The organism is Ancylobacter polymorphus, assembly GCF_022836935.1.
GTDB classification, from domain to species: domain Bacteria; phylum Pseudomonadota; class Alphaproteobacteria; order Rhizobiales; family Xanthobacteraceae; genus Ancylobacter; species Ancylobacter polymorphus_A.
Genome location: NZ_CP083239.1, coordinates 782,386 through 840,056, shown reverse-complemented (window position 1 = coordinate 840,056; position 57,671 = coordinate 782,386). Strand labels below are relative to the sequence as shown.

Genomic DNA, 57,671 nt, shown 5'->3' with positions numbered 1-57,671 from the left:
CCATTCCCGAAAACAGGTGCGCCAGATCGCCGACAGCATAAGGCGGTTCGGTTTCACCAATCCCGTTCTGATCGGGGAGGACGGCGAGATCATCGCCGGCCATGGCCGGGTGATGGCGGCTAAGGAACTTGGTATGGCGGCCGTGCCGACGGTGAAGCTGGCACATCTCAGCGCCGAAGAGCGGCGCGCCTATGTGCTGGCCGACAACAAGCTGGCGCTCAATGCCGGCTGGGACACCGAGATCCTGGCGATCGAGCTGCAGGCCCTGATCGATATCGACTTCGATCTGTCTCTGACTGGCTTCTCACTGGCCGAGATCGACCTGACGCTCGACCAAGCGCGGGAGGCATCGCCCGATGCGGGAGAGGGAGAGGAAGATCGTATCCCGGATCTGCCGCACTCGGCGGTCACGCAGACCGGCGATCTCTGGCAGCTCGGCCGTCATCGTCTCCTGTGCGGCGACAGTCGATTGGAGACGGATGTCGCGCGGCTGGTGGGCGGTGAGCAGGTCGATCTCATTTTCACCGATCCGCCCTACAATGTGCCGATCGACGGTCATGTCGGCGGGCTCGGCGCGATCAAGCATCGTGAATTCGCCTTTGCCGCCGGAGAGATGAGCCCGGCCCAGTTTACGGAGTTTCTGACGACGACGCTCGGCAATGCCGCGGCCTCAGCCAAGGACGGCGCCATCGCCTTTGTCTGCATGGATTGGCGCCATATGCGCGAATTGCTCGATGCCGGCGGGGCGGTGTTCTCCGAGCTCAAGAATCTCTGCGTCTGGAACAAGAGTAATGGCGGGATGGGGAGCTTTTACCGCTCCAAGCACGAGCTCGTCTTCGTCTTCAAGATCGGCGCGGCGTCGCACACCAACAGCTTCGGTCTCGGCGAGACCGGGCGCTACCGCACCAATGTCTGGGACTATGCCGGCATCACCAGCATCGGCGCCAAACGCATGGAGGAGCTCTCCATGCATCCGACGGTCAAGCCGGTCGCTCTGATCGCGGATGCCATCCGCGACTGCTCGCGCCGCGGTGAGAGCGTGCTCGATGTGTTCGGCGGCTCCGGTTCAACCCTCATCGCAGCGGAGCTCTGTGGCCGCAATGCCCGCCTCCTCGAATGCGATCCGGCCTATTGCGACACCATCATCACCCGTTGGCAGAGCTACACCGGCAAAAGGGCAAGCCTTGCCGATGACGGCCGCGATTTTGATGCGGTTGCGCAGGCCCGTGCGCTCGAAGTCCGGCCGGTTCCGAGCAGCAAACAGAACAAGGAGAAGCGCCGTGGCCGATAACTCCGACAAGTCAGATGAGCCCGACAAGTCCAAGAAGTCCGATAAATACGAAGAGGCCAAAAAGGCGATCATTTTCGGGACCGGCTACAAGAAGCCGCCGGAACATACCCGGTTCCAGAAAGGCAAGTCCGGAAACCCCAAAGGCCGGCCGCGCAAGAAATCCGCTTCGTCCGACAGAACCCTCGCGGAGCAGCCAACCCTTGCCGCCGCGCATCGCGCTGCGGACAAGACCATATCCGTTCGTGAAGGCGATGAGATTCGAGACGTATCGGCACGCGAAGCGGTGATCCAGGCCATGACCGTTGCCGCCCTCAAAGGGAACTCGCGCGCGGGGGCGTTGGTCATCGGTCAGTTCAGGGAGGCTGATCGCGCTCATGCCATGGCGATCGAGATCAGCAATAATTTCTGGTCGACCTATAAAGCGGAAAAGAGCGCGGAGCTCGCAAAGGCAAAGGAAGAGGGCAAGCCTGCACCATCGATCCTGCCGCATCCCGACGACATCGTCATCGACCGCCTAACCGGGCCGAAGTTCTTCGGGCCTTTTGATGAGGAGGGGCAGAGAAAAATCGATCATACGATCGCGTGCCGTGAGGTTCTGATCATGCAACATGTGCTCGACGAGCGCAGCAGCAAGAGGCTCGACGGCGGGCCGTTGACGGAACCGGGAGCGGCGATGCTTTTGGCGATCGCTCTCGACCACACGCTGCCGCCACGGCTTCGGTTCTCGGATGGGGACTTCATCCGCGAGCAATACCAATATGGCCGATTGTCCAAGCGCGACTTGCTCAAACTTCTCTTCAAGAAGTGGCAAGGCGTCGGATACCCGCGGCCGCGCGGCTATGTGTCTCCTAACCGCGGTGAGATCGTGTCTCACCTGAAGCTGGCCTGTGCGCTCTGCAACGGGGTTCTGTCGGGCAATATCGATCCAGACACCCAAAGCAAAACGGAGATCGAAGCGGAGATCATCGATCTGATGGAAGAATGCGGCATTGTGCCGACAGGCATCGAACCGCCCGAAAGTCAAAGTGCCGCTGGCAGGTCGTGACGCCTGCACCGTATCGAAGAATGTACGGGCCACATTCGCTCAGCGGCACCACCACGAATTGCTTCCTTTGCAGAGGAAGTCAACCGAATCCGGGCGGCGGCTCACGCGCGCGATAAGACGGCCTCTACAAAGTGAACTATCCAAAATCGCCTTCGCGAATGCCTGCATGGCCCACGTTTGACCAGCGGCTGTGCGACAGCAGCCGGCGGGCGTTGGCGTTACGGCGAGTGCGGGACACCCTTTGCAGACGCCCGTTCCGATCTGATCTATCCAATGGCTCCTGAGGCCTTGATGGTGTCGATACTGGCCTGGTCAAGCTTGAGGATGTTCTTGAGAATTTCCTCGGTGTGCTCGCCGAGCAGCGGCGAGCGCTCGACCGGAACGTCGTTGTCCGACAGCTTGATCGGGTTGCCGACCGTTATGTAGGTACCACGTACCGGATGCTCAACGCGGGCCAACGTGCCGGTCGCATAGAGCGAGGCGTCCTCGGCAATCTCTTTCATCGACAAGATCGGGCCGCATGGAATGTCGACCTTGTTGAGGATGTCCATGACGTCGAACTTGGTCCGGGTCATCGTCCACTTCTCTATCTCGTTGAAAATTTCGTTGAGGCGGGAGAAGCGCGCGGCGGGCATTGCATAGTCCGGATGCTCGATCCATTCCAGCTTGCCGATGACCTCGCACACCTGCTTCCAGACCTGCGCCTGGGTGATGAAGTAGATGTAGGCATTCGGGTCGGTTTCCCAGCCCTTGCATTTGAGGATGCGTCCAGGCTGACCGCCGCCTGAATCATTGCCCGCGCGCGGAACCGCATCGCCGAACGCAATGCCTTCGCTAGACTGCGAGTATTCGAGCAACGGACCTCGGCCAAGACGCTGCTGATCGCGCATCTTCACGCGGCACAGGTTCAGCACCGAGTCCTGCATGGCGCAGAGAACCTTCTGTCCCCTACCCGTTAGCGTACGCTGATAGAGCGCCGTAACGATGCCAAGCGCCAAATGAAGACCCGTGCCGGAATCACCGATCTGCGCACCAGTCACAAGCGGGAGACCGTCGCGAAAGCCCGTCGTCGAGGCGGCGCCGCCGGTGCACTGTGCAACGTTCTCATAAACCTTGCAGCCTTCGAACGGACCGGGGCCGAATCCCTTCACCGAAGCAACAATGATGCGCGGGTTCATCCTTTGGATTGTCTCCCACGGAAAGCCCATACGATCCAAAGCGCCTGGCGCGAAATTCTCGACCATCACGTCGCAGATCTTGATGAGTTCCTCGAGAACGTACTTGCCCGTGCGGTTTTTCGTATCAAGCGTGATCGAACGCTTGTTCGAATTCAGCATCGTGAAGTATAGGCTGTCCGCGTTCGGAACATCGCGCAGCTGCGAGCGTGTAATGTCGCCCTCCCCGGGACGTTCGACTTTGATCACGTCCGCGCCGAACCACGCAAGCAGTTGGGTGCAGGTCGGCCCCGATTGGACGTGTGTAAAGTCGAGTATTCTAATACCGTCTAGTGCTCCAGCCATTTCCATACTCACCATCTAATTGAGACAGATCAGCCCTTGAGGATAAGGTCTGACATTCTTTCAGCCAGCATCAACGTCGTAAGATTCGTATTTGCGCATGGGACGCTCGGCATGATTGAGGCATCCACTACGCGTAAGCCCGAGACACCTAGAACACGGCCGTTCGAATCTACAACTGCGCCCTTATCGTTACTTCTCCCCATCCGGCAGGTACCGACCGCGTGCCAGTTTCCCAGCACCGTCGCACGGGCGAATGCTTCGATGGCCTTGTCATCCTTGATCATCTTCGCGATCGCGAACTTTCTTGGCTCGGCGATCATCATCAGAGGCTTGCGGGTTATTGCGCCGGCATCCAGCAGCATTGAGCCGACCTTCGTGATGGCGCGCATATGAGGGGCGGGGCTGCTAAGGCGCCTTATCCACGCTGTATAGGCCCCCGCGAACACCGAATGAACGGTACCGCTGACTAACTTCGACGTCAGTATGTTGTACGCAAACTTGATGCCGTCGATCATTCTTTGCATATCACGCGGATCAGACAACAGGTTGAACATAACGATCGGCTCATCGGTCAACGCCGCCCCGTTCAGCCTGACATGGCCACGCGAGTATGCCTTATCCGGACCAACGCGAATCGCGGCGAATTGATGCCCGACGGCGCTTTGGTCGAACCTGTTGCCAAGGGACATCTTCATGTCTCCTTTTGGGCACCCGTCCATACCGGACGAGAACCGTGTGTACATCAGAAACGGATTTTTGATGTTGGGCTGTAGCCGCGCGTCTGGTCGCAAATGCACGCCGAGGCCAACAAGAGGATGATCCTGCAGATTTGAACCGACGCCGGGCCTGTCGGCGCGCACACTGATTCCAACTTCGCGCAAATGATCGGCAGGACCAATGCCGGCGCGCATTAGAATTGCCGGCGAATGCAAAGCACCGGCGGAGACGATCGTTTCGTTCCCAAGCACGTCCTCTGTTGTTCCATTGCGGAACGCTTTTACGCCTTTCACGCGGTTTCCTTCCGCGAAAAGAAGCCCGGTCACTTCGGTTCCGCTAAAAACATGCAGGTTACTTCGAGCCCTGACTGTGTTCGTCAGATAGGCAGTCGCAGCGGATACACGACGCCCATACACATTGTTCTTGGGATATGGGAAGCAGCCATCCTCGAACGTGGCATGGCAATCGGCGGAATAAGGCAACCCGCTCTCGACTAGCGCGTCGCGGAACGCACGGGCAAATCCTGCCCAGTCACCGTCAAACACGCGCCGGATTGGCAGTGGACCGTCTTTGTTGTGATACTCGCCGTCGAAGTCCATATCCCGCTCCAGGCGCTTGAAGTACGGCAGGCAATTTTCCCAGCCCCAGCCGGAGGCGCCCATCGCTTCCCACTCATTGTAGTCCGACGGCAAGCCACGGAGCGCGATTTGCGCATTCACGCTGGAACCACCGCCCATGACCCGCGCCTGCTCATATCTCTCCGGCGTCTCGTCACGGACAACTTCTTCCATCGACCTGTTGCCGATCGCGGACCGATAGACTTTCAAACGCGTCCAGTAGCGCGCGGGGCTGAAATAGTCTGGGAGATAGCCTTCTCCGTAGATCGATTCCGGGATGTTTTCGGGCGGCGTATCAGGTCCCGCCTCGATGAGCGCGACCTTTGTGTTCGGATTGGCCGACAACCTGTTTGCCAGTACACATCCGGCCGAGCCGCCGCCGACGATAACATAGTCAAACAACATAAACTGCTCCGCGGTGCCTGTTGCCGGCCTACATGTGAATGGAGGCTGACTCACGCTGATTGAGTTACCCTGGACGAGGGCTCTCTCAGTATTTGTGATTGATGAACTTGGTCACGAAATAGGATTCGAGGCCTTCGAGGCCGCCCTCAAGCCCGTGCCCGCTGTGCTTGATACCGCCAAACGGCGTCTCCGTTGTCAGTACAACATGTGTGTTGATGCCGATCACGCCGACCTTGAGCCCTTTTGAGACATAGCTCGCATTTCTCGCCGATGGTGTGACGATGTATCCGGCAAGGCCATACTGGGACGCGTTCGCGCGCGCGATGACCTCATCGGTGTCCGCAAACGGCATGACCGACGCGATAGGCCCAAACGGTTCGGTATTGACGAGAGTGCTTTGATCCGTTGTTCCCACGACGATGGTGGGCTGAAACAGATTTCCCTTGCTGCCGATCCGTTTTCCGCCAGTGAGTATCTTGCAGTTTTCGGCAACGGACGCGTGAACGAGCTGCTCGACCGATTCGAGACGGCGTTTGTTCGCAAGCGGCCCCATGGTTGTAGCGCTATCGAGCCCGCTACCGACCACGATGGAAGCTGCCTCGGCAGCAAAAGAAGTGAGGAATCGGTCCAGCAGCGATTGATGCACATAAAATCTCGACGGAGACGTACATATCTGCCCAGCGTTTCTGAACTTTCCAAGTGCCGCGAGCTTGCCGGCGGCCTCGGGATCGGCGTCCTCCAGCACGATGAACGGTGCATTGCCGCCGAGTTCCATGGTCGTGCGCTTTCCGGTGCGCGCCGAAAGCGCCATCAGTTCCTGGCCGACCTGCGTGGAACCGGTAAAGGAAATTTTTTCTACCCCTGCCGCATCAATCAACGCGCCGGAGACAAACGGACCATCGCCGTAGACTATGTTCAACGCGCCGGCCGGGAGACCGACGTCATGCAGACACCGAGCGACCTCCATCAGCGCGCCCGGCGTTTCTTCCGAGGGCTTGATGATCATCGAGCAGCCGGCTCCGAGCGCGCCCGCGATCTTGCGCACCGCAGTCATCACAGGCGCATTCCACGGTGAGAAGGCGGCAACGACGCCAACCGGCTCCTTGATCACCATCTGACAGCTGTCGGGCGTGTTCGAGGGCACTATGCGGCCGTAAGCGCGCCGCCCCTCATCAGCGTACCAGTCGAGCGATTCGGCCGCCAGCTTCACCTCGACGCGAGCCTCAGCAAGAATTTTGCCCTGCTCGAGCGTGATAATGTGAGCAATCTGTTCCGCGCGCTCGCGCACGCGGTCAGCACCGCGACGCATGATGTTCGCGCGCTCGATCGGGCTCATGCTGCTCCATACAGTGAAACCGGCGCGCGCCGCATCGACCGCTCCTACAAGATCGGCGCGGTCGACCATCGGCACTTCTCCGAGTGTGGAGTCGTCGAACGGATTGACAACTTCAACCTTCGGCGATCCCACTCCGCCCCACACACCGCCGATCAACGTTCTCAACTCAGGATACATGACAAACGCCCTTTTGCTTTCAGATCAACCCTTCACCGCACCGGCACCAAGACCCTGGATGAAGTACTTACTCAAGAATGTGAATACGATTAGCAGTGGCGCCGCGATCAAAGTCGAACCCGCCATCACCTCACCCCATCGCAGGTCGAACGACCCGATCATCGAAGCAAGCCCGACGGGGATAGTCTTGTTCATATCACTCGAGATCATGATCACGGCGAATGTATAGTCGGTCCAGGACAAGAGGAACGAAAACACAGCGACTGTGATCAGACCAGGCACCGACAGCGGAAGGACGACACGAAGAAAGGCGCCAAGTCTCGTACAGCCATCTACCATCGCCGCCTCTTCAATCTGGAACGGCAGGTTGCGGAAAAAACCCCACAGGAACCACACGCCCAAGGGTAAAGTGAGCGTGAGGTGAGCGGCCACAAGGCTGATCAGACTGTCGCCGAGGCCGATTTTGATGAAGAACGCATAGAGTGGAATCGCCACCAGAAGTGGCGGAAACATGTACGCATAAAGCATAGCAATAACAATCGCCTTCTTCCCGCGGACTTTGTAGCGCGCCACGGCATAAGCGATCATGACGGCCAGCACCATTGTGATGACGACGGTAATGCCCGCGACGATCACGCTGTTTACGAAATGCTTTGGGTAATCCGTAAGCTCGAGAAGATTCTGATAGTACTCCCATGTGAATACAGTCGGAAATAGCGAGGTCTCGGACAGCAGGCTTTCCGGTGGCCGGAGGCTGGAAACCATCATCCAGTAAATGGGGAATGCCGAATAGGCGACGATACCCAGACCAACCAGACTAAGAATGCTTTTTTTGAGAGTAGTATTCCACATGATCAGTCCGTCTCCAGCGGGAATGCGCGGAAGTACAGGAATATTGCAAGCGACAGGATTAGGAACGACAGAGTCGCCACTGCCGCTCCACCGCCGACATCAAATTGCGTGAATGCACGCCTATACGACAGAACAGCGAGATTTTCGGTCGAACCAAGAGGCCCTCCTTTGGTCATCAGCCAGATCACATCGAACTTGTTAAACATCCAGATGCCGCGCAGAAGAATCACAACTGTCAGGATCGGCTTTAGCATCGGTAATGTGACATGGATGAAGCGTTGCCATGCGTTGGTGCCGTCGACCCGCGCGGCCTCATACAGAGAGTCTGGAACGGTTTGTAGCCCCGCCAGGAAGCATGTCGTGACGAAAGGCGTCCACATCCACACGCTCACGAGAACGTTCGACATCATGGCCGCATGCGGGGTCTCGAACCAGCGAACTTCTGGAAGGCCGAACGCCTCCAAAAGATTTGTAATTACTCCGACAGAACCATCTACCATCCATTTGAATGTCAGCACAACTATGACCGTCGGGAGAAGATATGGAAGAATCGATACGCCGCGCACCAATCCCCGGCCAGGAAAGGATTGATTGAGAATGAGCGCGAGGCCGATCCCGAGCACAAGCTGCAACACGATGGATAGAAGTGCATAGATGCTGCCGCTAGCAAGCGCGCGCCAGAACTCGAAGTCGGACAGCACCGACGTGTAGTTATAGAGGCCGACCCATTCGGGCGCGCCGACAAACGACTCCATCCTGTAGAAGCTCAGGCTTACTGAGAACATCACAGGCATGACAACAAAGCAGAGCGTCGTAAGAAGACCGACACCCAAAAACGCATAGATTGTAGATTTTCCGCTCATCTCTTCCTCCGAGCCGGGCAGAGTCGACGGAGCGCCTACAAGGTCGGCGCTCCGTGGCTTTTGGATGCCGTCAGCTCGCGATCAGCTTACGAATCTTGTCGGCCGCGACTTTCGCGCACTCTTCGCCCGGCATGTTTTTCAGGCACCGGTTTTCAAGCATTTCAGGAATGATGAAGCGCTCGAATACCTTTGCCGGACGCATATCCAGATGCGGCCCATCTGTATCGACGCCGGTCATCTTCACGCTGGGATCGGTCAGAAATCGTTTCATTTCCGATACAATTCCCGCGTGCTTCTCGATCATCGGATGGGCGAGCCACCGCGGATCATCGTAAACATCCATACGCGCGGGCTGGAAGTGCATGGGCGCGCTGTGCAGATAGTTGATGTACTGGTTCTCAGTAAACCATTCGAGGAACTTCAGCGCTTCCTCGGAATTCTCGCTCTTTGTAACCACCCAGCCGTCATTGGCCATACTGACCATTTCCGTTGTCCCGGCGGAAGCCATGTACGGGAAGATACCGAACTTGCTCGCCAGATCAGGGGCATTGCGTTCCAGCGCCTCGATGATGCGGCCAGAATACGGCGCATGCGCGACCTTCCCAGCGACAAAGTTCGAGATCGTTTCGCTGTAACTCGCCTGATTCGCGCCGGCCGGCATGAGCTTGTAAAGATCAGCCATGAGGTCGAGATAGGCGCCCGTCTTGTCGAGATTATCGCCCGCGTCGAGCGCGACGTTCCATTTGTCGTCGAAGATGTTGACCCCGTCTGCAAACATGAAGCCCGTTGACAACCAGTTCGCGGCGGCGTTGGCGCCGACCGGGAACAGCGCACCAAACATGCCGTCTCCCTGTAGCGCGCTCGCGTTTGCCGAAAGCTCGCTCCACACCGTGGGAACCTTGAGCCCCTTGGCTTCGTACAAATCCTTGCGATAGTAGATCCATGCCAGATTGTAATCATAAGGGTAGAAGTAGGTCGTGTCGCCGATCTCCATCAGCGATTTTGGGCCCCACTTGTACTTATCAGTCAGCGCATTTAGCGGAACGAGATGTCCTTCGCCAGACAGAAGAAGAATGTGCGCAGCAAACGGTACGGTTGCGATATCGAACGGCTTTCCGGCGCGGATCGATGTCGTGAGTTTGGTGAACGTATCTTCAAGCGGCGCCGAATCGACGCTGACCGACACGCCCGTCGCACGCTCATACTCGGCGGCTGCAACACGAAGCGCTCTAATCGTGTCGATCGACGTTTCGTTGTTTAACATCCGAACCGATTTCGCTCGCGCATGGACAGCTGGCGTGTAAAGCACGCTGGCGGCGCCCACCGCGCCGACGGATGCTAGAAATTTTCTACGGGATAGCCCGTCTCCGGTTTTCTCGGTCATCTCGTTTCCTCCAAATACCTTTTGTCGTTACTTTTTATCGGCCCGCGTTACTCGCAGCCCGGTACTCCGTTCGAAGAGATGAAGTTTGCCCTTGGCTACGTTGAACGCAAGCACATCACCGCTCTTGAGATCGTCGCGGCGCTCGATCATGATGCGCATGAACAGACCGTTGCATGTGCCTGAGCACAACGTCTGAATTCCGAGCTGTTCCACGAGGTTTACCTTGAATTGCAGATCGCCCTTACCAACCTCGACATGTTCGGGGCGAATGCCGACAACGATCTCGGTGCCATCGGCAAAGCCGCTCTTTCCGCCCAGCGGTATCCGCATGCCTTCGATGACGGCATCACTGCCGCTGATTGTTCCTTCTAGAAGGTTCATCTCCGGTGAGCCGATGAAGGATGCGACGAACACGTTCTCCGGCCTGTCGTAAACTTCCAGGGGTGCACCAACTTGCTGGATAAGCCCGGCCCTCATGATCACAATCCGGTCTGCCATCGTCATGGCCTCGACCTGATCGTGCGTGACATAGATCATGCTCGTGCCGATGCGTTGATGAAGCGCGGCGATTTCTTCGCGCATACGTACACGCAGCTTAGCGTCGAGGTTAGACAGCGGCTCATCCAGCAGAAAGACGTCGGGATTGCGCACAAGAGCGCGGCCGAGCGCCACGCGCTGCATCTGCCCGCCCGATAGCTGCTTCGGCTTCCGCTCGAGAAGTTCCGCGAGGTCCAGCATCTTCGCAGCATCGGCGACCCGCTTGGCGATTTCCTGCTCCGGCACTTTCGCCAGACGCAGACCGAACGCCATGTTCTCGTAAATGGTTTTGTGCGGATAGAGCGCGTAGTTCTGGAACACCATCGCGATGTTCCGGTCCTTCGGCTCAAGATGAGTTACGTCGCGGCTTCCGATCCGGATCGATCCGCCGCCGATATCCTCAAGTCCGGCGATCATCCGCAAAGTGGTCGATTTTCCGCAGCCGGACGGACCGAGAAAGACGACGAATTCACCGTCTTCAATCTTCAGATTGAAATCGTGGACGACACTAAGAGCCCCATACTTTTTTACAACATTCTTCAGCTCGACCTCGGCCATTACTCTCCCCGTCATTTTTCGGTCCCCGAAGCGCCTGCGCGGTTTTGTGCGCAGGTTCTAATCCCTCAGGAACAAGCGATCAGTTTTTGGTTCGCGCCTCTTATCACACTCGAGTTCCTCCAGTAAACTGGATCCACGAATATGGTAGTACCAATTTAGCGATTGTCAAAGCGCTTTATGCTCGTGCGCAGCGCTTGCTATGCATCCTTAGTTTTACAGGAGCGAACATTCACTGCGGGCTTCCGAGCGTCCTGGTCTTTGATGTCCGCTGAAATCTGCATGGCGCGCGTTCGGCCTGCATAACTGTTGGCACTGGCAATAAATGTACGCGCAGAGAATTGCGGCCCAACTGCAAGAGGGGGTTTAGAACGTATGCCGCGCGATCAAACGCTCCGGCCGCACGAGGAATAAGAGGCGGCGAGGGCGACCGTGGGTCAATGTTCGTCCGTAGTTTCCTGGACAAGCTGCTTGAGCTGGCGCGGATTGGCCGCGAGAAGTTCCTTCCAGTGCGCGGCGGCGCTCAGGAGATGGCGCTCCATCGCTTCGGCCGCGGCATCCGCATCTCCCTTTTCGAGCGCTTCATAGACTTTGTAATGATCGCGGCTCGAAAGCGCCGATTTCTCGACGTTCTGAAAGTTGACTTTGCGCCGCGGACGCGAGACCTCATAAAACGCATTCACGACACGCAGAAAAACGTCGTTTTTGGTGGCCGCGACGATGGCGAGGTGAAAGCTCTGGTCTTCCGCCTCGATCGTCTTTCCCTCCGCGATCCGCTTGTCCGCTTCTTCGAGAATTGCGCGGATAGCTCGCAAATCCTTGGCGGTCGCTCGCTCACATGCAAGCCGTGTCGCCTGCACTTCCATAATACGCCTTAGCTCAAGCGCCTGTACGATCTCGGAGGTCTTGATTGGCAGCCCGAGATGAGCTTGCAGAACGAGCGCCTCAAAACTGCCCTCCACTTCGGTGTCGCGCAGATAGATCCCGGAGTTCGGCCGGCGTTCGATAAACCGCATGACTTCGAGCGTCGCCAGCGCCTCACGAATGACGCCGCGGCTCATGTCAAAGCGCTCGGCGAGATCGCGCTCGGACGGCAACCTCTCGCCTGCCTCGATGCGCTTCGCACGCACAAGAGACATTATGTTGCCGATCGCGACCAATGAAGCTTGTTGCATTGCGGCATTCCTCTCGATTGGTCCGGCGCCGGCAAGACTATGCCCCGTTGCCGCCAGCTTCTTACATGCATCTTACCAAGTCGAGGCTGGTAATACCAATATGGTTTGGCGCGCAAACCACAGATTGCGCCCTTTCAAGCGAGCCTTTACATCCCCGGAACGCGCGGTGGATATGCCGCCATGGCTCAGAACGCTGCAGCGAACAAAGAACGCCCCGGCCGAAGCCGGGGCGCGGAGTTGCGGTCGAGAGGGTGACCGAAACAGGGGAAAAGGTCGAGCGGATCGCAGTTATTGGCTGTTGCCGCGGCGATCTTTTCCTTTAGAGATTGCGGGCTTCGTTGCGAGCAGCGACCCGTAAGACGCACCGAATATAAAGATGGTAGACATTACTGGCGCCTTGGCCTCCTGCGTACATATCGAGATGCAGAGAGGGAAGCCGACCGCCATGGAACTAGCCAGCCTCCCTCATCGCGTTTATTTTGGCGGGTCGATGTGAATTCCGGGGTTCAGAATCCAGCGCGGGTCAAGCTCGGACTTCATGGCCTCGAAAGCCTTCGCAAACAGGTCCGGGCGCTCGCGGTCGTACCATTCGCGATGATCGCGTCCGAGCGCGTGATGATGGGTGATCGTGCCACCGAAGCGGACCATCGCCGACGAAATCGCGCGCTTGATGTCCCAGAACTGTTCGACCAGACGATCCTGATCCCCGTAGCCGTGATAGGTGAAGTACGGCGCCGGACCATCCGGATAGATGTGAGTGAAGCGGCAGCTCGCCGTCCCCGGCCGTCCCGTTACATCCTGCACGGCCTTGCGCATCGCATCCGTGAAGTTCTGGTGGAAGTCCTTGAAGCGGTCCCAGGTGATGCAGGTCTCGAACGTCTCGCGCATCACGCCGCGCGCGATCGCGTGCTCGCGATAGTATGGCGCACGGATGAAGGTGTCGCGCCACTGACCGGCCGAACCGGCCTTGTGGCTGTCCGGAGCGTCGGGCACTTCCGCCGTTCCGCCGTAATCGCCGCAGATTTCGATTGCGCGCGCGAGCCAGTGATCGACGGGGTGATCCGCCGATTCAAAGCCCAGAACCAGGATCGAATGCGTGCCATCGCCCGCGCCGTTGAACTCCGCTTCAAAAGCGTCGATCAGGCGGCAGTTCGCGGGGTAAAGACCGCTCTGGGAAATGACGCGGACGGCATCGGCCCCTTTGTAGAAGTCCGCGAATTTCACGGTCACGGATTTGCGGTAGGTCGGGCGCTTGCGCAGACGGATCCACGCCTCCGTAATGACGCCAAGAGCACCTTCCGACCCGATGAAGACCCGGTCCGGATTCGGGCCGGCGCCAGAAACCGGAAAGCGGCGCGACTCATACATGCCAGACGGCGTCGCGACACGCATGCTCTGAACATGATCGTCGATCTGCGTGGCGATAGTGGCGTAATGGCCGGCGGCCCGGGTGGCGATCCATCCGCCGAGCGTCGAAAACTCGAACGATTGCAGGAAGAAACGCATGGTCAGGCCGCTCGGCTTGAGTTGACGCTCAAGTTCCGGGCCGAAAATGCCGGCCTGAACTCGGGCGCATTCCGATTCCTTGTCGATCTCGAGCACCTGATTGAGATAGCGCAGATCGAGTGAGAGCGTTCCCGCGTAGCGCGTGTCGCGGCTTGGCTCCACGCCGCCAACAACGCTCGAACCGCCGCCATATGGCGTCACGGCGATGTTGTCGTTCGAGCACCAGTCGAGAACATCGAGCACGTCGCGCTCGTTGCGCGGATAGGCCACGACATCCGGCGGATTGCTGAAATCGCGACGAAAGGCGCGGGAGTAGTCATGCGCGGAGCTGCCATAGGTGTGCGCGAGGCGCTCATACTTCTCGGTCGTGCAGATACGCGCGAGGCTGGCGGGCGGATTTACACGCGATGCCGGGACGGTGATTTCATCAAGCGTGGGCGGGGGGGTGACTTTGTAGTCCTTGATGCCGAGATATTTCGACCACTTCTTTTCCATGCTGGCGATTTCGTCCTTGGTGACGACCTCGTCTTCATACCCCCACGCGTAAAACTTCAACTTGCGGTCTGACATCTCATATTTCCCTTTTTAGCGTCCCCTCGTGCAGCATCTGCTTGAAGGCAGTTTCTACGGATAGACCAAATTGGTCTGTCCAATTAACACCGCGGTTTATCATCGTCAATCGTGATCGGGACGGTTATCATGATTCAAACATCTGACTTTACCAAATTGGTATAGCCAGATAGCCTCGCGCCCATTCGGCTCTACGAACAGGCGGCACGGAGGCCTTCATGCCCTCAGCGGGATCTTCTCAGCCGGACATCGGCTTCGTCACCGAACCTGCCCGACAAACACCGGTTCGGGAGGATGTGGACGTACTTGTCGTGGGGGGAGGCGCTGCCGGCCTCGCCGCCGCGGTCAGCGCCGTCCGCAACGGAGCTAGGGTTCTGCTCGTGGAACGCTACGGCTTCCTGGGCGGGACGCTCACCAATGTGACGCTCGGAAGCATTTGCGGCATGTACACGATTGACGGCGACGAGATCATGCAGGTCGCCGGCGGCTTTGTCGCCGAACTGGTCGAGCGGCTGAAAAAGGCGGGTGGCGCCAACGGGCCGTTGCGCTGGCTGGAAACCGCGTCGATGCCTTACGATGCTCCGACGCTGCGGCTTGTCGCCGATGAAATCATCGATGAATGCGGTATACGGGTTTCTTTCCACGCCGCCGCTGTCGGTGTGATGAAGGATGGCAGTCGTGTCTCAGGCGTCATCTTCGAGGACCGTGCCGGACGCTGGGCGGCGCGCGCCCGGACTGTCATCGACTGTACCGGTAATGGCGACATCGCCGCTCATGCCGGGGCGGCATTCGAGTACGATCCGGCGCTTCTGCAAGCGCCGACGACGATGTTCCGGTTTGCCGGGGTAGATACCGAGCGGGCCTCCGGAATCACCCGGGCTGAGCTTCACGACCGCCTGGAACGCGCCGTCGAAGCTGGCCTGCAGCTCCCGCGCACAGCCGGCGGCATGTTCTCGCCGCGCCCGGGCGTCATGCATCTCAACATCACGCGCGTCAGCCGCGACGGTGCCCCCCCGGACCTTCTGGATTCGGACGATCTCGCCTGGGCGGAAATGGAAGGACGGCGGCAGCTCGCACTCTACGAACAGGCGTTCCGCCGCTTCGTACCGGGATTCGAGGATTGCTACATCGCCGATATAGGCGCGGAGATCGGCATCCGCGAAAGCCGCCGGGTGCGCGGCGACTACTGGCTCGAACTCAACGACGTTCTTAACGAAGCGCGATTTGACGACGCGATTGCGTGCAGCGCGTGGCCGGTTGAGGAGCACTCCGCCGGACGCGCCACGCGTTGGGTGTTCCTGAAGCCGGGTACTTACTATCAGCTTCCGTTCCGCATCATGCTGCCACGCGGCATCGAGGGCTTGCTCGTGGCGGGGCGCTGCGCGTCGGCTTCCCACGATGCCCATGCCTCGATGCGTGTCGCGGCGACATGCATGGCCATGGGAGAAGCGGCCGGTGTTGCAGCGGCCTTTGCATCGCGTGAGCGGCTCGCGCTCCGCGACATTGATGTTGCCGCCGTGCAGGCACGCCTTCTGGAACAAGGCGCCTTTCTCGGCAACCACATATCTGAACGGACACTGTGATGAAGGCTTACCGCTCAAATTTTGAACGCGGCACGACCCGATGGGCTATCCGGCGCGCGCAGTGGCGGGCACTCGGCATTTCCAACGAGGACATGGAAAAGCCGAAGATTGCTGTCGTCAATACGTCTTCGGAGCTTTCGATCTGCTTCAGTCACCTCGATAAGGTTGCCGAACGGGTAAAGCAGGGCATACGCGATGCCGGCGGCGTTCCGTTCGAGATCAGAACCGCGGCGCCAAGCGACTTTATCACCGGTGCGGGTCTTGGCGGACGTTACCTGATGCCCTCGCGCGATTTGATGGTGAACGACATCGAGGTCGCGGTCGAAGGCGCGGTGCTCGACGGCATGGTCTGCCTGAGCAGTTGCGACAAAACCGCGCCAGCTCATCTCATGGCCGCGGCGAGGCTCGATATTCCGTCCATACTCGTCATCGGTGGCTACCAGGCGTGCGGCGTTCTCCACGGTGAGAAGGTCGATATAGAAGACGTTTTCGAGTCGGTCGGCGAACTCGGCTCCGGGCACGTGACGGCCGAAACCATTGAGGAGATGTGCGAGGAGGCCATAAAGAGCCCTGGCGTCTGTGCCGGAATGGGCACCGCAAACACGATGCACATCATCTCCGAAGCGCTCGGCATGACTATGCCCGGGAGTGCCCCGGTCGCGGCAGGCAGCGAGCGGATGCTCGCCCTGGCCGAAGCGGCGGGCCACCGGATCGTAAAACTGGTCGATGATGATATCCGTCCTTCCAGCATCCTGACGCCTGCCGCGTTCCGCAACGCGGTCACCGTCGGGCTGTCGGTCAGCGGCTCGATCAATATGCTGCGTCACATGCAAGGCGTCGCCGCGGAGGGCGGCGTGGATGTCGACGTTTACAAGATCGTGGACGAGATTGGCCCCGACATTCCGCTGCTGTGCGCGATCAAGCCGAACGGACCCAGCCGCATCGAAGATCTTGACGCCGCCGGCGGCGTGCAGACATTGTTGCGCCGTCTTGCGCCACTTCTGAATCTCGAAGTCATGACATGCAGCGGCGCGTTGTCCGACATTCTGGACACGCCGCACGCAGCTGGCTCCGACATGGCCACACTGGATAAACCGGTGAAGCCTGGTCCTTCGGTCATCATCCTCAAAGGATCGCTTGCGCCCGACGGCGCGATCATGAAGCTCGGCAGCGGACGCAAGCGCGTGTCATTCCGGGGTGCCGCCTGTGTGTTCGAGAGTCAGGAAGACGCACTTGCCAGTCTCAAAGCGGGGCAAATCCGGCCGGGCGATGTCGTTGTACTGCGCGGGTTGGGCGCCCGCGGTGGCCCGGGCGTAGCGTCGGCTTCGTGGTTTGTGGCCGCCGTAAAGGGCGCGGGCCTCTCGGAGGACATCGCTGTTATTACAGACGGGCAATTGTCCGGGTTGAACGGCGGCTTTGCCGTCGGGCAGGTGATGCCCGAAGCCGCGGAAGGCGGACCGCTCGCGATTGTCCGCGACGGCGACATGATCGCAATCGATCTCGCGGGGAGCGCCATCAAACTTGAGGTCGATTCCGACGCAATTGCATCGCGGCTCGCGGCGCTTGATGAGGAGGAACGACCGCTCAAGGGCTGGCTTGGCATTTACCGCTCGCTCGTCCAGCCACTGTCCCGCGGCGGAACTTTGCGACCCCGAGACTGAGCCGGAGAAGCGGCGCAATTGACACCCCGACAGCAGTTCGATAAGTGGTATTACCAAATTGGTCTTCTATAGGCGCAGATGCCAAGGGTGTGAAATGTCCGTCTATTCACTCGATGAGCATGTCCCTGCGGGCCAATCTCCCTGGCTGGCGCCGGACGCGACGATAATCGGCCGGGTCACGATGGGCAGCGATGTCAGCGTGTGGTTCGGCGCGGTGCTGCGCGGCGACAATGACGACATCCGCATCGGCTCGCGCACGAATATCCAGGATGGCGCTATCGTACATGCGGATCCCGGCTTTCCGGCGCATATCGGTGAGGGCTGCACGATCGGCCACCGCGCCATCGTTCACGGCTGCACGATCGGCGACGGCTGCCTTATCGGTATGGGCGCCATCGTGCTGAACGGCGCCGTCATCGGTGCTCACAGCGTGGTCGGCGCGGGCGCGATCGTTCTTGAAGGAAAAGTCTATCCGGAACGCTCTCTCATCGTCGGCGCGCCCGCCAAGGCGATAAGAACGCTGACGCCGGAGGACGACGCCAATCTCGACGCGGCGGCTGCAACCTATGTCTCAAACGCTGCACGCTTCCGGCACGGGCTAAGGCTCGCGGAACTCACCGAGCAGCCATGATCGAAATTCCGCCGCCCGATCCGCACATACTCTCTCGACGCAAGGAAATCATCGCCGGGCTCGCGGCGCTCGTCGAGCCCGAGGCGCTGGTCACCAGCGAAGAGGAACGCCGCGCTTTCGAGACAGACGGCCTGACCGCCTATCGCCGGATGCCGCTGGCCGTCGTCCTGCCGGCCAGCACGGAAGAAGTGTCACGCGTTCTTCGCTTCTGCACGGAGAATGGTGTGAAGGTCGTCGCGCGCGGCGCGGGTACATCGCTCGCGGGCGGCGCGATCCCGCTTGAGGATGCGGTCGTCATCGGCGTCTCGCGGCTGAGCACGGTCCTATCCGTCAACTATGTCAACCGCACCGCGCGCGTCCAGGCCGGCATCACCAATCTCGCGATCAGCCAGCATGTATCTCCGGCCGGCTTCTTCTACGCGCCCGACCCGTCGAGCCAGCTCGCCTGCAGCATAGCAGGCAACATAGCGATGAACTCCGGCGGGGCGCACTGTCTGAAGTATGGCGTAACGACAAACAATCTCATGGGCGTGACGATGGTTCTCGCCGACGGGACCGTGGTCGAAATCGGCGGCGACCATCTCGATTCGGGTGGATACGATTTTCTCGCGCTGATCTGCGGGTCAGAAGGCCAGCTCGGCATCGTCACCGAGGCAACGGTTCGCATTCTGCGCGCGGCGGAAAGCGCTCGGCCGATCCTGCTCGGCTTCGCGACCGTCGAGGAGGCTGGCGCGGCTGTCGCCGCGATCATTGCCAGCGGCATCATACCCGTCGCGCTCGAATATATGGACCGCGAAGCAATCAGCATCACGGAAGATTACGCTCGCGCAGGGTATCCGCTCGATGTCGAGGCGATGCTGATCATCGAGGTCGAGGGCGGCGAGGCGGAAATCGAGCACACGCTGGCGCAGATTCTCGAAATATCAAAGAAGCACAATCCCCGCTCCGTGCGTGTCTCCAGTTCCGCCGCCGAAAGCGCGGCGATCTGGAAAGGACGGAAGGCGGCCTTCGGCGCGACCGGCAGGATTTCCGACTATATCTGCATGGATGGAACGATCCCGACGGGCCAGCTCCCTTACGTTCTGAAGCGCATGGACGAGATCATCGCGCATTACGGTTTGCGGGTCGCCAATGTCTTTCACGCCGGTGACGGAAATCTGCATCCGCTCATTCTGTTCGACATCAACACGCCGGGCGAAATGGAAAAGGCCGAACACGCGGGCGAAGACATTCTGAAATTGTGCGTCGAGGTTGGCGGTTGCCTCACCGGAGAACACGGCGTGGGCATCGAAAAACGTGATCTCATGACCTATCAGTTCAACGATGCCGATCTTAAGCAGCAGATGCGCGTGCGCTCCGTCTTCGATCCCCACTGGCTGCTGAACCCCGGCAAGGTGTTTCCGCTGCAGCAGCTTCGCGCGGACTGAGGGAGGCGGCCATCATACTTACACCGGATAATGAAGAAGACGCGGGCCGCATCGTCTCCGAGGCGGCACGGCGCGGAACTCCGCTCGCCATTTCCGGCGGCGGCACCAAGGCCTGCGTCGGCCGCCCGGTCGGGGCCACAGAGACACTGAGTTCGTCGGGTCTTTTCGGTATCACGCTTTACGAGCCCAGCGAGCTGGTCGTCTCCGCACGCGCGGGAACGCCGCTTCAGGATGTCGTTTCCGTGCTGCACGCTGAAGGTCAGGATCTTCCGTTTGAGCCGATTGATCTTCGCCCGCTTCTGGACACGGAGGGCACGCCCACCATCGGAGCAGTGGCGGCCACGAATCTTTCCGGCCCGCGCCGGATCATGGCCGGGGCCGCGCGCGATGCGCTGCTCGGCGTGCGCTTCATCAACGGGCGCGGGGAGGCCATAAAATCCGGCGGCCGCGTGATGAAAAACGTTACCGGCCTCGATCTGGCGCGGTACATGTCGGGCTCGTGGGGCACGCTCGGCTTTCTCACCGAAGTGACATTCAAGGTGCTGCCCAGCCCGCGCGACGAGCGCACGCTGATACTGAAAGGACTGGCCGACCAGATCGGGATTGCCGCCCTCAGCGTCACACTCGGCTCTCCTTATGAGGTCACTGGCGCGGCGCATGTGCGCGGCGCGCGCGGCCCGTCTACACTTGTACGTATCGAGGGCGCGCCGTTCTCGGTCGAATACCGCAGCGATCAGGTGACGAGGATGCTCAAGCCTTACGGCCAGGTCACCGCTGTCGCCGGGGAGGACTCGCGGGCGCTCTGGCGCGACATCGCCCAGGCGGAACCGGTGGCCGAGCCGCGCGGGCGCGCCGTGTGGCGCATTAGTGCTCCGCCACAGTCCGCGCCAGCTATCACGGAAAGCATCGGGCGCGCCGTCGATGCCGATTGGTTCTATGATTGGGGTGGCGGACTGATCTGGCTTGCAACAGCCGATCAGGACGATGCTGGCGCACAAGCCATTCGCGCCGCCCTTGGCGAGTGCGGCGGACACGCAACCCTCATGCGTGCAAGCGCCGAAACGCGCCGGCAGATCGAGGTTTTTGAGCCGCTAGCGCCGCCGCTCGCCGCGCTCGCGCGCAATCTCAAAACGGCGTTCGATCCGTCTGGAATATTCAACCCCGGGCGGATGTACGCCGGCGGCTGATGCCGCCGGGAGATGTTCGGAGAGTAGTATGCAGACAAATTTCAGCCGCGAACAGCTTGAGGACTCCGCCACGCGGATTTCCGAGAAGGTGCTGCGCACATGCGTTCACTGCGGCTTCTGCACGGCGACTTGCCCGACCTATCTTCTGCTCGGCAACGAACTCGACAGCCCGCGCGGGCGCATCTATCTCATCAAGGATATGCTGGAGGGCGGAAAGCCCGCGACAGAGAATGTCGTGAAGCATATCGACAGATGCCTTTCGTGCCTGTCCTGTATGACGACCTGCCCATCCGGCGTGCATTACATGCACCTCGTCGATCATGCGCGCGCGCACATCGAGAGGACCTACCGGCGCCCACTGCATCAGCGGCTCATGCGCGGCATTCTCGCATGGGTTTTGCCTTATCCGGCACGCTTCCGTTCCGCACTCACGGCCGCCGCGATTGTCCGCCCGCTCCGCAAGGCTTTTGCCGTCATTCCCGCGATCGGACCTCAGATCGGTGCGATGCTGGAGCTTGCGCCGCCATTTCTGCCACGCGCCGCGCAGCAGCCCGACACGCGTGTTCGCGCACCCCACGCCCGCGTCGCAATTCTCGGCGGGTGCGCTCAGCCTGTCCTTAAGCCTCACTACAACGAGGCGGCGACGCGGTTTCTCAATCGTCACGGCGTCGAAGTCGTAAATGTCGAGGGAGAAGGGTGCTGCGGCGCACTCGTGCACCATATGGGCCGCGAGCATGACGCGCTCGACTTCGCGCGCCGCAATGTCGATGTCTGGATAGCGGAGATGGACGGCAAGGGTCTCGATGCCATCATCATTACAGCATCCGGATGCGGCACGACGATCAAGGACTACGGATTCATGCTGCGGAACGACCCGGCCTACGCGGAAAAGGCCGCGCGTGTCAGCGCCCTCGCCAAGGACATAACGGAATATGCGGCCGCGCTTGGCGATCTGAAAGGCACGAACGGCAAGGGGCTCACCGTCGCTTACCACTCGGCCTGCTCTATGCAGCATGGGCAGCAGATAAGGCAGCCCCCGAAAATGCTGCTCGAAATGCTCGGCTTTACGGTGCGCGAGGTGCCTGAGGGGCATATCTGCTGCGGATCGGCCGGAACCTACAACATTCTCCAGCCCAAGATCGCGCGGCGCCTGCGCGACCGTAAGATCGCGAACATAAACAAGACTTCCCCCGATCTTATCGCCACCGGTAATATCGGCTGCGCGACGCAAATCGGAAGCGGAACCGGTATTCCAATAGTCCATACGATCGAACTGATGGACTGGGCGACCGGCGGCCCCGCGCCGGCCGGCATGCCGGACCGTCTTCTGGGACATTGAGCCGCCGCGCCCGAGATCGGAGCGCCGCGCGGACCTCCGGCAATTTCAGGATTCAGGCGAGCTGAAGGCTACGCCGACGTTCGGCCTGGAGCTTGGGGTCCGCCACCGGGCTCGCGGCGATCAGGCGGCGTGTATAGTCGTCCTTGGGTGAACCGAACACATCCTTCGTCGCGCCCTGCTCGACGATTTCGCCGGACTTCATAACAAGCACATGGTCGGCGAACTTCTCGACGAGTGTCAGATCGTGCGCGATGAAGACATACGCAAGACCGAGATCGCGCCGCAAGCTGGTAAGGAGCGTGATGATCTGCGCCTGTATTGTCATGTCGAGCGCCGACACGGCCTCATCGCACACCACCACTTCGGGATTGAGCGCAAGAGCGCGGGCAATCGCAACACGCTGACGCTGCCCGCCCGAGAACTCGCCGGGAAACTTCTCGAGATCGGAGACCTGCAGCCCAACCATTTCCAACAGCTCAGCCGCCCGGGCACGCCATTTGTCACGCGGCAGCACATCGGGATGCAATGTCCACGGCTCGGACAGAACACGGAACACGTTCATCCGCGGATTCAGCGAGCTGTAGGGATCCTGAAACACGGCCTGGACGGCACGGTTATAGCCACGCAGATCCGCCCCCGAAAGAGCGCCGACATCCTTGCCGCGATAGCGGATCGAACCCGACGTCGGCTCTCTCAGCCGCAGGATCGTGCTGGCGACAGTCGACTTTCCGGAACCGGATTCGCCGACGATGCCGACGATCTCGCCCTTGGCAACAGAGAACTCCACATCCTTCACCGCGTGATGCGCGCCGTAATGAATGTTTAGACCGGAGACCTCAATCAGCGTCTCCCCGTCATGACTTTTGGAAGAACGGTATTCTTCGGACCGGTCGGTAAGCAATTGCTTGGTGTAGGCATGTTTCGGCGAGCGGAAAACGGTCTCGACGGAGCCCTCCTCCACCAGTTTGCCTTTTTGCATGACGACCACACGGTCGGCGATGTCAGCCGCGACGCCGAGATCGTGCGTGATCATCAGCATCGACATGCCGGTCTCGGACTGGAGCCGGCGCAAAAGATCGAGAATTCGGGCCTGCACGGTCACATCGAGCGCGGTCGTCGGCTCGTCGGCGATCAGAAGATCGGGCTGCATCGCCATTGCCATCGCGATCATGATGCGCTGGCGCTGACCGCCCGAAAACTGGTGCGGATAGGCGTTAAAACGCTTATGCGGATCCACAATACCTACATGTACCATCAACTCGAGCGCATGCTCGTTCGCCTCGCGGCGCGCCATGCCGTGAATGCGGCAGACCTCGGCGATCTGCCAGCCCACGGGGTAGACGGGGTTGAGATGGGTCAGCGGGTCCTGAAACACCATCGCAATGCTGCGGCCATAAAGATCGCGCCGCTCGCGTAGGCGCATCGACAGCAGACTCTTGCCGCGAAAGCGAATGTCTCCCGATTTGATGCGGCCGGGCGGACAATCGAGCAGGCCCAGAACCGTGTTGGCCGTCACGCTCTTTCCGGAACCGCTTTCGCCGATGATCGCAACGCTCTCGTTGCGATCGACCCGGAAGCTGATATCGCGGACAGCTTGGAAAATGCCGCTCGGCGTCTGAAAATCGATCACGAGATTTTCGACATCGAGGATAGGAACGTTCTGCTCAAGCATGGGCGGCATCCGGTGATTTCCTGCCTTTTGCGAGTGTCGGGTCGGCGGCCAGACGGAACCAGCTCGCAAGAAGATTTGCGGCGATGGCGGTCAGCATGATCGCAAGACCGGGCCAGAACGAAAGCGACCACGCCACGTTTATGTATCCACGCCCCTCGGCGACCATCAGGCCCCAAGTTATGTCGGGCGGCTGGACGCCGATGCCGAGGAAACTGAGAGCCGATTCTGCCAGCATGACATAAGCGAAATCAAGCGCAGCAATGATCAAAAGTGTCGGCAGCACGAGGGGCACGATATGGCGCACCGCGATATGAAATCCGCTCGCGCCCATTACCCGCGAGGCAGACACGAAGGCGCGCTCGCGAATTTCGAGCACCTCAGCCCTGGCGGTGCGGATGTAGACCGGCAGACGTGTGATCGCGAGAACAACGATGATGTTCACCGGGTCCGGCCCCATAACGTACAGAACGATTAGTGCGAGCAGCAGTGATGGGAAGCTCATTATGACGTCCACGGAACGGACGATGATGCTGCCCAGCGTCCCCCGGCTCAATCCGGCGATGATCCCGATCGCGCCGCCGATGCAAAGCGAGGCGATTACCGAGCCGAATGCGATTCCGATCGTGTTCCTTGCGCCAACCATTATGCGGGCCAGAACGCTGCGGCCAAGGGAGTCTGAGCCCAGAATGTATTGCCAGCCCTGGCTCAGATCGAAACTCGCAAGATTACGCGCCCGCAGGTTGATTGCCGTCGCCGTCTTCCCGAACAGCTCCGGGCCGATCAGCGCGAGCACCACGACGACGGCGAGATAGATCGCCGCGGCGAAGGCAAGCTTGTCGCCGCGCAAAAGAGAAAATGCGTTGTTGAGTTTCATCACCGCTCCTAGCCGCGAATCCGCGGATCAAGGCGGGAGTAGGCGAAGTCGATCAGAATGTTCATCAGAAAGATCGCAACAGCCGTAACAAGAATACACGCTTGCAGCACCGCGAAATCGCGCTGCTTGATCGCCCCGATCATTAGGTTCCCGATGCCAGGCCAACCGAACACGGTCTCGACAACGACCGCTCCGTTGATGAGCGCGGCGGCCTGATCGCCGGCCACGGTGACAACGGAAAGCATGGAATTGCGAAGCGCATGTACAAAGACAACGCGCCGTTTCGGCGCGCCCTTGGCCCGCGCTGTTTTGACATACGGCGACGCCAGCGCGCTGATCATCGACATGCGCACCACCTGCGTCAGTAGACCCAGCGGCCGCACGAGCAGAACACCCACCGGCAGCAGCCAGTGCCAGATGGTTCCGGTTCCGGAGGTCGGCAGCCAGCCCAGTGTCACGGAAAAGATGAGGATGCCGACGATCGCCAGCCAGAAATCCGGCGTCGAGGCGCTGCTGATCGTAAGCAGGCTCGCCACGCGGTCAAACAGACCACCGGGGCGATAGGCGGCAAGCGAGCCTATCAGCACCGCAAGGCCGAGCGCGAGCACCATGGTAATGAGCGCGAGCCGCAGCGTAACCGGGAAAGCCTCAAGCGCGGCCGTCATGGCCGGGCGCCCCTGGAAAATTGAGTCACCAAAGTCGAACTTGGCGATGTTCGCGACAAAGTTTCCAAACTGCACATACAGGGGATCGTTGAAGCCGTGCTTGGTGGCAAACGCCTCGCGCTGCTCAAGCGAAGCATCCATCGGCATATATAGATCGGTAGGATTGCCCGTCAGGCGGGACAGGAAGAAAACGAGCACCAGAAGCGCCATAAGCGCTACAAGGCTCTGCCCCCCGCGTCGCAGGATATATCCGCTCATTTCAAAAGCCTCACGCGTAAAGCCGGCCGCGGCGTACCGCGGCCGGCATCGATATTATCGGATTTTGATCTGCGCGAGTTGAAGCTCGCCGTTAGTTGCAAGGGTCGGTTTGAATTCCAGACGACCGTTTACGCGCGTGAATCCGACCATGTGAAACAGCGCAACATCGCCGACCAGTTCTTCATGGATGCGCTTGAAGGCCTGCTGGTAGAGCTTGGTGCGTTCTTCTCCGGTTGCCACATTGGCGCGGTCGATCAGATCGTCGAGTTCCTTGTCGTTCAGAACAGACTGACCGCCGTTGGAGTGATACTTCGCGTAGATTGTCAGCGAAGCGTCGCCAGACGTGTTGTCATGCTGATCGAGGAACAAGTTAGGGCCCCGGCTTTCCGCGAACGGCTTGAACAGCGCATCGTACCATTCGGACGATTCCGTCATCTGCAGTTTCACGTTCAACCCAGCGGCACTGTACATGGCCTGGAGCGCCTGAACCGCCTCTTCCGAGTTCGGGAAGAAGTTGTGACGGCCAACCAGCAGGATCTCCTTCTTGACCGGAACGCCCGCCGCCTCGGCCTGCTTCAAGAGTTCCTTGGCCTTGTCGAGGTCATAGACGTAGGGCTTCAGATCAGGGTTATGACCATTGGTGCCGGGGACGACGAGTTGCGTCGCTGGGATGACGTCTTCGCTGAAGATCGTTCCCTGCAGCGCATCGCGGTCGATGGCATAGTTCAGCGCCTGCCGCACGCGGATGTCGTCGAGCGGCGCGATCGGCACATCGATGCGCAGACGCGTGGTCTCCGCGTTCAGGTAGCTGAAGTCCGTCCTGGGGTCGATGGCATCCTGAACCGCGATGTTGAACGCGATGTCCGCTTCACCCGAAGCAACCATCGCCGCGCGGACCGTCGATTCCTGGCGCCAGACATAGGTCGCGGACGTCACCGCCGGCTTCTCGCCCCAATACTCATCGAACCGCTTCAGAACGATGTTCTTGCCGGCCTGCCAATCGGCGAAGGTGTAAGGACCCGTGCCGATCGGCTGGCGCGAGTATTCATCGTGCGGCGTGCTGGGTGCCGGAACCGTCACGGTGCTGAGGAGCGTCGGCAGAATCGGAATCGGCTTGTTGGTCTTGATCTCGACTTCGTGCTCGCCGAGCACGCCGACATCGACCGTCAGGCCGCCGAAATATTTGACGCGGATTTCGCAGTCCAGCTTCTCGTTGAGAAGGCGCGCGAACGCCACTTTAAGGGCCTCGCCGTTAAACGGCGTGCCGTCGTGGAACTTCACATTTTCGCGAAGCTTCAGACGCCACGTCTGCGGGTCGGTCTGCGACCACTCCGTTGCAAGGCGCGGGAGCACTTTGCCGCTGGCCGGGTCAATCTCGGTCAGCGTCTCGGTCACGTTCTGCTTAATGACCTTGCCGACCTGCGACTTCGACGCCTGGCAGGCGTCCACTTGATCCGGTTGAACGTCGAGCACGATGGTCACATCGCTCCCGGCGGCCAGCACCGGCAAAGTCATGACTGACACAGCGACGAAGGCCGCAGCCTTCAGCGAAAGACTGTTCGTTATACCCATGATGTTGTTTCCTCCATCGTCGGGATTTTGTTTCCCGATCGTTCCCTGGCGATTGAAAGCTGATCTTGGCCAACGACCTCCGATGAAACATGTCCGAAAGAAAAACGGACCAGTCATACCAAATTGGTCTATCCAGTTAAGCAGCGCGCGATTGGATCGTCAACAGCGATATTGAAAGCGCCAGCGGCGAGTCGGTCTGAAGCGATCAGCCTGATATCGGCGAAGTTGTGCGGCAACTGTCGCCTAAGGCCGGACAGAGTAGGAAGCTCTCAACTACCTCCTGGAAATCGTGTGCGAATGCCGACAAGACGTGCTCGCGCCGGCCTAGGCTGCCAACCCAGAACGGACCGGCTGCAACACCGGCCGTGGCCAGCAAACTGAACATGCATTAACGTTCCAAACGGATCACCCCATGGGGACTGACCAACTGAGCGCCGCACCACTGCACTGGATCAACTTGTTCGCATCGATGTCCGCGCGCCGCAGGCCGGGATCCATACGAAGGGCGGTGTCATTGGTCCCGGTGAGCAGATCATGCTGGTGGTGCCGAAATCCGATGGGTTTGTCGTTGATGCCCGGATCGAACCACAGATGAAAGGCGGGCCGCTCTGCCAGAAATTCGTATAACGCTGCAGAAAGGACTTCCCTTCGCCGGCACGGCAAGCATTGCTGTGGCGTAAGGACGGGGCGATGATGCCCTGCCATCGACCAAGCCCCGCTGGCATCGCGCCGATCCGGGGCTTCGGGTGGTGACGGCGCCAGTGCCGTCGCAACCCGACGAGGTCGACCATGGCAAAACTTACTGATGCCCAGCTTGTTGTTCTGTCCAAAGCCGCCCAGCGCGAGGACCGCGCGGTAGAGCTTCCCAGCCAACTCACTGCGCGCTTCGTCAAGGCGCTGGAGGCCCTCATCGAGCGTGGTCTTCTCGAAGACGTGCCGAGCGAGCGGGCGATGCCGGTCTGGCGGCACAGCGAAGAGACCAACGAGCCGCGCGCACTCATCATCACCGAACTCGGCCTGGTCGCGATCGGCGTCATTGCCGGCGGCGCACCGGGAGCCGGCGAGGCGGCCGATGACGGCACTCCCGCCGTCGCGACGGAGCTGGCTCCTGCCACCCAACCCAAGAATGCGGATCCGGCCAGGATTCCGGCAGCGGTAAAACCGGGCCGCAAAACCCCGTGCCCATCCGCGCCCGTGGCCGCCAAGGAGATGCACGCCAAGGCGCCTGCGGCTTGCGCGGCCAAGAGCGTCAAACCGCAAGCCGCGTCCAAACCCGCATCCGACCCTGCGCCCGGCGGCAAGACCGCGGCGGTGATCAAGCTGCTCGAGCGTAAGGACGGCGCCTCGATCGCGGCCTTGATCGAGGCCACCGGCTGGTTGCCGCATTCGACGCGGGCGGCGCTGACGGGTCTTAGGAAGAAGGGGTATGCGATCGAGCGCGGCAAGGCCCGGGACAAGACGACCACGGTCTACCGCATCGCCAAGGCCCCAGCCGGCAAGGCGGCGTGAGCATGGCCAAGCACGATCTTGCTCCGCGGGATATCGACAGGGAGCTCGCCCGCCTGGGCGAGCTCTCGCTCGACGAGTTGAAAACCCGCTTCCGCGATCTCACCGGGTCGGCGCTGCCCAAATATATGCGCCGCGGCCTGATCGAACTTGCGGTCGGTCATGCGCTGCAGGCCAAACTGCTGGGCGGGCTCGACCGCGAGACGAGGAAAAAGCTCGAGGACGCCGTCGCCACCATCGTGCCGAAGGGCGAGCCTCCGCCGAAACCGAAACGCCAGAACAGGAAGCTCAAACCCGGCACCAGACTGATCCGGCAATGGCATGGCCGGCTCTATGAGGTCACCGTCACCCGCAATGGCTTCGACTGGGACGGCAAAAGCTTCGGATCGCTGACCGAGATCGCGCAGACGATCACCGGCACCAAATGGAATGGCTGGGTGTTCTTCGGCATCAAGAAACCGGCGCCCGCCAATATGAAAGCGAACAGGGCCGGACATCCCAAGAACGGCCGAGGAACACCGCTATGTCCGACACTGGACAGTGTGCCCCCTGAAAGCTCTTCATCAGCCCCGGAGTCCGTCCATGGCTGACAAGAAACTGCGCTGCGCGATCTACACCCGCAAAAGCTCCGAGGAAGGACTGGAGCAGGACTTCAACTCGCTGCATGCTCAGCGCGAGGCCTGCGAAGCCTATATCGTCAGCCAGAAGCACGAAGGCTGGACCGTCATCCCCACTCTCTATGACGATGGCGGCTATTCCGGCGGCTCGCTGGAGCGGCCGGCGCTCAATGCCTTGCTCACGGACATCGCGGCCAACAAGATCGACGTGGTGGTCGTCTACAAGGTCGACCGCCTGACCCGCTCGCTCGCCGACTTCGCCAAGATCGTCGAGATCTTCGATGCCAACACCACATCCTTCGTCTCGGTCACCCAAGCCTTCAACACCACGAGCTCGATGGGGCGCCTGACCCTCAATGTCCTTCTCTCCTTCGCCCAGTTCGAACGCGAGGTCACCGGTGAGCGCATCCGCGACAAGATTGCGGCTTCCAAAGCCAAAGGCATGTGGATGGGAGGTCATGTGCCGATGGGATATCGCCGCGAAGATCGACGGCTTGTCATCGCGCCGAATGAAGCCAGCTTGGTACGTACCATATTTGCTCGATATCTTGAGCTTGGAACGGTCGAAGCTGTCGAGAGATCCCTCAAACAAGATGGAATCGTGACGCCGACCTATCGATCTGCTGCAGGCAATTTAAGCGGCAGCCGACCCTTTCATCGGGGGCATCTCTATCAGATGCTGGGCAATGTCATCTATGCCGGCAAGATCAAGCATCGTGGTGTTGTTCACGAAGGCCTGCACGATGCAATCGTCGATACGGGCACATGGGATGCTGTGCAAGCGCAACTCGCTGAAAACTCTCGGCGTCCACGCGGTTCGACGAGTTCCAGGCATCGCAGCCTTCTGGCAGGACTTCTCCGCGATCCACGCGGTCGGCGGATGGGAATTACTCATTCCAACAAGAACGGCGTCCGCCACCGATACTACCGGTCGCTGCTTCGACCCGATGAGGCCAAATCGACCCGGCTGTGCATCCCGGCCGCGACGCTGGAACCGGCGATTGCAAATCTTCTGACAAAATTTCTGCGCGATCCAGTTTGGATCACGTCTCAATGTTCTGGAACTTCACGGGATGTTTCATCGACAATCGAGCATGCGAGATCGCTCGGAGACATGCTGGCAGCAGATGATGCCGCCCGCACTGATGTCATCAGCAAAACTGTCAAAGAGATCCGCCTCGCGGACGATCATGTCGCGATCGATCTAAGTATCGCCGCCGCGACCGAGCCGGGCGCAAGTGAAGAGTATGCTGCGACTATTCGCGAACCGATCCGGTTCGCGCGACGCGGACTTGAGCTCAAACTGATCATCCCGGCCGCCGGCGACCCCGCACCTCTACCCGACCCCGCCCTCGTCAAGGCTGTCGCTCAGGCCCATCGCTGGTGGCATGACCTGCACACGGAACGCTTTGCAACCATGCGGGACATCGCGCGAGCCTATGACACCGACGAGCGCTACGCGGCCTTCGTGCTCCGTCTGGCATTTCTCTCGCCAGAACTGACGCGGCGAATTTTTGCCGGCACGCAACCGTATGGACTGACACTCCACCAACTCCTATGGAAGGTCGATCTTCCGGTGTCTTGGAGCGCACAGCAGAAACTGGCAGCCGCTAGCTCAGACGGATGATATCGACAATCAACCGCGCGAAATTGACCAGCGTATTGGTGGCGATCAGCCAAAACGGTGTGACCCTGCTCGCATTTTTCGATCGCCGCATATCCGCCTCCTTGGAAGGATGTATTCCTATACCTGGAATGCGGCAATAATAGGATTATGTTCAGCAAGCCCCGGTGCGGCGGCCGCAACGTCCATCTATGTTGCAGACTGTTGATGCGATCCAATCCATCATACCGGACGGGGAATCGCTTGCGAGATATGCCGGATTTGGGATCAGTAGTCCCCACAGGCTGGCTCGACTCGAACGTCCATACAACAGCTTAAGGAATCTATCGGTGAGCGCGCGTTTGACAACCGCCATCAGGCTCGGCGAAGCGGCCAAAGCGATCTTGCGGAAGACTCAGAGTTTCCCAGACCTGAGTTTTAGAGAGCCCGAAGAATTGGATGAGCACGAGCACGTGGGTGTCGAGCCGATGCTGTTGGCGCTTTCGATGGAGCTGGCACTCAAAGCCTGGGCCGTCTTCGACCACGACGATCCGAAAGTAATGCTCAAATCTCACGATTTAGCGAAGCTGTTCAATTGCTTGAAGCCGGAGAGCCAAGACAAACTTGATGCGGAGTTCAAGAGGTCCGTGGCGCCGTACCATTTCAACCTTTTGTACGTCGACTACGGCATTCGCGACATTCTTCATCAGCATCGCGGCGCCTTTATAGACTGGCGCTATCTCCACGAGGCGAACAAATCGATGATGTTCGATCAAGGGGCTTTTGAGGCAACGCTCGAAATGGTGCTCCGAGAATTCAGGAAGAGGTACCGCATCGAGCCGGTGAACCCGCGTTGAAGTCGGACGACGACTAAATGGGCGGATGGGCTGCCCGCCGAACGGTTCCGTAACGTCTTATCCGAGGCAATTGAAAAGTGAGGCGATGCAAACACAAGAACCGGGTAACGCTCTAAAAACCTCACAGCTGTCAGTTGCGATGGGGCTGTCTGCACTTATACTTGGGACGCTGGAGGGGGGAACAGAATGCGCATCGAGTTTGTCGAGATTGCTAACTTTAGAAAACTGCGGTCAACGCGCGTTAGTTTTGCCAAAGATAAGACAGTGTTTGTTGGCGCCAATAACAGTGGAAAAACTTCTGCAATGGTAGCTCTCCGATATTTCCTGGTAGAGCGAGAACGAAAAAGCTTCAACCTCAATGATTTCACGGTATCTCACTGGCCTGCCATTATCGCAATGGGCACCAGTTGGGAAACTGCTTTTGCTACTGGTCAACCGCTTCCCGATCCCGATTGGCAGAGCGTGCTGCCAGCACTGGACATATGGCTTCACGTGGAGCCGAACGAAATCCATTATGTCCAGAAAATACTGCCCAAACTCGATTGGACAGGCGGCACCCTCGGTGTTCGTCTACGCTTCGAACCAAAAGATGCTGCCGAGTTGCAGAAGCAGTATCTGACAGCGAGAGATGAAGCGAAAGCTGCGTACCAATCGGCGGCTGCTGTAGTGCCAGCCTCAGCAAACTCCGCGGCAGACCAAGCGACTGTGTCTCTTCCTGCAATCACGGTAGCGCTTTGGCCCAAAGACTTGGCTGATTTCTTGCAGCGACGATTGAATCAGTCTTTTACCGTCAAGGCGTACATATTAAATCCTGACCTTCTTGCAGATCCGGAGCACGGCATTGCGAAACCTCAAGCGCTTACCCCGGACGCCACCGCCTTAGAAGATGATCCCTTTAATGGGCTCATTCGTATAAATGAAATCAGTGCTCAGCGCGGGTTTGGAAGTGAAACCGATGGATTCATTGATGACGAGGACCAGGGTTCGGTCACCGCTACAGGCACGCGGAAGCTCTCTGCTCAGCTTCGCCGTTACTACGACCGACATTTGAATCCGCTAGACTATCCCGACGCGCAAGACCTTCAGGCGCTCCAGGCAATCGAAGATGCTCAGAAGGCCTTTGACGCGCGCCTTGAGGACGGATTCAAGGCCGCGCTGCAAGAGATGGAACAACTTGGCTATCCAGGTGTGAGTGATCCGAAGTTGAGTATTTCGACCCGGCTTCGACCGGTTGAAGGACTCAATCATGAGTCCGCGGTTCGTTACGTTATCCAAATGACAAACGGTGCCGTCGTTTCAGATCTCCATCTGCCGGAGGATTCAAACGGGCTCGGATATCAGAACTTGATATCGATGGTGTTCCGGCTGATGAGTTTTCGTGACGCGTGGATGCTGGTCCGCAAAGCGCAGTCGAAAGCGACGGCCTCAGGCAAGGCATCTCAGGCTCCCCTTCATCTGGTTCTGATCGAGGAACCCGAAGCACACCTGCATACGCAGGTGCAACAGGTTTTCATTCGTCAAGCCTACAAGATTCTTCGAAATCATCCCGAGCTAGGCAAGAAGACGGAACTGAATACGCAACTGATCGTAAGTACGCATTCAAGCCATATCGCGCATGAATGCGAGTTTTCCTCCCTTCGCTACTTCCGCCGCATCGCAGCAGGCAATAACGATATCCCGACCTCTTGCGTCGTAAACGTCGCAAGCACCTTTGGTCCGAACGAAGAGACCAAAAGGTTCGTCACCCGTTACCTCAAGGTGACGCATTGCGATCTGTTCTTTGCGGACGCGGCTGTTCTGATCGAAGGGCCCGCCGAGCGTATCCTCACACCATATTTCATTCGTGAACACGCCGAATTCCATTTCCTCCAGGAATGTTATGTCACGTGGCTTGAGATCGGTGGAAGCCACGCTCATCGCTTGAAAGGCCTGATCGAGAATCTCGCGCTTCCCACCCTCATAATTACCGATATTGACGCGGTGGGGACCGATGGAAAGTCGGCCAGGCCTCAGCGAGCCGCAGGGCAGACCTCAAGAAATCAGACTCTAAAATCCTGGCATCCTAAAACTGATAAAATCGACGAACTTCTAGATAAGACGGAACCGGACAAGGAGTTGTACGATGCCGCAAGACAGTTCTCCGTTCGGGTCGCTTACCAATGCCCTGTCCAAGTCAGCTTCAACGGCACGACCGAAGAAGCCCTAGCTTATACGTTGGAAGACGCATTGGTCTTCGCCAACATCAACCTCTTCAATACCGTGAACGGAACCGGCCTTCTCAAGAAGTTCAAGGACGCAGTAAACAACAGCGCAAGCGTAGCAGCGCTGGGAATAGCCATTGGCAAAAGCTTGGAGGTAGGCAGTAAAGCGGAGCTCGCGCTTGACCTCCTTGAGTTGGAAGAAGGCAAATCACTCAAACCTCCCTTCTATATTCAAGAAGGGCTACTATGGTTACGGGAGCAACTTCGTAAGCGACAAAAAGAGTTGGGCCTTGCGATCCCGGTGCCCGCTGCCGATCAAAAGCAGGCAGCCTGATGCAAAGTCTGACGGCAAATAACCTTAACCTAGACGATCATGTCGATGGCGAGATTGCGGCTTGCCTGACTCTTGAGCAACCGCGAAGCTTCTTTCTATACGCCGGCGCCGGCTCAGGAAAAACGAGATCGCTCGTAAACGCGCTTGAGCACATACGGGAAAAGCATGGCCCCCGCTTAAACTTGCGAGGCCAACGGGTAGCGGTAGTGACATATACAAATGTCGCGTCTGACGAGATTACAAGGCGATTGCGCTTTGATCGGCTATTTAATGTACGTACCATCCACAGCTTTGCGTGGACCCTCATCGAGGGTTTTAATTCGGACATCCGTGATTGGATCGCGAAGAATCTCAACGAGGAAATTGCAGAGCTTAAGGCAGACGAGGAAAAAGGGCGAAAAGGGACAAAAGCGTCCGAAAACCGACTTGCTCGCATCGAGTCTGTTGATTTCCACTGAGATCTGACCCTGCAGGAGCGGATTTTTCCATCGAGAAGTGACCCATGTTTTCACCACGTCTCACGCGGCACACGCGGGGGACAGCGGAGTGATCGACATGGAGTTATTGAGCGTCATCCGACGCTGGCATCATAGGGATCGTAGCTCGATCCGGGAGATATCCCGCCGCACCGGGCTCTCACGGAACACCGTGCGTAAGTACCTGCGAGCGGACAGCGTCGAACCCCGGTTTCACGTTCCGGACCGGCCGAGCAAGCTCGATCCCTATGCCGACAAGCTCGCGGCGATGCTGCGGGTGGAGAGCGGCAAGTCGCGCAAGCACAAGCGCACCGTCAAGCAGTTGCACGCCGATCTCGTGACGTTGGGCTATGAGGGCTCCTACAATCGGGTGGCGGCCTTTGCCCGCGACTGGAAGGCCGCCCGGTTGCGCGAGCAGCAGACCAGCGGCCGCGGCACCTTCGTGCCGCTGGCCTTTGTGCCCGGAGAGGCGTTCCAGTTCGACTGGTCTGAGGACTGGGCGATCATCGCCGGCGAGCGCACCAAGCTGCAGGTCGCTCACGTCAAGCTGTCCTACAGCCGCGCCTTCACTCTGCGAGCCTACCCGCAGCAGACCCACGAGATGCTGTTCGACGCCCATAACCACGCCTTCCGGGTACTGGGCGGCGTGCCGCGGCGGGGGATTTACGACAACATGCGAACGGCCGTCGACAAGGTCGGCCGGGGCAAGGAGCGCCAGGTCAACATCCGCTTCTCGGCCATGGTCAGCCACTTCCTGTTCGAGGCGGAGTTCTGCAACCCGGCCTCCGGCTGGGAGAAGGGGCAGATCGAGAAGAACGTACAGGATGCCCGTCATCGGCTCTGGCAACCCATACCGAACGTCCCCTCGCTGGAGGCCTTGAACGAGTGGCTCGAGACCCGGTGCCGGGAGCTGTGGTCGCAGGCCGGGCACGGCTCGCAACCCGGCTCGATCGCCGATGTGTGGGCTGAGGAGATCCGCCACCTGATGCCGATGCCGCGGCCGTTCGACGGCTTCGTCGAACACGCCAAGCGCGTTTCCCCGACCTGCCTCGTCCACCTCGAGCGCAATCGCTACAGCGTGCCGGCCTCCTTCGCCAACCGCCCGGTGAGCTTGCGTGTCTATCCCGACCGGATCGTTGTGGTCGCTGAGGGACAGGCCATCTGTGAGCATGGTCGGGTGTTCGCTCGCTCCCATGATCGCCAGAGCCGGACCGTCTATGACTGGCGGCATTATCTGGCCGTGGTCCAGCGCAAGCCCGGCGCATTGCGCAACGGCGCACCGTTCGCCGAGATGCCGCCGGCGTTCCGATCCTTGCAGCAGCATCTGCTCAAGCGGCCGGGCGGTGACCGCGAGATGGTGGAGATCCTGTCCCTGGTCCTCCAGCATGACGAGCAGGTCGTGCTCACGGCCGTCGAACTCGCGCTGCAAGCAGGCGTGCCGACCAAGACCCACATCCTCAATCTGCTGCACCGCCTGATCGACGGTACACCGCTGAGCACGCCGACGATCCCAGCTCCTGGCGCCCTTACGCTGACCACCGAGCCTCAAGCCAATGTCGAACGCTATGACGCCCTCCGCAGGGCCAGGGAGGCGCGCCATGCGTCATGATCCGGCCAGCGGAGCCCTCGTCATTATGCTGAGAAGCCTCAAGATGCACGGCATGGCGCAAGCCGCTGCCGAACTCATCGAACAGGGGTCTCCCGCCTTCGAGACCGCCATGCCGATCCTCTCACAGCTCCTGAAGGCAGAGACCGCCGAGCGGGAGGTGCGCTCGACCGCCTATCAGCTCAAGGCCGCCCGCTTCCCGGCCTATCGCGACCTCGCCGGCTTCGACTTCACCAGCAGCGAGGTCAATGAGGCGCTCGTGCGCCAACTCCATCGCTGCGAGTTCCTCGACGACGCGCACAACGTCGTCCTGATCGGTGGTCCCGGTACCGGCAAGACCCACATCGCCACGGCTCTCGGCGTCCACGCCGTCGAGCATCATCACAGGCGGGTCCGCTTCTTCTCTACCGTCGAGCTCGTCAACGCTCTCGAACAGGAGAAGGCCCAAGGCAAAGCGGGTCAGATCGCCGGTCGGCTCCTCCATGCCGACCTCGTCATCCTCGACGAGCTCGGCTACCTGCCGTTCAGCACCTCGGGCGGCGCCTTGCTGTTCCACCTGCTGAGCAAGCTCTATGAGCGCACCAGCGTGATCATCACCACCAATCTCAGCTTCTCCGAATGGGCTGCCGTCTTCGGCGATGCCAAGATGACCACGGCCCTGCTCGACCGGCTCACCCATCACTGCCATATCCTCGAGACCGGCAATGACAGCTTCCGCTTCAAGAGCAGCTCGGCAAAGCCACCCAAACCCACCAGGGAGAAGCCGCGAAACTTGACCGCAACCTAACCCCAAGACCACCATCAGCCCGGGTCACTTCTCACTGGAAATCCAGGGTCACTTCTCAACGGAAATCAACACCTCTGGCTTAAGAAGCCCAAGCCAAATCACCGGGATGTTAGCAGCCATATATGCTTGGGTCCGGTGTTCGATCATAGATTGGTCGATCGACTGGTGCTGAATCTCAAATGCGACCGGGTATCGCGGGTGAAGGCCCTGAACGAGCACATCCGCTCTGCGGTCTCCAACAACCGACAGCACCTCCCATTCGGCATATGCTGCAAAGCCGCGCTCGCTGAAGGATTGTTGGAAAACCTTCTTGGCCAAGAGGTGAAACGGGGTCTCCCCCAACGCGAGAATGCAGCTCACGGGCGGCTTATGGGCAAAATGAGCGGTGACAATTTTCCCGCGCTTCAGTATCACCGCTTGGCGGCAGCCTGGGCAGTTGAAGGCTTGCCCTCGTTCGGCGACGTCCGCTTCGACCCTTGTTCCGTTTTGCAAAGCGCCCAGCATAGCTGCTAACGCACCGAGCGAACGGTTTCACGAATGCTTTCCGCATAGCTATGCCAAACACCGCATTCCAGGGCGAGCAAGTAAAAGTCATCTGCGGCAGAATGAGCGTTGAGCTGATACTGCCTGGTCAAAGACCGGGCTGTTTTTCGAAGGCCGTCAATGTCGCCAGAAGTCACTTTTCCGTATCCGACAACGGCGGCTCGAAATGTAGTTATTGCGACCTTGGGTAAGTCCGGACCGCATAGGAAACGGAAAAGAAACTCCAGAAAGCTGGGATGCTCAAGCATTTCATCACCGGACGAGCCGTTGCAGTCGAATATGTCCTTACGTGATTTTCCCCGTCCACCGGGGTTAAGCTCTGGATCAGTGAACCACTTAACGCGAATAGCAGGAATGGCTTTACGCTTTAGCAGAGATTTCACTAGCGCGTTCACGGTTTTTCCATTCCGTTGCGCGTCTTTGTATCCGGAAAATTCCGACACCTTGAACTTGATTTCGGCGAGCAGTTTTTGCTCTTCCGGCGTGAGTGCAAAATCAGGCTGAATCACAGGTACAGTATAGTCAGAATTCAGACTTATGGGTCAATTGATCCCCGAACCGTTGAGTCGAAACTCGGGGGAGTGATCTTTGGAATGCATCATGGCAGGGCCATCTCTTCGAGCCCAGCATCACCGTTCTGAACGCCGACGGAACACGACCTTCCGAGGGTTCTCTTCCACGAAGTCATATGGCGCCCAAGTTAGTTCCTCGATGAGGCCATCACGGCTGGTGATCAGATGGCGAATATTATCGAAGAAGGCGAATTGGCCAACATACTGCAGATTAAATGTCTGAGCCTCTTGGGGGCTCATGACTTGGTTCAAGAAAGCTCCGCCGAAGTCACCGATGGCTAGCGTCACCAAGGTATAAGGTGCGAGCGGCAGCACTAGGATGTGCGGGGTCATCCCGGGAAGAGGTAGGCTCAATGCGGGATGAGCCGGGACCTTGATCGCCAGCACCGGTGTGGTCGAAGTCTTTAACGGGATAGGCGAACGAAGGACGGTAATGAGACAGCTCTCAAATTCGTTTGCCGCCCAATCTAAGCTTGCAGACCGGAGGTTCATGTAGGCCTTGTAACCACCCGGCAAGATGCGCATAGCGTTGTACATGCTGCGCTCTTCAAGTGAGAATGCGATCTCACTGTCAGGCGACCCGGCCATTTCCGCCAGTTGGCGCATGGTATCGCGAGCATGCGGAGTCCGAGAGTGCAGATGCCGGATCAGCGCATAAAGAATGGGCCGGTCGGATTTATCGAGCGCGTCGGCGCGCCCGGAGGTTACTTTTTCCCATGTCTCGCTGGCTGAGATGGGGGTCTCAAACCGACGATTGATCGTGGTCTCAACCGAGATAGGCACGCCACGGTTAAGGTGTACGTAAAAATCGCGCTCGAAGCCTAGCCGTTCGATGGATCGGTGCGACCAAACCGCTACGTGTCCATTCTTCGCTACTGCGGCGATCTTCCTCCTTGCGGGGTCGGCTGCGAAGTTCCGCAGATAAAACTGCGGGGCATAGTGGTGGTCGCGGGGCTCTTGCCTCCCCATAGCGTAAATCGCCTCAAAGCTCGCGTAGCAGACACAAAAAAGTTCGCGTCGATCGTTTCCAGTTCAAACTGAAGGTGCTGACCTATTCATGGTCACAGAAACAGCAGCTTTCCTGTTTAGCGTCCCGCTCGTCTTTCGTCGGGGCCCGAGACCGTTCGGCGACGACCGCACAACTAGTTGTTGGCCAATGTGCATCCTCTCACAGCAAAGATCGGCACAACCGTAGTGGGTCTCCTGGCTCTGGAGAATTCGCGCCCGGAACGCGGCTTAAAACCCGACATACAACCCCAACTGATCCGGTCGGAGACTTTGTCACGCCAATTCCATTCGACATTTCGCGTAGTTACACGAAATTCTCCTAAACACATTTTATGTATATAAATCAATAAGTTGCGTGGCGGAGGGAGCGGGATTCGAACCCGCGATACGGTTTCCCGTATACACACTTTCCAGGCGTGCGCCTTCAACCACTCGGCCACCCCTCCGTCGCCGGCCCTTAGGCCGGGTGTCTGCGCGGGGTGCGGGCGTGCCCGCGAACCAGCGAAGAGGCGCGGAATATAGCGAAGCCCGCTTCCGTGGCAAGCGCCACGCGAGGGGTTCGACACGCAATCGTCACCGGCTGTTGAAAAGCACTGATTTCACCACGTCAACGGGGGCGCGCGATCGTCGCAAAAGGGCGGATCAGGCGACGGCGCGGCCGCTTCCCGCCCGCGCGCTGCCCCTCAGTCGAGCGGCTTAATCGAGAGGCTTGCCGATGGAGGTCATGGCGCAGCTGGCCGCATCGGCCCTGGGGCCCATCAGATGCACCTGGTCCTGTCCGGTCGCGCCGGCGACGATGTTGTAGATGGTGGTGCTGGCCGAACCCGCCGCCTTGCCCTTGACGGTGAAGCTGCAGGTGACGCCGACCGAACCCACCGTCGCGGCGGTGCTGTTGGTCACCGAGACGCCGATCACCGTTCCCACGTCATTGGTGAAGATGTCGCCCTGCGACAGCGCGAGCCCGGCGAAGCGGGCATCGCCGCTCTGCGCCCGGGCGACCGTCGGCAGGGACAGCGCGGCCACCAGGAGCGCGGCCAGCGACGGGGCGAGGCGACGGGCGCGGTGGGATGAAAGACAGAGCGACATGAAGAGCCTCGCGGTCGGCTGCGGCATTCGGACCGGCGGCGGGGACAGAGCCCCTCCGCGCCGGCGCAGCCTAGTCGATGCGCGGTAAAAGTCGAGCTGGACCGGATGCGGCGAACGGCTCGCGAGCGGCGGGCGAACCGGCGCGGGCGGGCGGGGGAGGGGCGCTCGGTCGGGCGCGTGGGAAGATCTGCCGTGACACGATTTGACCGTTCCCACGGTCTTCGCGCCCATGGTGCCCAGATGCCGTGCGGAGGACGGGAGAGCCGAACTATTGCCCGTGCGCTCATGCGACGAATAGGTGGTTGCCCGCGGATTCGGCCGGCTTGGCGCGCCATGAAATGACAAGAAAACATAGGTATATTTCGCGCGTCTCTATTTCTGTAACGTTTCTTTTTATTGAATACGTGAAGATCGGTGCAACTAGACAAGGGGGCCGTCGGCGGTATAGTCCGGTGGCGGAAATGGCGCCACGGGAGAGTGGGATGGGTCCGAGCGTGAGTAAGACCGGTCGATGGCGTGCGGGAGCCGGCTGGCTCGGCGTCGGCATGGTGGCCGTGATGCTGGCGGCGTGCTCGGAAGAGAACAAATATGTCGCTCCCCCGCCGCCGCAGGTGACGGTCGCCGCGCCCGTGCAGCAGGCGGTGACGCAGTATCTCCAGTTCACCGGCAACACCGCGTCCATCAACTCGGTCGATCTCGTCGCCCGCGTCGAGGGCTTCCTGATGTCGATCGACTACAAGGACGGCGCGGTGATGAAGAAGGGCGACCGGCTCTTCCTCATCCAGCAGGACACCTACCAGGCCGATCTCGACCAGGCGAAGGCGCAGCTGGCCTCGGCCCAGGCCCAGCTGACCAATAATGAGGCCGAATATCAGCGGCAGGCCACGCTCGGCCAGCAGGACTTCTCCTCGCAGGCCACCGTCGACAAGGCGCGCGCGGCGCGGGACGAGGCCGTCGCCGCGGTGGATGCGGCCAAGGCCAATGTCGAGATCGCCACCATCAATCTCGGCTACACCACGGTGACCGCGCCCTTTGACGGCATCGTCACCCGCCATCTCGCCGATGTCGGCCAGCTCGTGGGCCACAGCCAGCCGACCACGCTCGCCACCATCGTCGAGATGGACCCGATCTACGCCTATTTCAACATTGGCGAGAACGAGGTGCTGCGCATCAAGCAGGCGCTGGCGGCGCAGGGGCGGACCATCGAGGAGGTGAAGCAGATCGAGATCGACCTCGGCCTGCAGAACGAGGGCGACGACTACCCGCACAAGGGCCGGCTCGACTATGTGTCGCCCGAGGTCGATCCCGCCACCGGCACGCTGCTGGTGCGCGGCGTGTTCGACAACCCGAAGCTGGCGCTGCTGCCCGGCCTGTTCGTGCGCGTGCGCATTCCCGCCAAGCAGATTCCCAACGCCTTCCTCGTCGCCGATACGGCGATCGGCACCGCCCAGCAGGGCAAGTATGTGCTGGTCGTCAACAAGGACAATGTGGTCGAGCAGAAGATCGTCACCACCGGCCAGCAGATCGGCGAGAACCGCGTGATCGAATCCGGCCTCGCCGCCGACGATCGGGTGGTCGTGGGCGGCATCCAGCGCGCGACGCCGGGCACCAAGGTGGCGCCGGTGGAGGCGAAGGCGGCGAGCGCCGCCGCGCCCGCGCCAGCCGCAGCGACCCCTGAGACGAAGACCGACGCGCCGGCCAAGCCGGCGAACTGACCGACCGGCGCCGGCCGCCCGCCAGCGGCCGGACCCATCCGAGACGCCGAACGACTGCCACCGGCCCCGCGACTTCCGCTCCGGCCCGCTTGAACCGAAGGCCCGTCACATGATCTCCCGCTTCTTCATCGAACGGCCGGTCCTTGCCAACGTTCTCGCGCTGGTCTTCGTGCTGATCGGCGCCGTGGCGCTCTATTCGCTGCCCGTGGCGCAATATCCCAACGTCGTGCCGCCCACCATCCAGGTGACGACGCTCTATCCCGGCGCCAGCGCGCGCACGATGGTCGACACCGTCGCGCTGCCGATCGAGCAGCAGGTGAACGGCGTCGAGGACATGCTCTACATGCAGTCCACCAGCGCCAGCGACGGCACCTACACGCTGACCGTGACCTTCGCCATCGGCACCGACCCCAACATGGCGCAGGTGCTGGTGCAGAACCGCGTCGCCATCGCGCTCGCCTCGCTGCCGCAGGCGGTGCAGGTGCAGGGCGTGACCACGCAGATCAAGTCGACAGCGATCCTGCAATTCGTCACGCTCTATTCGCCTGATGGCCGCTATGACAGCCTGTTCCTGGCCAATTACGGCGTCATCAACCTGCAGAACGAGATCGCCCGCCTCGACGGCGTCGGCAATGTCGCGGTGTTCGGCGCCGGGCAATACGCGATGCGCGTCTGGCTGAACCCGGATGAATTGCAGGCCCGCCAGCTCACCCCGCAGGACGTCATCGACGCCATCCAGCAGCAGAGCCAGGAAGTGGCGTCGGGCGTGGTCGGCATGCCGCCAGTGCCGAAGGGGCAGAACTTCCAGTTCTCGCTGCTGATGGACGGCCGGCTGAACGATGTCGCCGACTATGAGAACATCATCGTCAAGGTGTCGAACGCCGATGGCGGGCGCATCACCCGCCTGCGCGATGTAGCGCGGGTGGAAATCGGCGCGCAGACCTACAGCCAGGTCTTCACCTTCAACGACAAGCCGGCGGCGGCGCTCGGCATCTACCAGCTGCCCGAGGCCAACTCGCTGCAGGTGGCGACCGAGGTCCGCGCGAAGATGGACCAGCTCGCCAAGAGCTTCCCGCCCGGCCTCGCCTATGCCGTTCCCTTCGACACCACGGTCTTCGTCAACGCCTCGGTGACGGAGGTCTACAAGACCCTGTTCGAAGCCGGCATCCTCGTGCTCGTCGTCATCCTCGTCTTCCTGCAGGACTGGCGGGCGACGCTGGTGCCCGCCACCACCGTGCCGGTGACCATCATCGGCACCTTCGCCGCCATGGCGGCGATGGGCTTCACGGTGAACCTCTCCACCCTGTTCGCCATCGTGCTCGCCATCGGCATCGTCGTCGACGACGCCATCGTCATCGTCGAGGGCGTGGCGCGCCATATCGAGCGTGGCCTGCCGGGCCGCGAGGCGGCGGAAAAGGCGATGGACGAGCTGCTCGGCCCGATCATCGGCATCACGCTGGTGCTGATGGCGGTGTTCCTGCCGGCGGCGTTCATGCCCGGCCTCACCGGCCAGATGTACAAGCAGTTCGCCCTCGTCATCGCCGCCACCGCCTTCATCTCGGCGATCAACGCGATGACGCTGAAGCCGACCCAGTGCGCGCTGTGGCTGCGCAAGCCGGTGCCGGAGGATCAACGCAACTTTTTCTACCGCGGCTTCAACGCCGTCTATAACCGAGCCGAACACTGGTATGCCGGCCTGATCCACCACATGGTGAAGGCCAGCGCGGTGGTGGTCACGGTCGGGTTGGTGCTGATCGGCCTCGCCATCTGGGGCATTACCCGCGTGCCCACCGGCTTCCTGCCGACCGAGGACCAGGGCTATGTGCTGATCGGCGCGCAGCTGCCGGACGCGGCTTCGCTGGAGCGCACCAATGAGGTGATGGACCAGATTTCCAAGATCGCCGGCGCCACGCCCGGCGTGAAGGACGTGATCGCCATTTCCGGCGTCTCGGTGCTCGACAACAACGCCACCCTGCCCAATGGCGGTGTCGCCTATGTCATGCTCGACCCCTGGGACGAGCGCGACAAGGCCGGCCACGGGCTGCGCTTCATCTATGACACGCTGAACAAGGAACTGCAGCAGGTCGACAAGGCCTTCACCTTCGTGCTGGTGCCGCCGGCCATTCAGGGCGTCGGCAACGCCTCCGGCTTCACCATGATGGTGCAGCAGAAGGACGGCAGCTTCGACTTCGCCGAATTGCAGGCGGTGACGCAGCAGATTCTGGCCAACGCCTCCACCCAGTCGGCGCTGCAGCGCCTCTCCACCTCGTTCCGCGCCAACGTTCCGCAGCTCCTGCTCAAGATCAACCGCATCAAGGCGGAGACGCTGGGCGTCACGGTCGGCCAGGTGTTCTCGACCGTGCAGGGCTATGTCGGGTCGAGCTACGTCACCCAGTTCAACGAGTTCGGCCAGACCTTCCAGGCCTATATCCAGGCCGAGGCCGATTTCCGCCGCACGCCGGAGGAAATCCTCAACCTGAAGATCCGCACGCCCGAAGGGGTGATGGTGCCGCTCGGCACGCTGGCGGAAGTGGAGCCGGCTTTCGGCCCGCCGCTGATCACGCTCTATAATCTCTACCCCGCCACCACCATCCAGGGTGGCCCGGCGCCCGGCTTCTCCTCCGGCCAGGCGTTGCAGATCATGGACCAGATCGCGGATTCGACCCTGCCGCCGGGCATGGGCTTCGACTGGACGGCCATGTCGTATCAGGAAGTGGTGGTCGGCAATGAGGTTTACTTCGTCTTCGGCCTCGCCATCCTGCTGGTCTATTTCGTGCTGGCCGGCCAGTATGAAAGCTGGGTGCTGCCCTTCTCGGTGCTGCTCGCCGTGCCGCTGGCGCTGCTCGGCACGGTCGCCGCGCTCACCGGGCTGGGCTTCGCCAATAATCTCTACACCCAGATCGGTCTCATCCTGCTGATCGCCCTATCGGCGAAAAACGCGATCCTGATCGTGGAATTCGCGCGCGAGAAACGGGCGGAGGGGATGGAGATCATCGAAGCGGCGACGGAGGCGGCGCGGCTGCGATTCCGGCCGATCCTGATGACCTCCTTCGCCTTCATCCTCGGCGTGCTGCCGCTGGTGCTGGCCACGGGCGCCGGCGCGGCTTCGCGCAAGTCGATCGGCATCGCGGTGTTCTCCGGCATGCTCGCCTCCACCTGCCTCGCCGTGCTGTTCGTGCCGTCCTTCTACACGGTGCTGCAGCGCTTCGAGGAATGGCGCGCGCGCGGCAAGACGCCCGCCGGAACCACGCCTGCCGGCCCCGTGCCGCCCGCTGGCGGCGAAGGGGCTCCGCAATCGGCGGCGTGAGGACGGCGCCGTCGCCTCAACTATCGGCAGCCGGGTGACGCTTCGGTGGGCGCCCGGCACTTCCGCCCGCCGGCCGGCGGGCCGTTCCGGCGCCTGCGATAGCGGCGGCGCGTGGCGGGTTCGCGGGACCGCCTGTGCGGGTGCCCCGCTTCGCCTCCGATCCTGACGCCCCTCGTGGTGGCCATTGCCCTGCGGCACGATTCCTGCGTTGATCGCGGTTGTTCCGCCGCGCCCGCCCCGGGCGTGGGCGCCGTGCTCCTTGTTGGTCAGTGGGTGCCTATGACAATCTTCGCCAGCCTGCATCACGTCACGGCCTACCGCTATGACCGCCCGGTCACCCTCGGCCCGCAGATCATCCGGCTGCGCCCCGCGCCGCATTGCCGGACCCCGGTGAAGAGCTACGCGCTCAAGGTCACGCCCTCGAACCATTTCGTGAACTGGCAGCAGGACCCGTTCGGCAACTGGATGGCCCGCTTCGTCTTCCCGGAGAAGGTCACGGAGTTCCGGGTCGAGGTCGACCTCATCGCCGACATGACGGTCTACAACCCGTTCGACTTCTTCATCGAGGAATATGCGGAGACGCTGCCCTTCGCCTATCCGACCGCGCTGGCCAAGGAACTGATCCCTTATCTCGAGCGCGAGGAGGGCGGGGCGCTGCTCGACGCCTTCGTCGAGGAGGTGCGCCCGGCCGACGGGACCATGACCGTCGATTATCTCGTCGCGCTCAACCAGAAGGTCCAGGGCCGCGTCGGCTATCTCATCCGCATGGAGCCGGGCGTGCAGACGCCGGACGAGACCCTGGCGCTCGCCTCCGGCTCCTGCCGCGATTCCGGCTGGCTGCTGGTGCAGGTGCTGCGCCGGCTCGGCCTCGCCGCGCGTTTCGTTTCCGGCTATCTCATCCAGCTCAAGCCCGACGTGAAGGCGCTGGACGGGCCGACCGGCACCGAGGTCGATTTCACCGACCTGCACGCCTGGTGCGAGGTCTATCTGCCCGGCGCCGGCTGGATCGGCCTCGATCCCACCTCCGGCCTGCTGTGCGGCGAGAGCCATCTGCCGCTGTGCGCCACGCCGAGCCCGTCGTCGGCCGCGCCGATCACCGGCGGCTTTTCCGCCGAGGAAGGCACCAAGACCGAGTTCGAGTTCGACATGCGCGTCACCCGCGTCGCCGAGAAGCCGCGTGTGACGCTGCCCTTCTCCGACGAGGCCTGGGCCGCGCTCGACGCGCTCGGCGACCGGGTGGATGCGGATCTGGCGGCGCAGGATGTGCGCCTGACCATGGGCGGCGAGCCGACCTTCATCTCCATCGACGATTATCAGGGCGCGGAGTGGAACACCTCGGCCGTCGGGCCGACCAAGCGCGCCCGGGCGGACGAACTGATCCGCCGCCTGCGCACGCGCTTCGCCCCCGGCGGCATGCTGCATTACGGCCAGGGCAAATGGTATCCCGGCGAGAGCCTGCCGCGCTGGACCTTCTCGCTCTACTGGCGCAAGGACGGCAAGCCGATCTGGCGCGACCCGGCGCTCGTCGCCGTCGAGACGCAGAAGGGTGCGACCATCGACGAGGCGCAGCGCTTCATTACCACGCTGGCCGACAGCCTCGGCGTCGGCGCCGCCTATGCCGAGCCGGCCTATGAGGACGCCGCCCACTGGATGGTGAAGGAGGGCGAGCTCCCGGAGAATGCCGACCCGTTCGACACCAAGCTGGAAGATGCCGAGGCGCGGGCGCGCTTTGCCCGCGTGTTCGAGCGCGGTCTGGGCAAGCCCAGCGGCTATGTGCTGCCGATCCAGCGCTGGCAGGCGCGCGGCGTGCGCGGCTGGGTCAGCGAGAAATGGCGCTTCCGCCGCGGGCGGCTGCTGCTGGTGCCGGGCGATTCCCCGGTCGGCTTCCGCCTGCCGCTGGCGAGCCTGCCCTGGGTGCCGCCGGCCGCCTACCCCTATGTGAACCCTGCCGACCCGATGGCGATTTCCGGCGACCTGCCGGATGCGGAAACCCTGCACCAGCTCTACCGCCGCTCCGCGCGCGAGGAGCCCTCGCAGGACCAGGTCGACCAGGTGCTCACCGGCACCGGCGCGGTGCGCACCGCCCTTTCCATCGAACCGCGCGACGGACGCCTCTGCGTGTTCATGCCGCCGACCGAGCGGCTGGAGGACTATCTCGAACTGCTCGCCGCCATTGAGGTGACGGCGGACGAACTCGGCTTGCCCGTGCATATCGAGGGCTATACCCCGCCGGTCGATCCGCGGCTCAACGTCATCCGCGTCGCGCCCGATCCCGGCGTCATCGAGGTGAATGTTCATCCCGCCGCCAATTGGCAGACCTGCGTCGAGATCACCCGCGATCTCTATGAGGAGGCGCGCCTCACCCGCCTCGGCACCGAGAAATTCATGGTCGACGGCCGCCACACCGGCACGGGCGGCGGCAACCATGTGGTGGTGGGCGGCGCAACGCCGGCGGACAGCCCGTTCCTGCGCCGGCCGGACCTGCTGAAAAGCCTGGTCACCTATTGGCAGCGCCATCCCGCGCTGTCCTATCTGTTCTCCGGCCTGTTCATCGGCCCGACCAGCCAGGCCCCGCGCGTCGACGAGGCGCGCCATGACAGTCTCTATGAGCTGGAAATCGCCATGGCGCAGGTACCCGCGCCGGGCAGGGGCCTCGTGCCGCCGCCCTGGCTGGTGGACCGGCTGTTCCGCAATCTGCTTACCGATGTCACCGGCAACACCCACCGTTCCGAGATCTGCATCGACAAGCTGTTCTCGCCGGACGGGCCGACGGGCCGGCTCGGCCTTGTCGAGTTCCGCTCGTTTGAAATGCCGCCGGACTGGCGCATGTCGCTCGCCCAGCAATTGCTGCTGCGCGCGCTCATCGCCTGGTTCTGGCGCACGCCGCAGGAAGGCCCGCTGGTGCGCTGGGGCACGGCGCTGGCCGACCGCTTCATGCTGCCGCATTTCGTCTGGGCCGATTTCCAGGACGTACTGGCCGATCTCGCCCGCGCCGGCTACCGCGTCGACCCGCTGTGGTTCGAGGCGCAGCGCGAATTCCGCTTCCCCTATTTCGGGCAGGTGGAACATGGCGGGGTGACGCTGGAACTGCGGCAGGCGCTGGAACCCTGGCATGTGATGGGCGAGGAGGGCGCGATTGGCGGCACGGTGCGTTTCGTCGATTCCTCGGTAGAGCGGCTGCAGGTGCGGGTGGAAGGGCTCAACCCGGCCCGCCATGTCGTCGCCTGCAATGGCCGGCGCCTGCCGCTGATGCCGACGGGCCGCTTCGGCGAATATGTCGCCGGGGTGCGCTTCAAGGCGTGGCAGCCGGCCTCCGGCCTGCACCCGACCATTCCCGTGCAGGCACCCCTCACCTTCGACATCGTCGATCTGTGGTCGAACCGCTCGCTGGGCGGCTGCGTCTACCATGTCGCCCATCCCGGCGGGCGCAACTACGAGACCTTCCCGGTCAATTCCTATGAGGCGCAGGCCCGCCGGCTGGCGCGCTTCCAGGATCATGGCCACACGCCGGGCTATCTCTTCATCCCGGCGGAGGAGCCGTCCACCGAATTTCCGGCGACGCTGGACCTGCGCCGCCCGGCGCGGATCTGACGCGGGCGATGGCGGTCGGGTCTGCTTCCTTCCTGCCACAGTGCCGCTCCGTCAGGGCCGGGGCGGGCGGTTTGGCGGGGACGGGGCGTGCGGCAGCGGCGCGGGGATGGTATGCCCATCCTTTGCCGGGCTGAGAGGGAGCCATGCCCAGTCGCACGGAGCCGCAGGCGCGCACGCGCCGCTTCGAGGAAGCGGCCGTTGAGGCGCTGCTGGCGCAGTACAAGCCGCTGCCCGGCGTCCACGATGAGCTCGTGGACGGCGAGGGGCGCCCGCGCGCGCACTGGACCTCGCTTCTGGCCGCCCTTGCCGAAATGGGCGTGGAGGAGGTCAACCGCCGCTTCCGCGCCGCCGACCGGCATCTCTACCGCTCCGGCGTGTTCTACCGCGTCTATGACGATCCCAATGGTGGCGAGCGGCCCTGGCCGATCTCGCATCTGCCGCTCGTCATCGACGCGGCGGAATGGCGGGCGCTGGAGCGCGGCCTGATCCAGCGCGCGCAGATGCTGGAAGGGCTGCTCTCCGATCTCTATGGCGAGGGCCAGTTGGTGCGCGCCGGCGCGCTGCCGGCGGCAGCGGTGGCGGGCAATCCCGATTTCCTGCGCCCCATGGTTGGGGTCGATCCGCATGGTGGCAGCTTCCTGAAAATCTATGCCGCCGATCTTGGTCGCGGGCCGGACGGGCGCTGGTGGGTGCTCTCAGACCGCACCCAGTCGCCTTCCGGTGCCGGCTACGCGCTGGAGAACCGCATCGCCATCGCCCGCGCCCTGCCGGACCTTGCCCGCTCGCTCAACGTCATGCGGCTGGCCGGCTATTTCCAGGGGCTGCGGGCCGGGCTGACCAAGCTCGACCGCTCCGGCGAGGGGCGGGTGGGGCTGCTCACCCCCGGTCCGCTGAACGAGACCTATTTCGAGCACGCCTATCTCGCGCGCTATCTCGGCTTCGTGCTGCTGGAAGGCGACGACCTCACTGTGCGCGACAATGTCGTCTATGTCCGCACCGTGGCCGGGCTGAAGCGGGTCGACGTGCTGCTGCGCCGCCTCGACGCCGATTACGCCGACCCGCTGGAGCTCAACCCCTCCTCGCATCTCGGCGTGCCCGGGCTGATGCAGGCGATCCGCGCCGGCGGGGTGGCGGTGGCGAACGCGCTCGGCGCCGGCGTGGTAGAGGCGCCGGCGATGATGGGCTTCCTGCCGCGTCTCGGCCAGCAGGTGCTGGGCGAGGCGCCGATCCTGCCCAATATCGCGACCTGGTGGTGTGGCCAGCCGGCCGAGCGCGAGCGCGTCCTCGACAGCCTCGACGATCTCGTCATCTCGCCCGCCTTCCGCCGGCCGGTGCCGGGGGCGCTGGAGAACGGGCCGGTGATCGGCGCCGATCTCGATCCCGCCCAGCGTGCGGCGGTGGAGCGCGCCATCCGCACCCGCGGCGTGGATATTGTCGGGCAGGAGGCGGTGCGCCTCTCCACCATGCCGGTGTGGAGCAACGGGCGGCTGGAGCCGCGCCCCTTCATCCTGCGCATCTTCGTCGCCGCCACCGAGGCCGGCTGGACGGTGATGCCCGGCGGCTTCTGCCGCGTCTCCGACACGCTCGATTCCCGCGCCGTCTCGATGCAGGGCGGTGGCCGTTCGGCCGATGTGTGGGTGCTGGACGCCGCGCCGGTGGAGCAGACGACGCTGCTGCCGGCGCCCGACACGGTGGAGGTGAAGCGCCAGACCGGGCCGCTTCCGAGCCGCGCGGCGGATAATTTCTTCTGGCTGGGGCGCTATGTCGAGCGCGCCGAATGCACGCTGCGCCTGCTGCGCACGCTGGCCGGGCGGCTCTCCTCAACCGCCGATGGCGGCGGCGGTTCGGTGCCGGCGCTGCTCGACCTGCTGCAATCCTGGGGGGCGGTGCCGGACGAGCTGACGCGCGCCCGCCCGATCCGCCATGTGCTGGCCGCGCTGGCCGGGCGCGAGCGGCCGGGCGCCCTTCCCAACCTCATCGACAGCGCCCGCCACACCGCCTCGGTGATCCGCGACCGGCTCTCCCCCGATGCCTGGCGCACTTTGGCCGATCTCGGCCTGAGCCTGGACGAGCCGGTGGCGCCGGGCAGCGCCGAGCCGGACGCCTATGAGCGCGCCGACCGGGCGTTGCGCGCGCTCGCCGCCTTTTCCGGCCTCGCCTCGGAGAACATGAACCGGCTCGCCGGCTGGCGCTTCCTCGATCTCGGCCGCCGCATCGAGCGCGGCATCGCCGTGTGCCGCTTCGCCCGCGCGCTGGTGGGCGAGACGCCGAGCGCCAGCACGCTCGACGTGCTGCTGGAGCTGTGCGACAGCCAGATCACCTATCGCTCGCGCTATGTGATGGTGGAAAGCCGCGCGCCGGTGCTCGACCTCGTGCTGCTGGACCCGGTGAATCCGCGCTCGCTCGCCTTCCAGATCGCCGCCATCAGCGACCATCTCGACGTGCTGCCCGGCCATGCCGGCGACGCGCTGCCTCCGCCGGAGGAGCGGCTTGTCGCCCGGCTGTCCGCGAGCATGAAGGCATTCGACGCGGTGGAGTTCGACGATGCGCGGCTCGCCAAGGTCGAGGCCCAGCTGATGGAGCTCTCCAACGACGTGGCGGAGCGCTATTTCATCCACCGCCAGCCGGTGGAAACGCCATGGGACCTCCAGGCATGAAATACGACATCCACCAGGCCACCACTTATTCCTATGCCTCCTCCGTGCCGGTGGCGCGCCATGTGGTGCGGATGGTGCCGGTGGAGCGGCCGAACCAGCGCGTCGTCGCCAGTCATTTCGCCGTCGAGCCCGAGCCGGTGGAATGGACCGAGACCCGCGATTTCTTCGGCAACAAGGTCGTGCATATCCGCATCGAGACGCCGCATCGCAGCTTCGTCGTCAAGACGCGGGCGCGGGTGGAGGTGGACGCGCCGGCCGACATCGCGGCCGATTCCGGCCCCTCCTGGGAGGAAACGCGCGCGGCGGCGAATGCGAGCCTCGATCTCTCCGGCCGGTCGCCGGCGCATTTCCTGTTTCCCAGCCCCGCCGTGCCGCTGAGCCCGGCGATCACCGAATGGGTGGCCACGAGCTTCCCGCCCGGCCGGCCGATGCTCGCCGCCTGCATCGAGGTGATGAACCGCATCCATGCGGAGTTCACCTATGACCCGCGCGCCACCGATGTCTCGACCCCGCCGCTGGAGGCGTTCGAGATGCGGGCGGGGGTGTGCCAGGACTTCGCCCATATCATGATCGCCGGCCTGCGCGGGCTCGGCCTGCCGGCGGCCTATGTCTCCGGCTTCCTGCGCACCGAGCCGCCGCCCGGCAAGGAACGGCTGCAGGGCGCCGACGCTACCCATGCCTGGGTGGCGGTGTGGTGCGGGGACGCGATCGGCTGGCAGGGGCTCGACCCGACCAACGCGCTCACCGTCGCCACTGATCACGTCGTGCTGGCGGTGGGGCGCGACTACACCGATGTCGCCCCGATTGGTGGCGTGGTGTTTGGCTCGGGCCGGCAGAAGCTCAAGGTCGAGGTGGATGTGATCCCCATGCCGGAAGAGCCGGCGCGCAAGGGTCCGGCCGTGCCGCCGGCCTGAGACGGTGCTGGCGCGGTTGCTCGCGGTCGTGCGGAGGTAAGAATGGTTGTCGCGCCCCGGCCGATCAGGTAATTCCGGCGGGGCGCCACGAACTCTCTCGCCGAAGGCTGCGGGGTGCCCGGCGCCGCCGGACGCACCCGTCTGACAGGGCCGTCCCTCGCTCCGCTTCGCGAAAGGCCCTGCCATGACGAAAACGCCCTCGAAAGCGCCCAAGACCCGCAAGACCAGCGCCGCCGCTGCGGCCCCGCTGCCGCTGTTCTACCGGCAGCCGGCGCTGCTGCGCTTCCAGAACCATGCGCGGCTCAGCCTTCGGCGCGCGGTGGATTTCCGTTTCGCCGGCCGCGCGACCTCGCTTCCGCTGGTGGTCGGCGAGTTCGCGGCGGCCGTGCGCGACTATCCCATTGTCTTTGCCAGCGACGAGGGCGCGATGCCGCTGGCGGTGACGGGCGTTGCCGCCGAGCAGAATCTGTTCGTCGAGGCGGACGGGCGCTGGCGCGGCGGCAGCTACATTCCCGGCTATGTCCGGCGCTACCCCTTCATCGGCATCACCGCCGAGAATGACGGGGCCACCATGCTGGGCGTCGATCTCGCCAGCGACCGGCTGGCGGACGAGGGCGAGAAGGAGGCCGACATGCTGTTCGACCTCCGGGGCGGGGCCACACGGACCAGCCAGTCGGCGATGGCGCTGTGCGAGGCCTATGCCACCGAACACGCCCGCACCCTGGCCTTCGTTCAGGCGCTGAAGGACAAGCGCCTGCTGGTGCCGCGCAGCGCGCAGGTCAATTATGCCGATGCCGGCCGGGCGGTGGTGCAGGGCTTCCAGCTCGTCGATGAAGCGGCGTTCCGGGCGCTGCCAGCGGCCGCCGTGGTCGAGTTTCACGCCAAAGGCTGGCTCGACCTCATCGTTCTGCACATCGCGTCGCAGCAGCGCTGGCGCGAACTGGTGGACATGTCCGCCCGCGTCCGCGCCGACGCCGCGCACTGAGGCGCGGCGCCTGCGGGGCGCCTTGGCGATTCAATCCGCCGACAAAGCGCTTTAGAGATAGGCGGGACGCAGCCCGAATCGCGCGCCGGCGCGCCCGCCATCGAGACCGCTGACCATGACCGACACCGCCCGCACCGATCCCGCCCGCGACGAGGACGGCTTTCTCGCCAGCCTCGCGGTCTATCTGCGCCGGCGCGTGCTGATCGTCGTGCTGCTGGGCTTTTCCTCCGGCCTGCCGCTGGCGCTTTCCGGCGCCACGCTGACCATCTGGATGGCCGAGGCGCAGGTGAACCTCACCACGATCGGCCTCTTCGCGCTGGTCGGGGTGCCCTATAATTTCAAGTTCATCTGGGCGCCGCTGGTCGATGCGCTGGACGTGCCGCTGCTCGGGCGCTGGCTGGGGCGACGGCGCGGCTGGCTGGTGTTCACCCAGCTGCTGCTGATCCTCGCCGTCGCCTGGCTCGGGTTTCAGGACCCGGTGAACGCGCCCTGGCATGTCGCGCTGGGCGCGCTTCTGGTCGCGACCGCCTCGGCGACGCAGGACATCGTGGTCGATGCCTTCCGCGTCGAGAGCCTGGAGGTGCGCGAGCAGGCCGCCGGCATGGCCGGCTATGTCGCCGCCTACCGCGTCGGCATGCTGGCCTCCGGCGCCGGCGTGGTGCTGCTGGTGGCGTGGTTCGAGGTGCTGGGCGTGCCGCGCGCCGATGTGTGGGCGTGGGGCTATCTCGCCGCCGCCGCCATGGTCGGTGTCGGCCTGCTCGCGGCGCTGCTGGCGAAGGAGCCCGCCGGGGCGCCGGCGATCCGGCACGATGAAAACGTCTTCCGCCGCATCGGTACGACGGCGGTGGGAGCCTTCGCCGAGTTCCTCACCCGCAACAGTGCGATCGCCATCCTGCTGTTCGTGGTGCTGTTCAAATTCTGCGATGCCTTTGCCGGGGCGCTGACCGGGGCGTTCGTCATCAATATCGGCTTCGACAAGGCGACCTATGCCGGCGTGGTGAAGGGCGTGGGCTTCGCGGCGGCGCTGCTCGGCGGTTTCGCCGGCGGGGTGATCGCCCGCGCTTTGCCGCTCGCCACCGCCTTGTGGGTGGCGGGCCTGCTGCAGATGCTCTCCAACCTCGCCTTTTCCTGGCAGGCCTGGGTGGGGGTGAATGTGCCGGCGCTGACCGCGACCATCGTGGTCGAGAACTTCACCGGCGCCATCGGCACGGTGATCTTCGTCGCCTATATCTCGGCGCTGTGTGGCAATCGCGCCCATACCGCGACCCAATACGCGCTGCTGACCGCGCTGGCGGCGGTGGGGCGCACCTTCCTCGCCTCCTCCGCCGGCTTCGTCGCCGAGGCAACGGGGTGGATGGTGTTCTTCGCCATCACCGCGCTCGCCGCCCTGCCGGGGCTGGCGCTGCTCGCCTATCTGCAGGCGCGCGGCCATTTCCGCGAACTGGCGGCGGCGAAGCTATAGATGGACCGAAGCGGCGGTCAGGAACTCGTGCGCGCCCGGATTGCCGCCGAGAGCGTGCCCTCGTCGAGATAATCGAGCTCGCCGCCCACCGGCACGCCATGGGCGAGGCGGGTGACCTTCACCGGCGTCTCGCGCAGAAGCTCGGTGATGTAATGGGCGGTGGTCTGCCCGTCGACCGTGGCGCCGAGCGCCAGCAGCACCTCGCTCACCGCGCCCCCCTGCACCCGCGCCACCAGCGCGGCGAGGTTGAGTTCTTCCGGGCCGATGCCGTCGAGCGGGGAGAGCGTGCCGCCGAGCACATGATAGCGGGCGTTCAGCGCCGCCGCGCGCTCCAGCGCCCAAAGGTCGGCGACATCGGCGACCACCACCAGCAGCGTCGGGTCGCGTGTGTCGTCGCAGCAGATCGAGCAGGGATCGCGCACATCGATATTGCCGCAGACGCGGCAGGTGCAGATCTTGCCCAGCACCTCGCCAAAGGCGCTGGCGAGCGGGCTCATCAGCTGTTCGCGCTTCTTGATCAGGTGCAGCGCGGCGCGGCGGGCGGAACGCGGCCCGAGGCCCGGCACGCGGGCGAGCAGCTGGATCAGGCGTTCGATCTCGGGGCCGGCGACGGCGCGGGGCATGGCATCCTCATCGCCGGTCGGGGAGCACCGGCCGGCTTTGGTCCAGAGCCCGCAAGGGCACTAGCCTATTGTCTGAACGCATTTTCTTCTCGCGAACCGGAAACCGCTTCGCTCGAAAATGCTCTAGCGCAGGCGGGCGCGGGCCGCAAAGGGGCGGTCGGGGTCCAGGGCGGGTGCCGTCGTCGGCGCCCGTTATATAGGTGCGTCCTCCGGTTTTGCTCGACACCCGGCGAGGGGGTTGCTAACCCCGAATCCAGTGACGCCAGCCGACCGGGGAAGAAGATGACGACGACGAAAGCCGCCGCCCGCGCCCTTGCATGCCTTGCCGCGTCCTGCGCTCCCGCCCTGCTGGCGATGGGTGGCCCGGCCCAGGCGGCCGAGGGCATGGGTATTGACGGGGCGAGCCTGCCGCTGCTCTGGGGCCTTCCCTTCGTCGGCATGCTGCTTTCCATCGCCATCATCCCGCTGATCGCAGGCGCGTTCTGGCACCATCATTACGGCAAGGTGGCGCTGTTCTGGGCGCTGGCCTTCCTGGTGCCCTTCGTCGCCACCCATGGCGCCGGGCTCGCGACCTATGAGGTGGCGCATGCGGCGCTGCTCGAATACATCCCCTTCATCATCCTGCTGTTCGCGCTGTTCACCATTTCCGGCGGCATCCTGCTCACCGGCAATCTGCATGGCAGCCCGGGGGTGAACACCGCGCTGCTCGCCATCGGCACGGTGCTGGCGAGCCTGATCGGTACCACCGGCGCGTCCATGGTGCTGATCCGCCCGCTGCTGCGTGCCAATGACGACCGCCGCTACAATGTCCACACCGTGGTGTTCTTCATCTTCCTCGTCTCGAATATTGGCGGCTCGCTCACCCCGCTCGGCGATCCGCCGCTGTTCCTCGGCTTCCTCAAGGGCGTCGATTTCTTCTGGACCACCCAGCACCTGTTCCACGACACGGCGCTGGTTGCGGCGCTGCTGCTCGGGGCGTTCTATCTGCTCGACCGCTATTTCTACGCCCGCGAGGAGAATCTGCCGCGAAAGCCTGACCCGACGCCGGACACGGAGCGGCTCGGCCTGCGGGGCCTGCGCAACCTGCCGCTGCTGGCCGGTGTCATCGCCGCCATCCTGATGAGCGCTTTGTGGAAGCCGGGCATCGAGTTCAACATTCTCGGCACCCATGTGCCGCTGCCTTCCATCGCCCGCGATCTGAGCCTTCTGGTGCTGGCGGGGATTTCCATCGCCATCACCCCGGCCTTCATCCGCGAGCGCAACGGCTTCGACTGGGAGCCGATCCGCGAAGTGGCGAAGCTGTTCGCCGCGATTTTCCTCACCATCATCCCCGTCATTGCCATTTTGCGGGCGGGCTCGGCGGGGGCGCTGGCGCCGCTGGTGGCGCTGGTGACGGACGAGGCGGGTGGGCCGGTGAATGCCGGCTATTTCTGGATGACCGGCCTGCTCTCCGGCTTCCTCGACAATGCGCCGACCTATCTCGTCTTCTTCAACCTCGCCGGCGGCGACGCGCAGGAATTGATGACGCGCCTGCCGGTGACGCTGGAGGCGATCTCGGCCGGCGCCGTGTTCATGGGGGCGCTGACCTATATCGGCAACGCCCCCAATTTCATGGTGCTGGCCATCGCCAAGGGGCGCGGCGTCGCCATGCCGAGCTTCTTCGGCTACATGGCGTGGTCGGGCGTGTTCCTGCTGCCCTGCTTCGCGCTGCTCACCTGGCTGTATTTCCTCTGACGCCGGGTGGCGGCGCTACTCCGCCGCCACCGCCATTCCCGGCGTTGCGACCGTGCCGGAGGCGATCT

The 57,671-nt window shown here is 62.2% G+C and carries 43 protein-coding genes and 1 tRNA gene (2 of these 44 only partly in view); 24 read left to right on the top strand and 20 right to left on the bottom strand.

Annotation, left to right across the window (positions count from 1 at the left end; translation table 11 throughout):
• On the top strand, positions 1 to 1,291 hold the 3' portion of the coding sequence (locus tag K9D25_RS03955; RefSeq protein WP_244379443.1) for a site-specific DNA-methyltransferase. It extends 74 nt beyond the left edge of the window; 1,291 of the gene's 1,365 nt are visible here — the last part of the coding sequence; its start codon lies beyond the left edge, outside the window; it ends in the stop codon at positions 1,289 to 1,291.
• Positions 1,281 to 2,336 carry a DUF5681 domain-containing protein gene (locus tag K9D25_RS03950; protein ID WP_244379440.1) on the top strand — a complete coding sequence of 352 codons (1,056 nt, stop codon included), beginning with the start codon at positions 1,281 to 1,283 and terminating at the stop codon, positions 2,334 to 2,336. Before K9D25_RS03955 ends, K9D25_RS03950 begins: the two co-directional genes overlap by 11 nt.
• 266 nt (positions 2,337 to 2,602) lie before the next feature.
• On the opposite strand, the gene frc is transcribed toward K9D25_RS03950, so the two are convergent.
• The 9 genes from frc to K9D25_RS03905 form a co-directional block, all read right to left on the bottom strand.
• Positions 2,603 to 3,856, bottom strand: coding sequence for a formyl-CoA transferase (frc, locus tag K9D25_RS03945; protein WP_244450787.1), 1,254 nt, complete (start codon positions 3,854 to 3,856; stop codon positions 2,603 to 2,605).
• Between the two features lie 29 nt (positions 3,857 to 3,885).
• Complete coding sequence (locus K9D25_RS03940) at positions 3,886 to 5,595, bottom strand: GMC family oxidoreductase (RefSeq protein ID WP_244379438.1); 1,710 nt, start codon at positions 5,593 to 5,595, stop codon at positions 3,886 to 3,888.
• 85 nt (positions 5,596 to 5,680) lie between these two features.
• Entirely contained in the window at positions 5,681 to 7,108 is a 1,428-nt protein-coding gene (locus K9D25_RS03935) for an NAD-dependent succinate-semialdehyde dehydrogenase (RefSeq protein ID WP_244379432.1), read from the bottom strand.
• Positions 7,109 to 7,132: 24 nt separating this feature from the next.
• On the bottom strand, positions 7,133 to 7,960 hold the full coding sequence (locus K9D25_RS03930; RefSeq protein ID WP_244379430.1) for a carbohydrate ABC transporter permease: 828 nt from the start codon (positions 7,958 to 7,960) through the stop codon (positions 7,133 to 7,135).
• A 2-nt stretch (positions 7,961 to 7,962) separates the two neighbouring features.
• Positions 7,963 to 8,823 carry a carbohydrate ABC transporter permease gene (locus K9D25_RS03925; protein WP_244379429.1) on the bottom strand — a complete coding sequence of 287 codons (861 nt, stop codon included), beginning with the start codon at positions 8,821 to 8,823 and terminating at the stop codon, positions 7,963 to 7,965.
• Positions 8,824 to 8,893: 70 nt separating this feature from the next.
• Positions 8,894 to 10,207 (bottom strand): ABC transporter substrate-binding protein, encoded by a 1,314-nt coding sequence (locus K9D25_RS03920; RefSeq protein ID WP_244379428.1) that lies wholly within the window; start codon positions 10,205 to 10,207, stop codon positions 8,894 to 8,896.
• Between the two features lie 27 nt (positions 10,208 to 10,234).
• Positions 10,235 to 11,302: an ABC transporter ATP-binding protein gene (locus K9D25_RS03915; RefSeq protein ID WP_244379426.1), complete on the bottom strand. Its 1,068-nt coding sequence runs from the start codon at positions 11,300 to 11,302 to the stop codon at positions 10,235 to 10,237.
• A 434-nt stretch (positions 11,303 to 11,736) separates the two neighbouring features.
• Positions 11,737 to 12,474, bottom strand: coding sequence for a FadR/GntR family transcriptional regulator (locus tag K9D25_RS03910; RefSeq protein ID WP_244379424.1), 738 nt, complete (start codon positions 12,472 to 12,474; stop codon positions 11,737 to 11,739).
• 474 nt (positions 12,475 to 12,948) lie between these two features.
• A complete protein-coding gene (locus K9D25_RS03905) occupies positions 12,949 to 14,550 on the bottom strand; it encodes an FAD-binding oxidoreductase (protein WP_244379423.1) in 1,602 nt (533 codons plus the stop codon).
• A 218-nt stretch (positions 14,551 to 14,768) separates the two neighbouring features.
• Between K9D25_RS03905 and K9D25_RS03900 the strand changes: the two genes are divergently transcribed.
• The 6 genes from K9D25_RS03900 (at position 14,769) to glcF (ending at position 22,378) form a co-directional block, all read left to right on the top strand.
• A complete protein-coding gene (locus K9D25_RS03900) occupies positions 14,769 to 16,133 on the top strand; it encodes an FAD-dependent oxidoreductase (RefSeq protein WP_244379421.1) in 1,365 nt (454 codons plus the stop codon).
• On the top strand, positions 16,133 to 17,794 hold the full coding sequence (locus tag K9D25_RS03895) for a dihydroxy-acid dehydratase (protein ID WP_244379416.1): 1,662 nt from the start codon (positions 16,133 to 16,135) through the stop codon (positions 17,792 to 17,794). Before K9D25_RS03900 ends, K9D25_RS03895 begins: the two co-directional genes overlap by 1 nt.
• 94 nt (positions 17,795 to 17,888) lie before the next feature.
• Complete coding sequence (locus K9D25_RS03890; RefSeq protein ID WP_244379412.1) at positions 17,889 to 18,425, top strand: gamma carbonic anhydrase family protein; 537 nt, start codon at positions 17,889 to 17,891, stop codon at positions 18,423 to 18,425.
• Entirely contained in the window at positions 18,422 to 19,852 is a 1,431-nt protein-coding gene (locus tag K9D25_RS03885) for an FAD-linked oxidase C-terminal domain-containing protein (RefSeq protein ID WP_244379410.1), read from the top strand. Before K9D25_RS03890 ends, K9D25_RS03885 begins: the two co-directional genes overlap by 4 nt.
• Before the next feature lie 11 nt (positions 19,853 to 19,863).
• A complete protein-coding gene (gene glcE / locus K9D25_RS03880; protein WP_244450786.1) occupies positions 19,864 to 21,039 on the top strand; it encodes a glycolate oxidase subunit GlcE in 1,176 nt (391 codons plus the stop codon).
• Positions 21,040 to 21,067: 28 nt separating this feature from the next.
• On the top strand, positions 21,068 to 22,378 hold the full coding sequence (gene glcF / locus K9D25_RS03875) for a glycolate oxidase subunit GlcF (RefSeq protein ID WP_244379408.1): 1,311 nt from the start codon (positions 21,068 to 21,070) through the stop codon (positions 22,376 to 22,378).
• Between the two features lie 52 nt (positions 22,379 to 22,430).
• Here glcF and K9D25_RS03870 read toward each other — a convergent pair whose 3' ends face one another.
• From K9D25_RS03870 to K9D25_RS03855, 4 genes are read right to left on the bottom strand one after another with little or no spacing between them, the layout of a single operon-like run.
• Entirely contained in the window at positions 22,431 to 24,050 is a 1,620-nt protein-coding gene (locus K9D25_RS03870) for an ABC transporter ATP-binding protein (protein ID WP_244379404.1), read from the bottom strand.
• Entirely contained in the window at positions 24,043 to 24,924 is an 882-nt protein-coding gene (locus K9D25_RS03865) for an ABC transporter permease (protein WP_244379398.1), read from the bottom strand. The genes K9D25_RS03870 and K9D25_RS03865 overlap by 8 nt, the downstream gene beginning before the upstream one ends.
• An 8-nt stretch (positions 24,925 to 24,932) precedes the next feature.
• Entirely contained in the window at positions 24,933 to 25,847 is a 915-nt protein-coding gene (locus K9D25_RS03860) for an ABC transporter permease (protein ID WP_244379396.1), read from the bottom strand.
• Positions 25,848 to 25,901: 54 nt separating this feature from the next.
• Positions 25,902 to 27,419, bottom strand: coding sequence for an ABC transporter substrate-binding protein (locus K9D25_RS03855; RefSeq protein ID WP_244379394.1), 1,518 nt, complete (start codon positions 27,417 to 27,419; stop codon positions 25,902 to 25,904).
• Positions 27,420 to 28,208: 789 nt separating this feature from the next.
• On the opposite strand from K9D25_RS03855, the gene K9D25_RS03850 reads away from it, so the two are divergent.
• The 8 genes from K9D25_RS03850 (at position 28,209) to istB (ending at position 37,406) form a co-directional block, all read left to right on the top strand.
• A complete protein-coding gene (locus K9D25_RS03850; protein WP_244379384.1) occupies positions 28,209 to 28,928 on the top strand; it encodes a DUF3489 domain-containing protein in 720 nt (239 codons plus the stop codon).
• 2 nt (positions 28,929 to 28,930) lie between these two features.
• Positions 28,931 to 29,515 carry a DUF2924 domain-containing protein gene (locus K9D25_RS03845; protein WP_244379374.1) on the top strand — a complete coding sequence of 195 codons (585 nt, stop codon included), beginning with the start codon at positions 28,931 to 28,933 and terminating at the stop codon, positions 29,513 to 29,515.
• Positions 29,508 to 31,169: a recombinase family protein gene (locus K9D25_RS03840; RefSeq protein ID WP_244379372.1), complete on the top strand. Its 1,662-nt coding sequence runs from the start codon at positions 29,508 to 29,510 to the stop codon at positions 31,167 to 31,169. Before K9D25_RS03845 ends, K9D25_RS03840 begins: the two co-directional genes overlap by 8 nt.
• A 326-nt stretch (positions 31,170 to 31,495) precedes the next feature.
• Positions 31,496 to 32,002, top strand: coding sequence for a hypothetical protein (locus tag K9D25_RS03835; RefSeq protein WP_244379371.1), 507 nt, complete (start codon positions 31,496 to 31,498; stop codon positions 32,000 to 32,002).
• A gap of 186 nt (positions 32,003 to 32,188) precedes the next feature.
• Complete coding sequence (locus tag K9D25_RS03830; protein ID WP_244379370.1) at positions 32,189 to 34,537, top strand: AAA family ATPase; 2,349 nt, start codon at positions 32,189 to 32,191, stop codon at positions 34,535 to 34,537.
• On the top strand, positions 34,537 to 34,995 hold the full coding sequence (locus K9D25_RS03825; protein WP_244379369.1) for a UvrD-helicase domain-containing protein: 459 nt from the start codon (positions 34,537 to 34,539) through the stop codon (positions 34,993 to 34,995). The genes K9D25_RS03830 and K9D25_RS03825 overlap by 1 nt, the downstream gene beginning before the upstream one ends.
• 97 nt (positions 34,996 to 35,092) lie before the next feature.
• Positions 35,093 to 36,622 (top strand): IS21 family transposase, encoded by a 1,530-nt coding sequence (istA, locus tag K9D25_RS03820; RefSeq protein WP_244450770.1) that lies wholly within the window; start codon positions 35,093 to 35,095, stop codon positions 36,620 to 36,622.
• Positions 36,612 to 37,406 (top strand): IS21-like element helper ATPase IstB, encoded by a 795-nt coding sequence (istB, locus tag K9D25_RS03815; RefSeq protein ID WP_244376040.1) that lies wholly within the window; start codon positions 36,612 to 36,614, stop codon positions 37,404 to 37,406. The genes istA and istB overlap by 11 nt, the downstream gene beginning before the upstream one ends.
• A gap of 48 nt (positions 37,407 to 37,454) precedes the next feature.
• Here istB and K9D25_RS03810 read toward each other — a convergent pair whose 3' ends face one another.
• The 5 genes from K9D25_RS03810 to K9D25_RS03790 form a co-directional block, all read right to left on the bottom strand.
• The gene (locus tag K9D25_RS03810) at positions 37,455 to 37,910 is read right to left on the bottom strand and encodes a competence protein CoiA (RefSeq protein ID WP_244379368.1); all 456 of its coding nucleotides are present in this window, start codon (positions 37,908 to 37,910) and stop codon (positions 37,455 to 37,457) included.
• A gap of 5 nt (positions 37,911 to 37,915) precedes the next feature.
• The gene (locus K9D25_RS03805; protein WP_244379366.1) at positions 37,916 to 38,458 is read right to left on the bottom strand and encodes a hypothetical protein; all 543 of its coding nucleotides are present in this window, start codon (positions 38,456 to 38,458) and stop codon (positions 37,916 to 37,918) included.
• 120 nt (positions 38,459 to 38,578) lie between these two features.
• Complete coding sequence (locus K9D25_RS03800) at positions 38,579 to 39,490, bottom strand: DUF4238 domain-containing protein (RefSeq protein WP_244379364.1); 912 nt, start codon at positions 39,488 to 39,490, stop codon at positions 38,579 to 38,581.
• 395 nt (positions 39,491 to 39,885) lie between these two features.
• Positions 39,886 to 39,975: transfer RNA gene (locus K9D25_RS03795), tRNA-Ser, on the bottom strand.
• Positions 39,976 to 40,225: 250 nt separating this feature from the next.
• Positions 40,226 to 40,615 carry a hypothetical protein gene (locus K9D25_RS03790; protein ID WP_244379363.1) on the bottom strand — a complete coding sequence of 130 codons (390 nt, stop codon included), beginning with the start codon at positions 40,613 to 40,615 and terminating at the stop codon, positions 40,226 to 40,228.
• Between the two features lie 545 nt (positions 40,616 to 41,160).
• Here K9D25_RS03790 and K9D25_RS03785 point away from each other — a divergent pair.
• The 7 genes from K9D25_RS03785 to K9D25_RS03755 all read left to right on the top strand — a co-directional run bounded on the left by K9D25_RS03785 (position 41,161) and on the right by K9D25_RS03755 (position 55,246).
• A complete protein-coding gene (locus tag K9D25_RS03785) occupies positions 41,161 to 42,330 on the top strand; it encodes an efflux RND transporter periplasmic adaptor subunit (protein ID WP_244450785.1) in 1,170 nt (389 codons plus the stop codon).
• A gap of 109 nt (positions 42,331 to 42,439) precedes the next feature.
• Complete coding sequence (locus K9D25_RS03780) at positions 42,440 to 45,637, top strand: efflux RND transporter permease subunit (RefSeq protein ID WP_244379361.1); 3,198 nt, start codon at positions 42,440 to 42,442, stop codon at positions 45,635 to 45,637.
• Between the two features lie 279 nt (positions 45,638 to 45,916).
• A complete protein-coding gene (locus K9D25_RS03775; RefSeq protein ID WP_244379352.1) occupies positions 45,917 to 49,228 on the top strand; it encodes a DUF2126 domain-containing protein in 3,312 nt (1,103 codons plus the stop codon).
• 143 nt (positions 49,229 to 49,371) lie between these two features.
• A complete protein-coding gene (locus K9D25_RS03770) occupies positions 49,372 to 51,885 on the top strand; it encodes a circularly permuted type 2 ATP-grasp protein (RefSeq protein WP_244379347.1) in 2,514 nt (837 codons plus the stop codon).
• Positions 51,882 to 52,799, top strand: coding sequence for a transglutaminase family protein (locus tag K9D25_RS03765; protein WP_244379345.1), 918 nt, complete (start codon positions 51,882 to 51,884; stop codon positions 52,797 to 52,799). Before K9D25_RS03770 ends, K9D25_RS03765 begins: the two co-directional genes overlap by 4 nt.
• Positions 52,800 to 52,983: 184 nt before the next feature.
• Positions 52,984 to 53,784: a SapC family protein gene (locus K9D25_RS03760; protein WP_244379343.1), complete on the top strand. Its 801-nt coding sequence runs from the start codon at positions 52,984 to 52,986 to the stop codon at positions 53,782 to 53,784.
• 115 nt (positions 53,785 to 53,899) lie between these two features.
• Complete coding sequence (locus tag K9D25_RS03755) at positions 53,900 to 55,246, top strand: AmpG family muropeptide MFS transporter (protein ID WP_244379341.1); 1,347 nt, start codon at positions 53,900 to 53,902, stop codon at positions 55,244 to 55,246.
• 17 nt (positions 55,247 to 55,263) lie between these two features.
• Here K9D25_RS03755 and recR read toward each other — a convergent pair whose 3' ends face one another.
• Entirely contained in the window at positions 55,264 to 55,869 is a 606-nt protein-coding gene (gene recR, locus K9D25_RS03750) for a recombination mediator RecR (protein ID WP_244379339.1), read from the bottom strand.
• 282 nt (positions 55,870 to 56,151) lie between these two features.
• On the opposite strand from recR, the gene K9D25_RS03745 reads away from it, so the two are divergent.
• Positions 56,152 to 57,603, top strand: coding sequence for a sodium:proton antiporter (locus K9D25_RS03745; RefSeq protein ID WP_244379337.1), 1,452 nt, complete (start codon positions 56,152 to 56,154; stop codon positions 57,601 to 57,603).
• 15 nt (positions 57,604 to 57,618) lie between these two features.
• On the opposite strand, the gene K9D25_RS03740 is transcribed toward K9D25_RS03745, so the two are convergent.
• Positions 57,619 to 57,671, bottom strand: the end of a protein-coding gene (locus tag K9D25_RS03740; RefSeq protein ID WP_244379335.1) for a phosphoenolpyruvate carboxykinase (ATP). Its footprint extends 1,432 nt past the window's final position; the window shows 53 of its 1,485 coding nt (coding positions 1,433-1,485); the start codon falls outside the window, past its right edge; the stop codon is at positions 57,619 to 57,621.

What these genes read in the sequence shown, in the direction of transcription:
- frc (WP_244450787.1), bottom strand. Translation starts at nt 3,856, where the DNA reads ATGGCTGGAGCACTAGACGGTATTAGAATACTCGACTTTACACACGTC.
- K9D25_RS03940 (WP_244379438.1), bottom strand. Translation starts at nt 5,595, where the DNA reads ATGTTGTTTGACTATGTTATCGTCGGCGGCGGCTCGGCCGGATGTGTA.
- K9D25_RS03935 (WP_244379432.1), bottom strand. Translation starts at nt 7,108, where the DNA reads ATGTATCCTGAGTTGAGAACGTTGATCGGCGGTGTGTGGGGCGGAGTG.
- K9D25_RS03930 (WP_244379430.1), bottom strand. Translation starts at nt 7,960, where the DNA reads ATGTGGAATACTACTCTCAAAAAAAGCATTCTTAGTCTGGTTGGTCTG.
- K9D25_RS03925 (WP_244379429.1), bottom strand. Translation starts at nt 8,823, where the DNA reads ATGAGCGGAAAATCTACAATCTATGCGTTTTTGGGTGTCGGTCTTCTT.
- K9D25_RS03920 (WP_244379428.1), bottom strand. Translation starts at nt 10,207, where the DNA reads ATGACCGAGAAAACCGGAGACGGGCTATCCCGTAGAAAATTTCTAGCA.
- K9D25_RS03915 (WP_244379426.1), bottom strand. Translation starts at nt 11,302, where the DNA reads ATGGCCGAGGTCGAGCTGAAGAATGTTGTAAAAAAGTATGGGGCTCTT.
- K9D25_RS03910 (WP_244379424.1), bottom strand. Translation starts at nt 12,474, where the DNA reads ATGCAACAAGCTTCATTGGTCGCGATCGGCAACATAATGTCTCTTGTG.
- K9D25_RS03905 (WP_244379423.1), bottom strand. Translation starts at nt 14,550, where the DNA reads ATGTCAGACCGCAAGTTGAAGTTTTACGCGTGGGGGTATGAAGACGAG.
- K9D25_RS03900 (WP_244379421.1), top strand. Translation starts at nt 14,769, where the DNA reads ATGCCCTCAGCGGGATCTTCTCAGCCGGACATCGGCTTCGTCACCGAA.
- K9D25_RS03895 (WP_244379416.1), top strand. Translation starts at nt 16,133, where the DNA reads ATGAAGGCTTACCGCTCAAATTTTGAACGCGGCACGACCCGATGGGCT.
- K9D25_RS03890 (WP_244379412.1), top strand. Translation starts at nt 17,889, where the DNA reads ATGTCCGTCTATTCACTCGATGAGCATGTCCCTGCGGGCCAATCTCCC.
- K9D25_RS03885 (WP_244379410.1), top strand. Translation starts at nt 18,422, where the DNA reads ATGATCGAAATTCCGCCGCCCGATCCGCACATACTCTCTCGACGCAAG.
- glcF (WP_244379408.1), top strand. Translation starts at nt 21,068, where the DNA reads ATGCAGACAAATTTCAGCCGCGAACAGCTTGAGGACTCCGCCACGCGG.
- K9D25_RS03870 (WP_244379404.1), bottom strand. Translation starts at nt 24,050, where the DNA reads ATGCTTGAGCAGAACGTTCCTATCCTCGATGTCGAAAATCTCGTGATC.
- K9D25_RS03865 (WP_244379398.1), bottom strand. Translation starts at nt 24,924, where the DNA reads ATGAAACTCAACAACGCATTTTCTCTTTTGCGCGGCGACAAGCTTGCC.
- K9D25_RS03860 (WP_244379396.1), bottom strand. Translation starts at nt 25,847, where the DNA reads ATGAGCGGATATATCCTGCGACGCGGGGGGCAGAGCCTTGTAGCGCTT.
- K9D25_RS03855 (WP_244379394.1), bottom strand. Translation starts at nt 27,419, where the DNA reads ATGGGTATAACGAACAGTCTTTCGCTGAAGGCTGCGGCCTTCGTCGCT.
- K9D25_RS03850 (WP_244379384.1), top strand. Translation starts at nt 28,209, where the DNA reads ATGGCAAAACTTACTGATGCCCAGCTTGTTGTTCTGTCCAAAGCCGCC.
- K9D25_RS03845 (WP_244379374.1), top strand. Translation starts at nt 28,931, where the DNA reads ATGGCCAAGCACGATCTTGCTCCGCGGGATATCGACAGGGAGCTCGCC.
- K9D25_RS03840 (WP_244379372.1), top strand. Translation starts at nt 29,508, where the DNA reads ATGGCTGACAAGAAACTGCGCTGCGCGATCTACACCCGCAAAAGCTCC.
- K9D25_RS03830 (WP_244379370.1), top strand. Translation starts at nt 32,189, where the DNA reads ATGCGCATCGAGTTTGTCGAGATTGCTAACTTTAGAAAACTGCGGTCA.
- K9D25_RS03825 (WP_244379369.1), top strand. Translation starts at nt 34,537, where the DNA reads ATGCAAAGTCTGACGGCAAATAACCTTAACCTAGACGATCATGTCGAT.
- istA (WP_244450770.1), top strand. Translation starts at nt 35,093, where the DNA reads ATGGAGTTATTGAGCGTCATCCGACGCTGGCATCATAGGGATCGTAGC.
- istB (WP_244376040.1), top strand. Translation starts at nt 36,612, where the DNA reads ATGCGTCATGATCCGGCCAGCGGAGCCCTCGTCATTATGCTGAGAAGC.
- K9D25_RS03810 (WP_244379368.1), bottom strand. Translation starts at nt 37,910, where the DNA reads ATGCTGGGCGCTTTGCAAAACGGAACAAGGGTCGAAGCGGACGTCGCC.
- K9D25_RS03800 (WP_244379364.1), bottom strand. Translation starts at nt 39,490, where the DNA reads ATGGGGAGGCAAGAGCCCCGCGACCACCACTATGCCCCGCAGTTTTAT.
- K9D25_RS03790 (WP_244379363.1), bottom strand. Translation starts at nt 40,615, where the DNA reads ATGTCGCTCTGTCTTTCATCCCACCGCGCCCGTCGCCTCGCCCCGTCG.
- K9D25_RS03785 (WP_244450785.1), top strand. Translation starts at nt 41,161, where the DNA reads ATGGTGGCCGTGATGCTGGCGGCGTGCTCGGAAGAGAACAAATATGTC.
- K9D25_RS03780 (WP_244379361.1), top strand. Translation starts at nt 42,440, where the DNA reads ATGATCTCCCGCTTCTTCATCGAACGGCCGGTCCTTGCCAACGTTCTC.
- K9D25_RS03775 (WP_244379352.1), top strand. Translation starts at nt 45,917, where the DNA reads ATGACAATCTTCGCCAGCCTGCATCACGTCACGGCCTACCGCTATGAC.
- K9D25_RS03770 (WP_244379347.1), top strand. Translation starts at nt 49,372, where the DNA reads ATGCCCAGTCGCACGGAGCCGCAGGCGCGCACGCGCCGCTTCGAGGAA.
- K9D25_RS03765 (WP_244379345.1), top strand. Translation starts at nt 51,882, where the DNA reads ATGAAATACGACATCCACCAGGCCACCACTTATTCCTATGCCTCCTCC.
- K9D25_RS03760 (WP_244379343.1), top strand. Translation starts at nt 52,984, where the DNA reads ATGACGAAAACGCCCTCGAAAGCGCCCAAGACCCGCAAGACCAGCGCC.
- K9D25_RS03755 (WP_244379341.1), top strand. Translation starts at nt 53,900, where the DNA reads ATGACCGACACCGCCCGCACCGATCCCGCCCGCGACGAGGACGGCTTT.
- recR (WP_244379339.1), bottom strand. Translation starts at nt 55,869, where the DNA reads ATGCCCCGCGCCGTCGCCGGCCCCGAGATCGAACGCCTGATCCAGCTG.
- K9D25_RS03745 (WP_244379337.1), top strand. Translation starts at nt 56,152, where the DNA reads ATGACGACGACGAAAGCCGCCGCCCGCGCCCTTGCATGCCTTGCCGCG.